Genomic DNA, 55,585 nt, shown 5'->3' on the forward strand with positions numbered 1-55,585 from the left:
GGCCCGTCCCGATCCCGTACCGGTGGTGCATGCGCTTGCCAGTCGTCATCTTGCCTCCCCCGTTGTACGTGTGTACGTGTGGGCCTATGAGACAGGATGCAACCGCCGTGTACGGGGTTTGTCACTGTCCGGGTCCAGCTTCATCACCGGGCCGGCCGGCGCTCGCGTCACTTACCAACTCAGTTGCTCTTGATGGTGTGTTGGTGCGTTGCTGCTCGCGCGCCGAGTACGTCTGGGCCAAGTGGTCCCGGAGTTCGGCATGCCGGAACTGATAGACCGCACCGGCCTGACGCAGCACACCCCGTTCGCAGGCGTCGTCGAGGAAGGAGATCAGCGCCCAGGGCAGCCGGCCGGTCAGCGGCAGCCAGATGCGTGACAGCGCTACCCACTGCCCCCAGGCGGTGAAGCTGAGCCCGTAGCCGAACCCGCCCGCGAAGGCCGCCTCGACCGCGAAAACCAGGCCGGCCAGGAGCCCGACGACAAGGCCCTCCCCGAGGCCGGGCGCCGGACTGTCCATGAGCCCGACGCCGATTCCGGCCGGAATTCCGAACACCAGCCCCGAGACGAGCATCTGGAAGAGCACGTTCCTGCGGTTCTCGTTCAGCAGGACAGAGGGGCTGACGGTGTCCGTGATCTCGCTGGGGACTTCGAGCCAGGCCATGATCGACAGCACCAGCCCGATCCCGAGCCCGACCACCAGCACGAACAGGACCGCCCCCGCCGGCCCGCCGTCGAGCCCGTCCCCGAGTCCGATCGGCTCGACCACTCCCCTGTCCACGAGTACCAGCGCGAGCGCACCCGGCGTACCGAAGGCGACACCGACCATGAAGCGGCGGAGGAAGCTCCCGCGATTCTCCCGCGTCCTGCTGAAGACCTTCACGCGCACGCGCGACGGCTTCGCCTCGGCGCGCCGGGAAACGAACGCGTAGAGGCAACCGAAGCCGAGGCCGGCCACGAGCCCGTGCAAGAGCCCGACCACGAGCCCCCGTTCGACCGCGAACCCGAGTCCGTAATGCGTCCCGATCAGGTCCACGGGAAGGTTGCCGATCGCGGTCGGCACCCCGAAGGACAGTGCGGCCAGGAAAGCGATCATGAGAATGCGAGCAGGCCGGCTGATGGTGGTGGTGCCCAGCTGCCACCAGGCGAGGTTGTACGTCCTGCGTTGGACGAGGTGTGTGGCGAGATAGCCGAGCCAGTGCTCGGCACGATTCCGGTCCCACTTCCGCCGGCCGCGGTGGCCGGAACCGCGGGAGTCGCCCGCCGGCCCGTCATCGTAGGCGGCGGGCGTGAACGCGGCCAGGAGGTGCTTCCGCAGGGCATCGGGGCCATCGAAGTCAGTGGTGTCCAAGAGATCCGAAGGCTCGCGGCCGGCGGTGTCGCTGTAGATGGTGCGAGCCATCGCGACCATCAGCGGGGTGGTGAACACCTTGGCGAGGTTGTCCGCACCCGGGCTCCGTGGCTGTGCGTGCAGGGCGTCCAGGACGGGTGCCCACACCGTGTTGTGCAGGCCGCCGCCCTCGCCGGGTCGACTGGAGCGAGGCAGGTAGTCGGCGAGGTCGCTCAGGGTCAGGTCGTCCAGCTCCACGACAGCGGCGCCGGTGAGCACGTCGGAGTCCGCCACGGCACGGGCGTACTCCTTGGGGCGGCTGGTCAGCAGGAACGGCAATTTCGTGGCGTTGAGCGAGGTGAGCGCGCGGTCCTGCAACCCCTTCGCGATCTCGTCGAACCCGTCGAAAACAGGCAGCAGCCAGTCCGCGTCGATCAGGGCATGGGCCAGGTCCCGTTCCGGTGCGTCCGGGTCCGGGGCCGCGAGGCCGGGATGGTCGCGTACCAGTTGATCGCGCATCCAGTCGCGCAGGGAGGTGGTCTTCGGGTTCCAGGAGACCAGGCCGAAGATCACCGGTATCCGGCCGGGGACGCGGGCTTCCAGCCAGTCCAGCACGAAGCGCATGGTCAGAATCGTCTTGCCCGACCCGGCCGCGCCGAGCACCACCAGTCGACGGGACGGGATGGACAGATACTTCCGTACGATGCCGCCGAGCCAGCCGGCCAGCGGGAGCGGGCCGGGGTCCGTTCCGGGCGGGGCCTTGCGGATGTTGGCCCAGTGATCGGACACCGGCCTGTCGGTGAGGCGGTAGCGTACGGCGAGCGGACGCGGGTCGTGCACCCTGCGCCGCCGCTCCTCGTCATCCCACTGGCCGTAGACCGCTTCGACGAACTTCCCGGCCGCTGCTCTCAGGTTCGGCTTTTCGGCGGCCCCCAGCAGCTCCGGCAGGCCGACGGGCTGTTGCGGGGCCGAGGAACGCGGAAGCTCGTCGAGTCCGTCGGGATCGAGCGGCAGGCCGGTCAAGTCGGCCAGTTCGCCGATCCGTTCCGGAGTCAGGGACTTGTACCAGAGGCTCACCGGGCTTGCCGTGAGCCTTCCGAGCCCGTCGGACCGCTGGTGCTCACTGATGATCCCGATCAGGCACCCACCGCTCCACACCGCGGCCCCCGACATGCCCTCCCAGGGAGAACGGTTCGGATCGGGGTCGTACTCCGGAGCCTGCAGCCTGGAGATCTCCAAGGTGCCTCGACGCAGGTACGCGAGCGGGTCGGCCTGGCCGAGCGCGTGGTGCGTATCCCGGTACGAGGTGAGCACATCGCTGCCCGGCGACGCGACGCCGCGCCGCAGCCTGAATCTCGGGAAGCCGAGCGCTTCGCAGTCCACCACGCGCGCGACGCGGCCGAACCGCACCGGTGCCGTCTCGGCGGCGTACCCGCCGCCGGCGCTCGGCCCCTCCGCGATCTCCAGCAGCGCGACATCCACAGCGAAGTCCATCCAGACCGGCTCGCCGGGCACCTCCCGTACGCCGCCGTCTTCCATGACGAACCGCACCTGCACGGACGTCGCGTCGCCCACCACATGCGCGGCCGTGAGCACCACCCCCGCGCTCACGCGGTAACCCGATCCGCGCCGGCCCGCGCCCGCGCGGCGCGAGGTGATGATCTGGACCGCTCGCCCGGGCTGGAGCCCCTCGGGCTCCGAAGTCCGGCCCACGGCCGGGTTCACTGCTCGTCGGCCTCAGCCGGACCGGCGACGAACGGCGAGGCGTCGGATCCGCTCAGGGTCGGCTGCAACGTCAGTTTGAGGTGCTGGGTCGACACGGTGCCCCTCGTCGCTTCCGCCCCCGACTCCACGACCCAGAAACGTACTTTGCCTCCCGCCTGCCCCGTCCGCTCCAGCGCGACCGACACCTCCAGCTCGATCGGCCCCAGTTCAAAACGCAGCGCTTCGCCCTCCGCCGCAGTGATCGACTGCTCCAGCTCCTGCCGTAGGTTCCTGATCACATTGGCCAACTCGATCACACCAGGCCCCTTTGCCATACACCCGTCACTGATTACCCAGGACTGTAGGCCGAACGATGCGCCAGCGGCGCCGAGTTGACACAGATCAGCGGGAGTACGTCCGCCGCCGGCTGTCGCGCCGCCGGCCGGTTACGGGAGCCAGGGAAAGCGCGCCAGTCGGCCACGCACGTCGGCGGACAACAGCGGTGCGACCGCCGTGCGGTACCTCTCCGCCGCCTGCCGCGGCCCCGCTTCGGGGTCGTTCCCGGACAGTGCGTCGGGGTCCCCGTTCAAGCTCCGGGCCGGCGCCCCCGAGCGGCAGAGCGGAATCTTCGGTGCCTGGCGGATGAGCTGGTCGCCGCCGCCCGAGACGGCATACGGATCGATGTCGTAATCGTGGTCACCGGTGAAGTATCCGACCACGCCATTGGCGAAGCATGCCGGGTTCCTGATCATGTTCTCGGAGTAGCAGATGCCGTCGTTGGTATGGCAGATCTCCTTGACCGTCAGGTCGCCGAAGCCGCGCGGCCCCTTCATGGTCATGCCGGGCAGGAACGTGGGCAGGTTCGTCTCGATGCCACCGGGGCCGCCGTCCGCACCGGGACGCCGGGGGTCGCCGTAGAGCACTCCGCTGATCCGGTCGTGCGGGACGGCATCGCTGCCGGAGAGGGCGGCCAGCTCGTCGCCGGCGACGAGGGCGCCCTGCGAGTAGCCGGCGATGGTGAGGTGGCTGGCGGGGCACGTGCCGTGGAACTCTTCGACGGCCGCGTCGAGCTTGGCGATGCCTTCGGCCACGGAGTCGTCCAACGACACGGGGTCGCCGGGGTAGGGAGCGATCGACGCCGAGTAGTGGATCTTCGTGTACGCCACGCCTTCGGGGAGCGTGGCGTTGCTGCGGTCGTACACCGTGGCATCGCCGTCGAGATGCCCGCCGACCTCGAAGATCATGGTGCTCGGACAATCGGCCCGAGTCTGTGTCGGGGTCTGCGCCTGCGCCTGTGCCTGTGCTTGTACCTGCGTCGGCGTCTGCGGGGAGGCCGCGACGGCGTGCGGCGCGCTCAGCGCCAAGGCGGGCAGCGCCACGCACATCGCCAGTAACGATCGCGCCTGTCTCATGTGCACCTCGTCTCGAATCCGCCGGGGAGGAACGGGTGTTCCGCCCCCGATGCGCCGCCAAAGCTAGCGTGAGAGAGGTATGGCGAACAGAGGTGTTCGTGAGCGTAGGGGGTTCCTGACAGTGCCGTGACGCGCGTTCCGCGGACGGCTCAGGAGCGCCTCTCGCGTTCCTCGAGCGCGCTGATGGCCGTGGCGGTGAGGCTGTTGGCGATGTGGTCGCGCATGAGCCGCCCGGCCCGGTCCGCCTCCCCATCGACGATCAGGTCGACGAGGCGACGGTGTTCCTCGAGGTCGCGGGTGCGCGGTTCATCGCCGGGCGGCAGGTCGAGGCCGAGGCGGCGGTAGCGGTCGGACTTGTCCCACAGGTCGTCGAGCATCTTGATGAGGACGTCGTTGCGTGAGGCCCGGTAGAGGGTCCGGTGAAAGACGCGGTGGGCGGTGAGGGCGTCCTCGCCCCACTGCCGGGTCACGGGCAGCAGTTGCTCAACCGCCGCACGCATGGCCGCGATGTCCTCTTCGGTGCGGCGCCTGGCGGCGAGTTCGGCCGCTGTGGGGTCGAGGGAGAGGCGGACCTCGAAGAGTTGGCGGGCCTCGTCGGCGGTCATGGTCGACACCCGCACGTCGCGGTGGGTCTCGACGGTGAGCAGCCCCTCGCTGCTGAGGCGCCGGATGGCTTCGCGCAGCGGCGTGATGCTCATGTTCAGGGAGTCGGCGAGGTCGTACTGGGCCAGCCGTGAGCCGGCCGGAAGGCTGCCGGTGAGGATCTGGTCGCGCAGTTCCGCGTAGGCGAGGTCACTCTTGCTGAGGAACATGTTCGGACTTGCCATTGCCCCCTGTGAGTCCCTTCCGGGCTTTCCCGACCCCTTGACACTTCCAGCCTGTTCGCCTCAGCCTAACACCCTCGCAACTTGCAACTTATAAGATACAAGGAGGATGCGGCGATGAAGATCACCAACGTCTACGAGGGTGTCGTCCCGATCAGCTCCTCGATCCGCAACGCGTGGATCGACTTCTCCTCGATGGACTGCTCGATCGTGGCGATCGAGAGCGATGTCATCCGGGACGGCAAGCCGGTGGTCGGCTACGGCTTCAACTCCAACGGCCGCTACAGCGCGGGCGAGATCCTGCGCCGCCGGATCCTCCCCCGCCTGACCGCGGCCGAGCCCGGCAGTCTCCTCGACGAGCAGGGCGACCTCGATCCCGCCAAGGCGTGGGACATCATGATGCGCAACGAGAAGCCGGGCGGTCACGGCGAGCGCTCGGTCGCGGTCGGCGTCGTGGACATGGCGCTGTTCGACCTGGCGGCCAAGATCGCGGAGAAGCCGCTGTACCGCTACCTTTCGGAGCGCCACGGCGACGGTGAGCCCGACGACTCGGTATTCGTCTACGCCGCCGGCGGCTACTACGCCCCCGGCAAGACCCTTGCCGACCTGCGGGCCGAGATGCGTGGCTTCCTCGACCAGGGCTACGACGTGGTCAAGATGAAGATCGGCGGTGCCGACCTGGCCGAGGACCTGCGCCGCATCGAGGCCGTCATCGAGGTTCTGGACGGTGCCGGCTCCCGCCTCGCCGTCGACGTCAACGGCCGCTTCGACCTGGCCACCGCGCTCGAGTACGGGCGGGCCATCGAGCCGTACAACCTGTTCTGGTACGAGGAGATCGGCGACCCGCTGGACTACCACCTCAACGCCACCGTGGCCGAGCACTACGCAGGCCCGATCGCCACCGGCGAGAACCTCTTCTCCCTCCAGGACGCCCGTAACCTGATCCGTTACGGCGGCCTGCGCCCCGACCGCGACACCCTTCAGGTCGACCCCGCGCTGTCGTACGGTCTGACCGAGTACCTGCGCATTCAGGACATGCTCCGGCAGCACGGCTGGTCCTCGCGCCGCTGCATCCCGCACGGCGGCCACCAGTTCTCCCTGCACATCGCCGCCGCCCTCAAGCTCGGCGGCAACGAGTCCTACCCGGGCGAGTTCCAGCCCACCGGCGGTTTCGCCGACGACGCGGTCGTCGAGAAGAGCCGCGTCGGGCTGACCGACATCCCCGGCATCGGCTTCGAGGGCAAGGCCGCCTTCTACAAGGTGCTGCGCGCCCTGCACAGCTGACCCCTCCGCGACGCACCGCGACGCGCCCGCCTCGGTGCGGGCGCCGTCCAGTCGGCGCGGCTCCACCCACGCGCCACGTACGACCCCTGGGACCACGAGCCGCCGAGCGCGGCCCCGGCCCCTTACGGAACAGGGCTACACAAGATCGTCGTGCAAGGGAGCACCAACGATGACATCCACTGCCGCCGCCGGCCCACCCCAGCGGTCGAGGCTCAACCGTCTGCTGCGTGAGCTGTGGTTCCAGGTCGTCCTGGCCGCCGTCCTCGGCATCGCCGTGGGACTGGCCGCACCGGGATTCGGCGAGGCGCTCAAGCCGCTCAACGACTGGTTCATCGCTCTGGTCAAGATGATCGTGATCCCGGTCGTCTTCTGCGTGGTCACCACCGGCATCGCCGCCATGGACAACCTGCGCAAGGCGGGCCGCATCGGCGTCAAGGCGATCGGCTACTTCCTCGTACTGTCGCTGGTCTCGATGCTCATCGGCCTGGTGGTCGCCAACATCTTCCACCCCGGCTCCGGCCTCGACGTGGACCCCTCGACGCTGCGGGCCGAGGACGTCCCCGAGACCGCCACCGAACACGCCACCTTCACCGGTTTCGTCTCCTCCCTCATACCGACCTCACTGCTGGGCGCGATCACCGGCGACGCGATCCTGTCCGCGCTCATGGTCTCCATCGTCTTCGGCGTGGCCCTGAACATGGCCGGCGAGGACGGTGCCCCGCTCACCCGCGGCATCAAGGCGCTGTCGGACGTCGTGTTCCGCATCGTCGGCTGGGTCATGCGCCTGGCCCCGGTGGGCACGTTCGGCGCCCTGGCCACGGTGGTGGCCACCTACGGCGCCGAGAGCCTCAAGCAACTCGCCTACCTGATCATCCTGTTCACCGCGACCTGCGTCCTCTACGTCCTCGTCGTCCTCGGCGCCGTCATGCGCGCCTGCCGCCTGAGCCTGTTCGGCCTGATGCGCTTCCTCAAGGCCGAACTGCTCGTCGCGCTCAGCACCTGCTCCAGCGAAGCGGTCCTGCCGCAGCTCGTGCGCAAGCTGGAGACCCTCGGCATCGGACGGCCGGTGGTCGGCATCGTCATCCCCTCCGGGTTCTCCTTCAACCTGGACGGATCCGCCGTCTACCTCACGATGGCCTCCCTGTTCCTGGCCCAGGCCATGGGCATCGATCTGTCCTGGCAGCAGCAGCTCGTCATGGTCGGCGTCATGATGCTCACCAGCAAGGGCACCGCGGGCATCGCCGGCGGCGCGTTCATCGTGCTGGCGAGCACCGTCACCGCCGTCGGCCACATCCCACTGGCCGCCCTCTCGCTGATCGTCGGCATCGACCGCATCCTCAACGAGGGCCGCGTCTTCATCAACGTCCTCGGCAACGCGGTGGCCACCATCGTGATCGGCAAGTGGGAGAACGACTTCGACGCCGAACGCGCGCACGCCGTGCTCCACCCGGGCAAGACCCCGCCACCGCCGCCGCCGGCCCCGCTCGACACCACCAAGGTCGGCGCCGACAGCTGACCGGCCGGCCGATGGGGCGCGTGGCTTCTTCCCCCTGCTCACACCCGCGTTAGCCGGTCGTTAGCGGAGCACCAGCTCCGCGATAGTGGCCCCGATCAGAGTGGGTGACGTACCGAGAGACAACGCCACCGACTGCCCCGGGGAACCCGAAATGAGCTCCAGCACCACTCGCCGCACCGCCCGTCGTCGCGCTCTGCGCATTGCCGCCGCGGCCCTGACCGCAGCCGCCGGCCTCACCCTGACCGCCTGCTCCGGCTCGGACGCCGCCGACGCGAAGTCCGCGGGCCACACGAGCACGAGCGCAGCCGCCACCAAGTCCACCACCAAGGGCGGGTCCGGAGGACAGAGCTCCGATGCCGAGATCGGCACCGAGTCGGGCGCCGCAGCCAAGCCGTCGGGCAGCAAGCAGGCCACCGGAGGTGGCGAGACGGCATCCCCGGTCCGCACCCAGCGCTTGGCGGACGGCATCAGCAAGGCCGAGATCTACAAGCTCGACTCCCAGCACTACCGCGCCAAGATCGTCGCCCGCGGTTCGGTCGTGGCCACGATGGAGACGACGGGCCAGGACGCCGACGCCGGGCTCGACGCCAACGACATGTTCGTCGTGCTCACGATGGGCGGCGAGGTCCATTCCTGGATGGGCGGGGGGCACCAGGGACCGGGCACCTTCAAGCTCGCGGGCGGCTGGACGGCCAAGGTCACGAAGGTCGGCGAGCTGCGGTACCGCGCGCAGATCATCGGCTCCGAGGGCGTGGCCGCCACTCTGGAGACGAAGGGGCACGACGCCGGGGTCGACGCCAACGGCGTGTACATCGTGCTCAGCAACGGCGGCGTGATCAGCGCCCACGAGTAAATGACCGACCACCACGCGCCTGGGCGGGGCTCCCTCGCCCAATGCGCAGGTCAGATCGATTTTGCTGTGGTGGGGCGGGTGGGACTCGAACCCACGGCCGACGGATTATGAGTCCGCTGCTCTAACCGGCTGAGCTACCGCCCCCGTCACGGCGCGCCGCGCACATTTGTGCGCGCCGTCTGCCGCAGCATAGCCGCTCATACGATCTGCTGCCCGTGAGGGTGGGCGTCGAGCGCGGAGCGGTCCGCCGCGTGCGATCGTGAAGACTGCGATCACCCACTGTTCGGTTCCACCCAGAGGATCACTCTTTGGAGTGGTCCGAGTGTTCGATTCCCAGCGGGGTCCGAGCGGCTTCCGAGCGAGGTGCCCAGCGGGGTCCCGGGCACGAAAAAGGACCCCTCGCGGGGCCCTCTTCCTCTGCTCCCCCGACTGGACTCGAACCAGTAACCCTCCGGTTAACAGCCGAATGCTCTGCCAATTGAGCTACAGGGGACTGCGCTCCCCCGACTGGACTCGAACCAGTAACCTGCCGGTTAACAGCCGGCTGCTCTGCCAATTGAGCTACAGGGGATTGCTCTGTGTGCCACGAATGCACTCCGGTCCGGGCTTCCGGACGGCGTGCGCTCGCTGCGACACATACATTAGCGCAAGCAGGGGGGTGCTTTGCCAATCGGTATGCCCATGGGTGATCACCCGGGCCCCGGGTACCGGTGAGAGCAGTACAGCCAGCGGCTCGCCGCTTCGACGGGAAGTACCCGGGAGCGGGACCGACAGACAGAGAGGTGGAGCGATGCGCTACCGGCTCACGTTCATCGCGGGACTGGCCATCGGATACGTGCTCGGCACCCGGGCCGGGCGGGAGCGGTACGAACAGCTGCGCAAGAGCGCGCAGCGGGTCGCGCAGAACCCCGCCGTCCGCAACACCGCCGAGTCCGCCGCGCAGACCGGCCGGCAGGCCGCGAACAAGGCGTACGACGCGGTATCGGCCAAGGTCGGCGACAAGATTCCGAACTCCGTCCAGGACCGCGTCCGTTCGCTGCGCGAGCAGCGTTCCGGCACGGAGGACGACTGGGGCACCAGCAACACCTAGCGTGCCGCGCCGGGCGGACCCGGCCGGACCCGCCGGTCTCCCCGGCCGCCGCGGCGCGGCCCCGGGGAGACCGGCTTTCCGTACCCGCCCCCGCATGCGGCATCATCAGGCCCTATGGGGATAGTCGCCGGGTTGGACAGCTCGTCCGCAAGCACACGCATCGTCGTCTGCGACACCGAAACGGGTGCCGTCGTCAGGCAGGGGTACGCCCCGCATCCCGACGGGAAGGGGCCCGACGTCGATCCGCAGACGTGGCTGATGTCACTCGGCGACGCGGCCGCCGGCGGGCTCCTGGAGGGTGTACAGGCCATCGGGGTCTCGGCGCAGCAGCACGGCCTGCTGCCGCTGGACACGGACGGGGCGCTGGTCCGGCCGGCCCTGATGGGCAATGACAAGCGGGCGCAGAGCGCGGCGGCCGACCTGATCGACGCGCTCGGGGGGCGCTCGGCGTGGGCGCAGGACGTGGGTTCCGTACCGCACGCCGCGCAGCCGGTGGCGAAGCTGCGCTGGCTGGCGCGCGCGGAGCCCGAGCACGCCGCCCGCGTGGCCGAGATCCTGCAGCCGCACGACTGGCTGGTCTGGCAGCTGCTGGGGCGGCCCGCGCGGCGCACGACGGACCGGGGCGGCGCCTCGGGCACCGGCTTCTGGTCGGCGGCGAGCGGCGCGTACCGCCCGGACCTGGTCGAGCTGGCGCTCGGGCACCAGGTGCGGCTCCCCGAGGTACTGGGCCCGGCCGACGCGGCCGGGGTGACGCCGGAGGGGCTGCTGATCTCCGCCGGTACGGGCGAGACGATGGCCGCCGCCTTCGGGCTGGGCGTGGGGACCGGCGACGCCGTGGTGTCGCTGGGCGCCTCCGGGTCGGTCTTCGGCATCCACCACGAGGCGCTGGCGGACTCCACCGGCACGATCACCTCCTTCGCCGACGCCACCGGCATGCACCTGCCGGTCGTCCACACGAGCAACGCCGTACGGGTGCTGCGCGGCATGGCCGAGGCGCTGGGCACGGATCTGGAGGGCCTGTCCGACCTGGCGCTGAAGTCGACGCCGGGCTCGTACGGGATGGTGCTGCTGCCGTACCTGGAGGGCGAGCGCACCCCGAATCTGCCGCACACCGCGGGCTCGCTGCACGGGCTGCGGCGGGAGAGCATGAAGCCCGAGCACATGGCGCGGGCCGCGTTCGAAGGCATGCTGTGCGGGCTCGCGGACGCGCTGGACGTACTGCGCGGCCGGGGCGTGCCGGTGCGCAGAGTGTTCCTGCTGGGTGCCGCCGCCGAGCTGGGCGCCGTACAGGCCGCCGCGCCCGCGCTGTTGGGCGCGCAGGTCGTGGTGCCGCAGCCGGCGGACTACGCGGCGGTGGGCGCGGCCCGGCAGGCGGCGTGGGCGCTGGGCGTCGCGCACGGCACGCACACGACCCAGGAGCCCCCGCGCTGGCCGGCCGCCGCCTGCCAGGTCTTCGAGCCGGGCGACGAGCTGGCCGTGGGGCAGGCGGTGCGGCAGCAGTACGCCTCGGTACGGGAGGAGACCCACCCGGGCGCGTTCGAGGAGGCGACGGGCGGCCAGGAGACGACAGGGAACCCGGAGGCCGCCGAGAGCCAGGAGGCCGCCGAAGGCTGAGGGCCGCGGCAGGCGCCCGGCCCCGGGGGCACGGACCGGACCGGCCCTCAGTCGAGGTAGCCGCGCAGCTGGTCGGCGAAGGCGTGGTCGCGGAGCTTGTTCAGGGTCTTGGACTCGATCTGGCGGATGCGTTCGCGGGTCACGCCGAAGATGCGGCCTATCTCCTCCAGCGTGCGTGGCCGGCCGTCGGCCAGGCCGTACCGGAGCTGGACGACCTTGCGCTCGCGCTCGCCGAGGGTGGAGAGCACCGCTTCGAGGTGCTCGCGCAGCAGCAGGAAGGCGGCGGACTCCACGGGGGACGCGGCGTCGCCGTCCTCGATGAGGTCGCCGAGCGCGACGTCGTCCTCCTCGCCGACCGGGGCGTGCAGCGAGACCGGCTCCTGGGCGAGCCGCAGCACCTCGCTGACCCGCTCCTCGGGCAGGTCCAGCTGGGCGGCGACCTCTTGGGGGGTCGGTTCGTAGCCGCGCTCCTGGAGCATCCGGCGCTGGACCCGTACGACGCGGTTGATCAGCTCGACGACGTGCACCGGCACCCGGATCGTGCGGGCCTGGTCGGCGAGCGCGCGGGACATGGCCTGGCGGATCCACCACGTCGCGTACGTGGAGAACTTGTAGCCGCGGGCGTAGTCGAACTTCTCGACCGCGCGGATCAGTCCGAGGTTCCCCTCCTGTACGAGGTCGAGCATGGTCAGGCCCCGGCCGACGTACCGCTTGGCGACCGAGACGACCAGGCGCAGATTCGCCTCGATCAGGCGGCGCTTGGCCATCCGGCCCAGTACCACCAGCTTGTCGAGGTCGAGCGCCAGCTGGGAGTCCAGGTCGGGGGTGCCCGCGAGCTTCGCCTCGGCGAACAGGCCGGCTTCCACGCGGCGGGCCAGCTCGACCTCCTCGGCCGCGCTGAGCAGCGGGATGCGGCCGATCTCCCGGAGGTACTGCCGGAAGAGGTCGGAGGACGGGCCGCCCGCCTCGGGCCTGGACCGCCGCTCCGGCGGCGGCTCGGGTGCCGGGTCGGGCTCTTCGGACAGCATCTCGGGGGCGGGCGGCTCGGCCTGCTGGGGCACGGTGGCGGCCGCGGCGGCCGGCGCGTCGGCGAGGCTCCGTGTCTGCACGGGGGCGACCTCCAGGGTGATCGCTGCTGAGGCGGCACAAAGGTCGGGTACGGCTGCGGCCGAGCCGCCGTCCGTCCCGTACATCAGAAGCGGGTTGGCGTCGGGCTCCGGCTCTGTGCGTCCGGATCCGTCGCGCTCCGAGGACTCTGGCACCGTTCTCAGTGTGGAGTACGACACACTCCCGCCACGAGGGGCGTGCGGTGACTTTTTGCCTTCAGTGGGTGACCGGGTGATTACACAGAACGAGCCGGTCCGGTCGCGGGGCGGCTCAGAGGGCCGCGGCGCCGCGCTCGCGGAGGGCCTGGGCGTACTGCTCCAGCACCCAGAGCTCCTGCTGCAGGGCGGTGTACTGCTCGCCGCCGGTGCGCGGGTCGTGGCGCTGCAGGGCGCCGTGGATCTCGCCGCAGCGCTGCCGGACGGCGGCCAGCCGGACGGCGACGAGCTGCACGCCCGCGTACAGCTCGTCCGGATCGCGACGGGTGTGCAGCGGCTCGACGGCCAGCTCCGTGACCATCGAGCGGACCGTGTCGTCGGGCGCGGCCTCGCGGACGCGGGTGAGGAAGCCGGCGTCCGCGGCGGCCGTGCCGCCGGCGTCCTCGATGCAGCGGCGGACCACGGCGTACGGCGGCGCGGTGAACTCGTCGACGCCGTACGCGTCGAACGTCGGGGCCACCAGGTCGGGGCGCTGCAGGGCGAGCTTGAGCAGCTCGCGCTCGACGCGGTGCGCCGGGCTGCGGAGGTTCAGCGCGGGGCCCCGGGGGGCCTCGGGCGCGGTGGGCTGCGCGGGCTCGGTGCCGCGCCGCTGCGGCCTGCCCTGGCCGCCCGCCTCCCGGGCGTCCCGGCCGCGCTCGCGGGCCCAGCGGGCCAGCTGGGAGACCCGGCGGACCACGAACTGGGTGTCCAGGATGCCGAGCAGCCCGGCCAGCTGGACGGCGCTCTCGTGCTGGATGGAGCTGTTCTTGATGTTGGCGACGATGGGCGCGGCCTCGTCCAGGGCAGCGGCCCGGCCGACCGGGGTGGCGAGGTTGTGCCGGGCGACGAGCTGGCGCAGCGCGAACTCGAAGAGCGGCGTACGGGACTCCACCAGGTCGGCGACGGCCTCGTCGCCCTTGGCGAGGCGCAGCTCACAGGGGTCCATGCCGCCGGGCGTGATCGCGATGGAGGTCTCGGCGGCGAACTTCTGGTCGTCCTCGAAGGCGCGCAGCGCCGCCTTCTGGCCCGCCGCGTCGCCGTCGAAGGTGAAGACGACCTCGGAGCCGCTGTTGTCCATCAGCAGCCGGCGGAGGATCTTGATGTGGCCCTCGCCGAAGGACGTGCCGCAGGTCGCGATGGCGCTGCGGACGCCGGCCAGGTGGCAGGCCATGACGTCGGTGTAGCCCTCGACCACCACCGCGCGGTTCCCCTTGGCGATCTCCTTCTTGGCGAGGTCGATGCCGTACAGCACGTGGGACTTGCGGTAGATCGGGGTCTCGGGGGTGTTGAGGTACTTCGGGCCGTTGTCGTCGTCGCGGAGCTTGCGGGCGCCGAAGCCGACGACCTCGCCCGCGATGTCGCGGATGGGCCACATCAGGCGGCCGCGGAAGCGGTCGATGGGGCCGCGGCGGCCGTCCTGGGAGAGGCCGGAGAGGATCAGCTCCTTGTCCGTGAAGCCGCGGCCGCGCAGGAAGCGGGTGAGGTGGTCCCAGCCGGCCGGGCTGTAGCCCACGCCGAAGTGCTGGGCCGCGGCCTGGTCGAAGCCGCGCTCGGCGAGGAACTTCCGGCCGATCTCGGCCTCGGGGCTGTCCAGCTGGTCGATGTAGAACTGCGCGGCGGCCTTGTGCGCCTCGACGAGGCGGGTCCGCTCGCCCTGCTGGCGCCCGGGGGCGTACCCGCCCTCTTCGTACCGCAGGGTGATGCCGGCCTGGGAGGCGAGCCGCTCGATGGTCTCGGCGAAGGAGAGGTGGTCGACCTTCATGACGAAGTCGACGGTGTCGCCGCCCTCCTGGCAGCCGAAGCAGTGGTACAGCCCCTTGGCGGGGCTGACGTGGAACGAGGGGGACTTCTCGTCGTGGAAGGGGCACAGGCCCTTCAGATTGCCGCCGCCGGCGTTCCGGAGCTGGAGGTACTCGGACACGACGGCATCGATCGGGACCGCGTCCCGGACCGCCCGCACGTCGTCATCGTTGATCCTGCCTGCCACGCGAGAATTCTACGGGGAACCAGTGACAGTCCCCGGCCCGCTCCTCAGCCCGCGGCGATCTTGAGGACGAAGCGGTGATGCGCGCCACTCGGCGCGATCTCGAAGGTCTCGCCGTCCGTGGTGAAGCCCATCCGCTTGTAGAAGCCGCGGGCGGCCACCCGGCCGTTGCACCACACGCGCTCGGCGCCGCGCCGGGCGGCCTCCTCGACGCCGGCGCGCAGCACGGCGGCCCCGAAGCCCCGCCCGCGCGCCTCGGGCGAGCTGGCCATGCCCCGGAAGCGGTACGCGGGAACGGCCTCCTCGCCCGGCACCGGGTCGGGGAAGAAGGTCGCGCAGGCCGCCACGGCGTCCCCGTCGTAGGCCGCCATGTGGAAGACGCCGGGGTCCGCGTCCTCCGGGTACAGCGCGGCCTCTGCGGGCAGCCCGGGGCGGAGCACCGACCTGCGCAGGTCGAAGATCTCCGCCCGCGGGACCGCGTTCGTACGGATCGCCATGGGGCGCACGCTACGCGAGGAACGACTCCAGCGGCACGGTCGGGTCGGCCAGCGCCTCCGCGTCCAGGGGGCGCCCGGAGCGGATGATGGCCTGGAGCGGCTCGGTGACGTCCCACACATTCACGTTCATCGCGGCGAGCAGCCGGCCGCCGGCGTCCAGCCAGCAGGCGATGAACTCGCGCTTGCCGACGTCACCGCGGAGGACGACCTGCGCGTAGGAGCCCGGTGGCGCGTATCCCGAGTACTCCATGCCGACGTCGTACTGGTCGGAGAAGAAGTACGGGACGCGGTCGTAGCTGACCTCCTGGCCGAGCATGGCGCGGGCCGCCGCGGGGCCGCCGTTGAGCGCGTTGGCCCAGTGCTCCACGCGCAGCCGGGTGTCCAGGACCGGGTGCGCGGCCGCGGCCACGTCGCCCGCCGCGAAGATGTGCGGGTCGGACGTGCGCAGCGAGGCGTCCACGACGATGCCGCCGCCCTGTGCGCGGTCCACGAGGGCGAGCCCGGCCTGCTCGGCGAGGGCGGTGCGCGGCGCGGCGCCGATCGCGGCGAGCACGTCGTGCGCCGGGTGCTCCTCGCCGTCGTCGGTCTGCGCGGCCAGGACCACGCCGTCCTGGCCGGTGATCTCGGTGAGCTGGGCCCCGAAGTGGAAGCGGACGCCGTGCTCGCGGTGCAGGTCGGCGAAGATCCCGCCGAGCTCGGGGCCGAGCACGCCGAACAGCGGGGTCGGCGAGGGCTCGACGATGGTGACCTCGGCGCCGTAGGAGCGGGCTGCGGCGGCGACCTCCAGGCCGATCCAGCCGGCGCCGGCGATCACGAGGTGGCCGTTGTCCCGGCCGAGGGAGGCCAGCACGCCGCGCAGCCGTTCGGCGTGCGCGAGGCGGCGCAGGTGGTGGACGCCGGCCAGGTCGGTGCCGGGGATGTCCAGACGGCGCGGCTCGGCTCCGGTGGCCAGGAGCAGCTTGTCGTACGCGATGAGGGCGCCGTCGCCGAGCCGTACCGTGCGGGCCACCGGGTCCAGGGCCACGGCGGGCTGGCCGAGGTGCAGTTCGATGTCGTGATTCGCGTACCACGTCGGCTCGTGCACGAAGACGCTGTCCCGCTCCGCCTTGCCGATCAGGAAGTCCTTGGAGAGCGGCGGCCGTTCGTACGGGTGGTCGCGCTCGTCACAGATGAGGATCACGCGGCCGTTGAACCCCTCCGACCGGAGGGTCTCGGCTGCCTTTGCCCCGGCCAGGCCACCGCCGACGATGACGAACGTCTGGTGTGCGTCGACCACTTGCTTCCTCCTCGCTGCGGCGCAGTGCGTCTGCGCCTTGAACGCCCCCGCCTGGGTCCCCGTTCGAAAAAGCCTTACCCCCGTTCGAGCCCCTCCGCACTGCGGGGGTTCGAGCGTCCCGCACAGAGCGTGATGGGGGAAGAGGGTAGGCCCTTGCTACGTCACCCTTAGTTGTCACGCGCGGGCGGGCGATGCCGTTCTGTGTGGCCCGAGGGACGGGTGAGGCGGGCGTGCAGGGTGCGCGCCGAGGCGTCCGTGAGGGCCGCGATCTGGTCGATGACGGCGCGCATCCGGGCGGTGTCGTCCCCGGCCCCGTCGAAGAGCGACCGGAACTGCGGGTCCAGGCCGTCCGGGGCGCGCGCGAGCAGCGCCTCGGCCAGCTCGGCGATGACCACCCGCTGGTCGGCCCGGAGCGCTTCCTGGTCGGGACGCTGCATGACGTACCGGTCGGCGACCGCCTTCAGAACGGCGCATTCGAGGCGGGCCTCCTCGGGGACGACCAGCTCGGCCCGGTAGCGGGTGAGCCGCCCGGTGCCGTACGCGGCGCGGGTGGCGGCCTCGGCGGCGAGACAGAACCGGCCGATCAGCTGGCTGGTGGCGTCCTTCAGGCGCGCCTGGGCGACCGCCGAGCCGTCGTAGCCGTGCGGCCACCACTCCTGCGCCAGCAGCCGGTCCAGGGCATCGCCCAGCTCCGCGTCGCCGGCGCCGGGCGCGTACCGGTCGGCGGCCACCGCGAAGATCTCGGCGCGCTCGGGGTCCGCGTACAGCACGGCCGGGTCCAGGTGCCCGGCGTGCAGCCCGTCCTCCACGTCGTGCACCGAGTACGCCACGTCGTCGGACCAGTCCATGACCTGCGCCTCGAAGCTGCGCGCGCCTTCGGGGGCGCCCTGCCGCAGCCACCGGAAGACGGGCAGGTCGTCCTCGTACACACCGAACTTGCGCGAGCGCGGGTCCTCGGGGTGGCCGCCGCGCCTCCAGGGGTACTTGGTCGCGGCGTCCAGGGCGGCGCGCGTGAGGTTGAGGCCGACGCTGACGATGCTGCCGTCGTCGGCGGTGACGAACCGTTTCGGTTCGAGCCGGGCCAGCAGCCGCAGGGACTGCGCGTTGCCCTCGAAGCCGCCGCAGGGCGCGGCGACTTCGTTCAGCGCCTGCTCGCCGTTGTGCCCGAAGGGCGGATGGCCCAGGTCGTGCGCCAGACACGCCGTCTCGACCAGGTCCGGGTCGCAGCCGAGCGCCGCGCCCAGCTCCCGCCCGACCTGCGCGCACTCCAGGGAGTGGGTGAGCCGGGTGCGCGGGGTGGCGTCCCAGGCGTGCACACCGGTACCGGACGCGGCGACGCCGGGCGTGACGACCTGGGTCTTGCCGGCCAGTCTGCGCAGCGCGGCGGAGTGCAGCACCCGCGCGCGGTCCCGCTGGAAGGCCGTACGGCCCGGACGCTTGTCCGGCTCGGACACCCAGCGCTCGGCGTCGGCGGGTGTGTAGCCGGTGGACTCCGCGCCGCCCGGCGCCGCGGCTGCGTGCGGCACCGGGGCGGCGCCGTTCTCATGGGTCGGACGGCCGGTGGGCTGAAAGGGCGTACCCGTCATACCGCGACGGTAGCCGCACCGGCCCCCTCTCGGTCGGAAGCGGTACGCGAGCGCAGCGACTGGTCGTAACGGTGCAGGACGAGCCGGGCGAGGGCCGGGTGGTCGCCGAGGGGCGCTGCGGCGGGCCCCAGGACGGCGGCGGAGGCGGTGGCGAAGCGGCCGGGCGCGGTGAAGTACGAGGCGAGGACGGGTCGCAGCCCGCGCGTCCGCAGGGCCGCGGCGGCCTCCTCCACGGTGGCGCCGGCGCCCGCCGCGTACCCCGGTACGACGGGCACGCCGCCCAGCCGTACGGAGAGCAGCCGGGCGGTGCGCTCGGTGTCGGTGGCCGAGTCCGGGTCCCGCGAGCCGGCCGCGGCCAGGACTATCCCCGTGCCGGGCGCCTCCGGCCGCGTACCGGCCTCCGTCAGCCGTGCGTGCAGCGCCTCGGCGAGCAGCGAGTGCGGCCCGAGCGGCGCCGCGAGACGGGCCCTGACCCGGGGCGCGGCGTCGGCCATCGCCGGTATGTCGGACTTGGTGTGGTAGCCGCGGCTCAGCAGCAGCGGTACGAGGACCGCGTCGCCGTCCAGCCCCGCCAGCGTGTCCGGCAGCAGCGGCTCGTTCAGTTCGATGTGTCCGAGGCGCACCGGGAGGCCGGGGCGCAGGGCGCGTATCCGGTCCAGCAGCGCAGTGACGGTCTTCAGAGCGCGGGGATCACGGCTCCCGTGGGCGACCGCGACGAGCATCGGTGGCGTCGGTGGCTTGGCAGCGCCGCCCGGCAGAGTGCGGCGGCTGTGGAGTCTGACCCGGCTGAGCTGGGTGCTGAGCTGTGTGGTGATCTCTGTCATGAGCTGCGCCGTACTGTCGAAGGGAACCGCTGCGGGAAGGTGCGCGTTCGACGCCGTCATGGAGGGAGCCTGGCAGCGGAGAGTTGCCGGAGCGTTGCGCAGGGGTGACGAGTCGTTTCTCCGCCCTCACGGTTTCCGCGCCGCTCCGGGGAGGGACCCGTGCCGGGCATGTAACACCAGCGGGCGGCACCGGAAACGCGCACGTTGCACCGTGACCGTATGAACGCCGACGTCACGACCGGCACGGTCGACACGCACTGTCCGTACTGCTCCTTGCAGTGCGGAATGTCGCTGCGCCCGGAGCGGGGCCGGGTACAGGTGGTCGAGCGCCCGGACTTCCCCGTGAACCGCGGGGCGCTGTGCGGCAAGGGCCGTACCGCCGCCGAGGTGCTGGACCAGCGGGTACGGCTGACGGAACCGCTGGTCAGGGACGGTGGGACGCTGCGGCCCGCCACCTGGGACGAGGCCCTGGACCGGGTCGCGGCGGGACTGGAGAGCGCCCGGACCGTATACGGGAACGACGCGGTGGGCGTCTTCGGGGGCGGCGGCCTGACCAACGAGAAGGCGTACGCGCTGGGCAAGTTCGCCCGGGTCGCGCTCGGCACCTCGCAGATCGACTACAACGGCCGGTTCTGCATGTCGTCGGCCGCCGCCGCACACGGGCGCGCGTTCGGCCTCGACCGCGGCATGCCGTTCCCGCTGGCGGATGTGGCCCGTACGGGGTGCGTGATCCTGGTGGGCTCCAACCTCGCCGAGACCATGCCGCCCGCGCTGCGCTACCTCACCGAACTGCGCGAGAACGGCGGCAAGCTGATCGTCGTCGACCCGCGCCGCACGAAGACCGCCGAGGTGGCCGACCTGCACCTCGCGCCGCGCCCCGGCACCGACCTGGCGCTGGCCCTCGGCCTGCTGCACCTCGTCGTCGCGCAGGGCCGTACGGACGAGGCGTTCATCGCGGAGCGCACCACCGGCTGGCCCGAGGCGCGGGCCGCCGCGATGGCCCACTGGCCGGAGCTGGTGGAGCGGATCACCGGCGTGCCGGTGCCGGAACTGCGGGAGGCCGTCGCGCTGTTCTGCGACGCCGGCTCCTCGATGGTGCTCACCGCGCGCGGCCCCGAACAGCAGGCGAAGGGCACCGACACGGTGGGCGCGTGGATCAACCTCTGCCTGGCCACCGGACGCGCCGGCCGCCCGCTCTCCGGGTACGGCTGCCTGACCGGCCAGGGCAACGGCCAGGGCGGCCGCGAGCACGGCCAGAAGGCCGACCAGCTGCCCGGCTACCGCAAGCTCGACGATCCGGCCGCCAGGGAGCACGTGGCGGCCGTCTGGGGCGTCGCCCCGGACAGCCTGCCGGGTCCAGGGCGCAGCGCGTACGAACTGCTGGACGCGCTCGGCACCGACGTACGCGCCCTGCTCCTGATGGGCTCCAACCCGGTCGTCTCCGCACCCCGCGCCGCGCACGTGGAGGACCGCATCCGCTCGCTGGACTTCCTGGCCGTCGCGGACGTGGTCCTCTCGGAGACGGCCGCGCTGGCCGACGTGGTGCTGCCGGTGACGCAGTGGGCGGAGGAGACCGGTACGACGACGAACCTGGAGGGCCGCGTACTGCTGCGCCGGCGCGCCGTGGACCCGCCGCCCGGCGTCCGCACGGACCTCGCGGTGCTCAACGGGCTGGCGGCGCGGCTGGGCCACGAGAAGGGCTTCCCCGCCGACCCGGAAGAGGTCTTCGAGGAGCTGCGCCGCGCCTCGGCGGGCGGCCCGGCGGACTACGCCGGGATCAGCTACCGGCGCATCGCCTCGGAGGACGGCGTCTTCTGGCCGTGCCCCGACGAGGCGCACCCGGGCACCCCGCGCCTCTTCCACGACCGGTTCGCCACCCCGGACGGCCGGGCCCGCTTCGTACCGGTCTCGCACCGCGCGGCGGCCGAGGAGGCCGATGCGGAGTACCCGGTACTGCTGACCACCGGGCGGGTGCTGGCGCAGTACCAGTCGGGCGCGCAGACCCGGCGGGTGGCCGAGCTGAACGCCGCGGCGCCCGGCCCGTTCGTGCAGATCCACCCGCTGCTGGCGGAGCGGTACGGCATCGGCGAGGGCGACCGGGTCGCGGTGGAGTCGCGGCGCGGCCGGGCGGTGGCGCCCGCCCGGCTGACTGGCACCATCCGCTCCGACACGGTCTTCATGCCGTTCCACTGGCCGGGCGAGGGCCGCGCCAACACCCTCACGAACCCGGCCCTGGACCCCACCTCCCGGATGCCGGAATTCAAGGTCTGCGCGGTCCGGCTGTCCCGGGTCACGGACGCTTAGAAGCAACCGACGCCGAGAACCACTGGCCCTCAGTGGTGCCAGGCCGAGCCGCCGGTGTTGTGGATGAACCGCTGCAGCACCTTGAGCGTGCTCAGGTACTCCTCGTCGGTGATGCCTTCGTGGCGCTCGGCCCGCAGCTCCTGTTGGAGGGCGGCGGCCTTGGCATAGAAGGCCGAGCCCTCCGGGGTGATCCGCAGCGTGGCGCGCGCGTCCTGGGTGATCCAGCCGCGCGCGACCGTCGTGTCGATCTCCTCCCCCAGGGCGTCGCCGACATCGAGATAGCCCTTGAGCACCTCGGTCACCTCCGCGCGGGACCGGCCGTCCGGCGCGGCGGCGACCTGGTGCAGCACCCACCACTGCGGCTGGGTGATACCCAGCTCCGCGAGGGCGCCGCGGGTACGGGTGACGACCGCCTTGTACGCGGCCCAGCTCCAGTACCCGATGGGCTGCTCGATCAGCTCGGTGTCGCTGTGGGAGTACTCCATGGCTCCGCCCTCTTTCCGTTCGGCTGAGGACGAAGCTAGGAGCTCAAGCGGACTTGAGGTCAAGCGGACCTGACGTCAAGCGGAGTTGAGATCAAGCGCTCCGGTGCGCGTCGACCTCCTTGAGGTACGCGGCACGCGTCTCCTCGTCCAGGAAGGACGCCGTGAAGGAGTTACGGGCCAGCGTGCGCAGCGTCTCCTGGTCCAGCCGCAGCGCGTCCCGCACGGCCGTGAAGTTGTCGTGCGCGTACCCGCCGAAGTAGGCCGGGTCGTCGGAGTTCACGGTCACCAGCAGGCCCGCGTCCAGCATGGCCGGCAGCGGGTGGTCGGCCAGGTCGTCGATGACCCGCAGGCGGACGTTGGACAGCGGGCAGACGGTGAGCGGCACCTGCTCGGCGACCAGCCGCGCCACCAGGTCCGCGTCCTCCATGCACCGCACCCCGTGGTCGACCCGGTCCACCCCGAGCACGTCCAGCGCCTCCCACACGTACGCGGGCGGCCCCTCCTCACCGGCGTGCGCCACGCACTTCAGCCCGGCCTCCCGCGCCCGCGCGTACACCTCGCGGAACTTCGACGGCGGGTTGCCGACCTCCGCGGAGTCCAGCCCGACGGCGGTGATCCGGTCCAGGTACGGGCGCGCCGCCTCGAAGGTCTCCAGCGCCGACTCCGCGCTCTCGTCCCGCAGGAAGCACATGATGAGCCGGGTCGTGATGCCGTATGTCTCCGGCGCGGCGTCCAGCGCCCGGCCCAGGCCCTCGATGACCGTCCCGATGGGCACGCCGCGCGCGGTGTGCGCCTGCGGGTCGAAGAAGATCTCCGCGTGCCGCACGCCCTGCTCCTGGGCCCGCGCGAGGTAGGCGTGCGCCAGGTCGGCGAAGTCCTCCTCGGTGCGCAGCACGGCCATCAGCGCGTAGTACAGGTCCAGGAACGACTGCAGATCGCTGAACGAGTACGCGCGGCGCAGCTCCTCCTCGGAGCCGTACGGCAGCTCAACACCGTTGCGCGCGGCAAGCGCGAACGCGAGCCCGGGCTCCAGCGTTCCCTCGATGTGCAGGTGCAGTTCGGCCTTGGGGATCGGGGGGTGGGGGTGGGCGGTGGTCATACCGGCTCACTCACCTTCCTGTGCAGTGGCCGCGAAGGGGCGGCCCTCGTTGGCGGCGACGCCCGGGCCCACCGGGGCGCCGGAGCGGCCGGCGGTGGCGAGCCAGTCGCCGCCGGGGATCGGGGTGGCGGTGGCCCGGAGGCGACCGGCCAGGGGGTCGGCGGCGAGGTAGACCCAGGCGCGGACGGTGGCGCCGTCCGGGAGGACCGCCGCGCACGCGACGCGGTCGTAGTCGTTGTCCGGCGGGCCGGGGGTGTAGCCCTCCAGCCGGTCCAGGACCGCCAGGACCTCGTCGTACGCGCCCTCGGCGGGCGTGACGACATGACCGTGCACCACCGCGTCGGCGGGGCCGTGGATCGCGTACGGGTAGCCGGGCCCGTCGTACAGCAGCGCCCCGTGGATCAGCGCCGGCCGCTCCACCGCGGTGCGGCCGCGCAGCGCCCAGGCGTGATTGGCCTCTCCGGGGCGCAGCGTCCCGTAGACGAAGAAGGGCAGCCGCTCGGCGGGCCGGTCGTTCATGGGTCGGTTCTCCTCGTGTTCGTACTTCCCGCTTGCAACCATGCCAGGCCACGACGCGTCGCTGACGGGGAGGTCGAGGGGAACGGGGGCGGACGGTATGCACGGCAGGTGGCCGGGACGGGCCGCGGTGTGGGTACGGGAGCGGGTGCGGCTGCCGCGGACGGTGCGGGGGCGGCGGCGGGCCGTGCAGGCCGTCATGGCCGTGTGCGTGCTGGCACTGCTGCCCGCGACGTGGCTGCGGCTGGCGTCCGGTGACCGGGTGCGGACCGTGGACGACGTGCCGGCGGCGCCGGTCGCGCTGGTCTTCGGCGCGGGCCTGTGGAACGGCGAGCCGTCCCCGTACCTCGCGCACCGGCTGGACGCCGCCGCCGCACTGTACGACGCGGGCCGGGTCCGCGCGGTCCTGGTGACCGGCGACAACAGCACCCGGGACTACGACGAGCCGGACGCCATGCGCCGGTACCTGACCGCGCGCGGGGTACCGGCGCGGAAGATCGTCAGCGACTACGCCGGCTTCGACACCTGGGACTCCTGCAGCCGCGCCCGCCGCGTCTTCGGAGTGCACCGGGCGGTGCTGGTGAGCCAGGGCTTCCACGTCCGGCGGGCGCTGGCGCTGTGCGACGCCGCGGGGATCGACGCGTACGGCGTCGGGGCCGCCGACCCGCACGATGCGACCTGGTACTACGGCGCCGTCCGGGAGGTCTTCGCGGCCGGCAAGGCGGCGGCCGACGCGTCCCTCCGCCCCGACCCGCACTTCCTCGGCCCGCACGAGGGCGGGGTGGCGCGGGCGCTGCGGTGAGGACCTGCGTCCTCGGCGGCTAGCGGGTCTCCGCCTGGATCCAGGCCAGGTAGTCGGCGCCGCCGTGGACGACCGGCGTGGCGATGATCTCCGGGGTGTCGTAGTCGTGCGCCCCGCGGAGGTACTCCTCCAGCTCCTGGTACCGGTGACCGGTCGTCTTGAGGAGCACCTGCCACTCCTGGCTGGTCTCGATCCCGCCGTCCCATCGGTACACCGAGGTGACCGGCGCGCTGACCTGGGCACACGCCGCCAGGCGGGCCTCGATCGCGCCGCGGGCCAGCGCCTCGGCCTTCTCCGCTGCGTCGGTCGTCGTCAGCACGGTCAGGAATGCGGGCGGAGCGGTCTGCTCGGGCTGGTCGGTCACGGCAACGATCCTTTTAGCTCGCGGGCGGGCGGGTACCTGATCCTTCCGCATCCACGGGTACCACGGCGCGCCGATGACTTGCGGCGCCCGGCGCACCCGCGAGGATGGGGAAAGGAGACAGGACCACGCCACGGACCGCCGGCACGTCCGCGACCGAAGGGCCCCCTCATGGACGACCTCACCGCCCTCGCCCGCCAGCAGCTCGACGACGCCAAGGCCGACCCGCACGGCCGCAGCGCGCGGCTCTTCCTGCACGACGGGCCGCTGCGGCAGACCGTGATCGCGCTGGTCGGCGGCGCCTCGCTGGACGAGCACGTCTCGCCGCCGGCCGGCAGCATGCAGATCCTGCACGGGCATGTACAGATCACGACCGGCAGCGGCAAGCAGGACATGATCGCCGGGCAGGTCGCACAGATCCCGCGCGAGAAGCACGGCGTGACGGCCGTCGAGAACTCCGCCCTGCTGCTGACCTCGGTGACGCACGTCGACGGCATGTGAGCACCGCGGGCGGCACAACCTTCACCCCGTTCCGGCGGTCCGACTGACGAGAGTTCCGTTACGTACCGCATACGTACCGCCACGGGGGAAAGGTCTCGTCCATGCGTATCCGTTCCGTACGCCGTCGTACCGCGCTCACCGCCGCCCTTGCTCGCCGTACCGCACTCGCCGCCGCCCTTGCCGTGCTGGCCGCCACCGCCGTCGGCACGACCGCGGCCACGGCATCGGCCACGGCGTCCGCCACCGTCACTCCGCCGCGCTTCCTCTCGCCGAGCGAGCTCCCGCCGCACGCGTCCTCGCCCTGGTACGCCTCCAAGGTCACTCCCGGGCTGCCGGACCCGGAGCCGTTCTGCCTCGAAGGGGGCGTGGTGCCCGGCGGCGCCGGCACGTACCACCGCAGCTACTGGACCGAGTACGACACCGGCGCCGGGCAGGTCGGCGTGGTGACGTCCGACGACGACAGCGCGCGCCGGCTGGCGGCGAAGCTGCGCGAGAAGGTCGCGCGCTGTGCCGGCGACTGGCTGCACGACAAGCCCGGCGGCACCGCGTCCTGGAAGGACTACGGCACGGTCACCGCGGCGGACGGCGGCCGGGTGTACGGCATCCACACCTCGATCCCGGAGTCCGAGCCGGGCGTGCACCTCTTCGGCGTGGGCCGGTCGGGCCGTACGGTCACGGTCGTGCAGTGGGGCGAGATGGGCAATCTCGACCAGGCGCCGGTACCGGCCTTCAAGGCCACCCTCCGCCAGGCGCTCAACAAGCTCTGAGCCGACAAGCCCTGAGCCGACAAACTCCGAGCCGACAAGTTCCGAGCCGACAAGTTCGGAGAGCCCCGGCTCAGGCCAGCCACTGGTCGTACGCCATCGAGCACAGCAGCGCCGCGACGACCACGACCAGCACGCCGCGCACGAATCCGGCGCCCTTCTTCAGCGCCATCCGGGCGCCGGCCGTGCTGCCCGCGAGGTTGAACGCCGCGAGCAGCGCGCCCAGCCCCCACAGCACGGTGCCCTGGTAGGTGAACATCGCCAGGGCACCGATGTTGGTGCAGACGTTGACGACCTTCGCCGTCGCCGACGCGGTCACCAGGTCCATGTGCAGGACCGCCGCCAGCGCGATGACCAGGAACGCACCGGTGCCGGGGCCGATCAGCCCGTCGTAGAAGCCGATGCCGAGCCCGGCGATCAGCACGCCGGCGATCACCCGCTGCCGGGTGACCGGGCCCGACGGCGCGGGCGCGGTCCCGAAGGACGGCCGGAGCAGCACGAACGCGAGCACGCCCAGCAGCACGACCATGATCAGCGGGCGCAGCACCGCGCTGTCCAGCCCCGCCGCGAGGAACGCGCCGCCCAGCGAACCGCCCGCGGCGGCGAGCCCGATGCGCACCGCGGACGGCACGTCCAGCGGCGTCTTGCGTACGTAGGTGATGGCCGCGCCCGTCGTGCCGACCACCGCCGCCGACTTGTTGGTACCGAGCACGAAGGCGGCCGGCACGTGCGGGAGGCCGACGAGCAGCGCGGGCAGCAGGATCAGCCCGCCGCCGCCCACCACGGCGTCGATCCAGCCGGCCGCCAGCGCGGCCAGGCAGAGCAGGAGCAGAGTCGTCATGGATATGTCAGGCACCTGGTGATCTTACGGACCACCGGCCGTCAAGGGGCGGGGAGTTATGGATCTATGGTGGGCAGTTATGGACTCCGAGATCTTTTCCCTGGGCGGCGGGCTGCCGGTGCGACGGCTCGGATACGGCACGGCGCAGCTGACGGGGCCGGGTTACTGGGGTCCACGGCACGCCGACCCGCGGGACGCGGTGGCGGTGCTGCGGCGCGCGGTGGAGCGCGGCGTGAACTTGATCGACACCGCCGACAACTACGGCCCCGCGGTGGCCGAGGAGTTGGTCGCCGAGGCCCTGCATCCGTATCCCGAGGGCCTGGTGATCGCCACCAAGGGCGGCGTGGTCCGGACGAGCGCGGACGCCTGGCACATCGACGGACGGCCCGAGTCGCTGCGCGCGATGTGCGACGCGAGCCTGCGACGGCTCCGCCGAGAGACCGTCGACCTGTACCAACTGCACCGGCTGGACCCGAAGGTGCCGCTCGCCGACCAGTTGGGCATGCTGCTGGAGCTGCGGGAGGAGGGGAAGATCCGGCATATCGGGCTGGACACGATCGGGCCGGAGGAGCTGACCGCCGCGCTGGCGCTGGCTCCGATCGCCTCCGTGCAGAACCGGTACAACCTCATGGACCGCGGCTCGGAGGAGCTGCTGGCCCGCTGCGAGCAGCAGGGCATCGCGTTCCTGCCGTGGTTCCCGCTCGGCAACGGCGGGCTGACCGGCGGCGCCGCGCGCGCCCTCGACCTGGTCGCGGAGCGGCACGGCGCGAGCCACGGCCAGATCGCGCTGGCCTGGCTGCTGCACCGCTCCCCCGTCCTGCTGCCCACGCCCGGTACGGGGTCGCTCGCGCACCTGGAGGAGAACCTCGCCGCCGCGGACCTGGCCCTGAGCCCGGCCGACATGAAGCTGCTGGAGGACGCGGCGGGCTGAGCCCCCAGCCTTGAAAATCCCCGGTTCTCCCGAGCCGTCCGGGGTCACGCCCAAGGATCCACCGGCACCACGTCCACCGCCCGCCCCCGGTCGTCCAGCGCGCGCCCCATCAGCTTGGACTGCTTCAGGACGATCGCCCGGTCGTGCAGCTGGAGGTGCGGCAGCCGCTCGCCGAGCTGGATCTCCAGCCGCTGCACGTCCTGGATGGACTGGAGCCAGAGCGTGAACAGGAGGTTCTGCCGCCCGGTGACGGCCGCGCAGAGCCGCACCTCGGGCAGGCCCAGCAGGACCCGTGCGGTCTCCGTCAGGTGGGTGGCCGGCACGCTCGCCCACAGGGTCGCCGAGACCGGCCACTCGGTCAGCTCGCGGGCCACCTCGCAGCGCACCGCGATGTCCCGGTCCCCGAGCAGCCGGCCGAGCCGGCGCCGTACCGTGGGCGCGCTCAGCCCGACCGCGCGCCCGATCTCCACGGCGCTGCCCCGGCCGCCCCGCGACAGCTCGGTGATCAGCGCCCGGTCCTGCGCGTCCAGCGGCGCGGCGACACCCTGCGGCGCCTCGGCCGTGCGCAGCGCCTCGCGCTGCCGGGCGTCCAGGGCCCGCAGCCGCCAGCGGCTGCCCTCGCCGTAGACCCGGGTGGCGATGGCGGCCCGGGTGGCGGTGACGCCCGGCAGTTCGGCGATGCGCCGCAGCAGCAGGTCGGAGAGGGCGGCGAGGCCCGGTACGAAGACGGTGATGACCAGGTCACGGCCGCCTGCCATGTGCTCCACGGTGACCACCTGCGGCAGCCGTACGAGCGTCTCGGTGACCGTCTCGACGCTGCCGGCCACGCAGTCGATCTCCACGAACGCCACGCACATCCGGTCCAGCCGCCGCGCCCCCGGATAGGCGGTGACCCACGCGAGCCCGGACCGCTCCAGGCGGCTCCAGCGGCGGGCCGCGGTGACGGGGTCGATGCCCAGTACCGGGGCGAGCGTCTGCCACGAGGCGCGCGGCGCGATCTGCAGGGCGTGGACCAGCTGGGCATCGAGCCCGCTCAGCTCCAGAGGGATGTTTTCCTGCATGGTCACCGCCTCCTCGACGCTTTCCTGCGTCCTGAGGGTAATCCGTTTCCGTCGGTTCGGCCGCTGGCCAGCATGGCGATTCATTCGAGCCATTCGGCACCGCCTAAGAGCCAGGGTTATGACACCGGCTCTCACACCGGACGTTCGGTCGTCCGGGCCTACGAGACGAGGTCGGCGATGACATCAGCGACATCAGCGGTCGCGGCAAGAGCCGCGGACACCCCACGCACGGCGCACGGCAACGGGCGCAAGGCGCTGCTCGCCGCCACCGTCGGCGGTGTCGTGGAGTCCTTCGACTGGGCCATCTACGCCGTACTGGCCCCGTACTTCGCCGCGGCGATGTTCCCCGGCCACGACCCGGTGACCAAGCTGCTCGCCGCCTATGTGGGCTTCGCGGTCGGCTTCGTCGTACGGCCCTTCGGCTCCTACGTCGTGGGCCGGATCGCCGACTCGCGCGGCCGCCGGTTCGCCCTCACGCTCAGCATGGCGGTCATCTCCGGCGCCAGCATCCTGATCGCGGCGCTGCCCACCGCCGCGCTGATCGGCGCCGCGGCGCCCGTGCTGCTGATCGCGCTGCGGCTGGTCCAGGGCCTTTCGATGGGCGGCGAGAACCCCAGCGCCGCCGCGTACGTCACCGAGACCGCCCCGCGCCACCTGCGCTTCCTCTACAGCTCGATCTCGTACTCGGGCGTGGTCATCGGCAACATCCTCTCCTTCGGCGTGCTGACGCTGCTGCTGGTCGCGTTCGGCGAGGACGGCGTGCGCGGCGGCGGCTGGCGGATCGGCTTCCTGGTCGCGGCGGCGCTCGGCCTGCTGGCGCTGTGGATCCGGCGCGGCGTCGAGGAGAGCGCCGAGTTCGCGGAGGCCGGCGCGGCGGGCCCAACGGCCGCCGAGCGGCGCGTGCTGTACCGGTCGAACCTGCGCAACATGGCGGCGGTCTTCCTGATCTCGGTCGGCGCCACCGTCGGGTACTACTACGGCACCACCTACCTCCCCCAGTACGCGCAGCAGCTCGGCGTCGTCTCCGGCACCGAGTCGGCCGCCTCGATGCTGGGCCCGCTGGTGCTGCTGGTCGCGGCGATGGTCGTGGTCGGCAGGCTCGCCGACCGGCTGGGCGCGCTGCGCACCCTGCGGATCGGGCTGTGCCTGCTGGCCCTCGCCACCGTGCCGCTGATGCTGGCGCTGGCCCACGGGGCGCTGCCGATGTGGCTGGTCACGGTGGTCTACCTGGCGCTGATCGCGGCGCCCATCGGGCTGACCAACGTGCTCTTCGCGCAGCTCTTCCCGGTCGCGGTGCGGGTGGTCGCGATGGGCGTGCCGTACACGATCGCGATCGGGCTGTTCGGCGGCACGTTCCCGCTGCTGGCCCAGGCCATGGCCAAGGCCGGGCAGCTGACGCTGGTGCCCTGGTGGGCCGCCGGGGCCGCCGCCGTCTCCCTCGCGGGCACCTTCCTGATCCGCCCGGCGAAGGCCAAGCTGAAGCCCACCGAGACCACCAGCCGCTGATCTGTTCCACCCCCTCACCGAAGGAGTACAGATGAACCTGCGGGACGACGCCCGTGCCCTCTCGGGCGACCTCGTACAGCTGCGCCGCACGCTGCACCGCATCCCCGAGGTCGGCCTTGACCTGCCGCGCACCCAGGAGACCGTGCTGGCGGCGCTGGACGGGCTGCCGCTGGAGACCAGCACCGGCAGCGGGCTCAGCTCGGTCACGGCGGTGCTGCGCGGCGCGCAGCCGGGCCCGACGGTGCTGCTGCGCGGCGACATGGACGCGCTGCCGGTCGCCGAGAAGACCGGCCTGGACTTCGCCGCCGACTCCGGCCGGATGCACGCCTGCGGCCACGACCTGCACACCACCATGCTCACCGGCGCCGCCAAGCTGCTCTCGGCGCACCGCGACCGCCTCGCGGGCGACGTGGTCTTCATGTTCCAGCCCGGCGAGGAGGGCTTCGACGGCGCCGGGCAGATGCTGGCCGAAGGCGTACTGGACGCCTCCGGCCGGCGCCCGGACGCCGCGTACGCGATCCACGTGATGTCCGCGGGCCTGCCGAGCGGCGTCTTCGGGACCCGCGGCGGCCCGGCGCTCGCCGCGTCCAACGTCCTGAAGGTGACCGTCAACGGCGAGGGCGGCCACGGCTCGATGCCGCACCGCGCCAAGGACCCCGTGCAGGCCGCCTGCGCCATGGTCACCGCGCTCCAGGCGTGGATCACCCGCACCTTCGACGTCTTCGACCCGGTCGTGCTGACGGTGGGCACCTTCCACGCCGGTACCCAGCAGAACGTCATCCCGGACACCGCCACCTTCCACGCGACGGTCCGCAGCTTCTCGCCGGCCGCGCAGCAGAAGGTCAAGGACGGCTCGGTCGAGGTCTGCCGGGGCATCGCGCAGGCGTACGGGGTGGACGTCGACGCGCGGTTCATCGAGCAGTACCCGGTGACCGTCAACGACCACGCCGAGGCGGACTTCGTGGCGCACACCGTCCGGGAGGCGCTCGGCGAGGAGTGCTACGCGCCGCTGCCGCAGCCGCTGCACGGCTCGGAGGACTTCTCCCGGGTGATCGCCGAGGTGCCGGGTGCGATGCTGACGCTGGGCGCTCCGCCCGCCGGGGCCGACCCCGAGACCTCCCCGAACAACCACTCCCCGCTCGCCGTCTTCGACGACGCGGTACTGGCGGACGGCGCCGCGGTCTACGCGGAGCTGGCGGCCCGCCGCCTCGCCAAGGCGGCATAAGACGCTGTCCAGGCTCCTTCAAGGCTCCGCTCTCCTCACACGGCACCCCAGCGTGTGAGGAGAGCAGCGTTCCCTGGGGGAAACGACCGGGATGCGGCCGGGTAACAGCGGCGTCGCACGCTGCTGTGCATGACCTCGAAACAGCGCGTGGTGGTGATCGGCGGCGGAATGGCCGCCGCCCGGCTCGCGCGGCAGCTCGGCACCGGCGACAGCCGGGGGGAAGCCCGGTACGCGGTGACCGTGATCGGCGAGGAGCCGCACGCGCCGTACAACCGCGTGCTGCTCGCCGAGGTGCTGGCGGGCCGCTACACCCCCGAGGTGATCGCGCTGCCGGTGGTGTCCGGCGCGCGGTGGCTGAGCGGGGTGCGCGCGGTCCGGGTGGACCGGGACGCGCGGCGGGTGCTGTGCGACGACGGCCGCACCGTTCCGTACGACACGCTGGTGTTCGCCACCGGCTCCAACCCGGTACTCCCCCCGCTGCGCGGCCTGTTCACGCCCGGCGCCCATGAACTGCCCGACGGCGTCCACCCGTTCCGCACGATGGACGACTGCCAGGCCCTGAGCGCGGCGGCCGAGGGGACCCGTGCCGTGGTCATCGGCGGCGGACTGCTGGGCGTCTCGGCCGCCCGGGCGCTCGCCGAGCGCGGCGCACAGGTCGTCCTCGCCCACCAGGGCGAGCACTTGATGGAACGTCAGCTGGACGCCGAGGCCGGCGCACTGCTCCTCGCCCACCTGAAGGACCTGGGCGTCGAGGTGCACACCGAGTGCCGCGTCCGCGACCTGCACACCGAGGGCGGCGCGGTCCGCGCGGTGGAACTGGCCGACGGTTACGAGCTCAGCGCCGACCTCGTCGTCCTGGCGTGCGGTGTACGGCCCCGCACGGGCCTGGCGCACGCCGCCGGACTGACCGTCCGCCGCGGCATCGTCGTCGACGACGCGCTGCGCACCGACGATCCCCGCATCCACGCGATCGGCGACTGCGCGGAGCACGACGGCGTGCTCTACGGGCTGGCGGGACCGGCCCTGGAACAGGCCGACGCACTCGCCGCCCGGCTGCTCGACGACGCGGGCGCCTACCGCGGCACCCGCGCCCTCACCCGCCTCACCCTGAGTGGCCCCTCCCCCACCGCACAGACCCCCGTCCTCGACCTCGCCGCCTTCGGCGAGACCACCCCGGCACCCGGCGACGACGTCATCCGCCTCAGCGACGCCACCCGCAGCGCGTACCGCCGGGTCGTCGTCCGCGGGGACCGGCTGGTCGGCGGCATTCTTCTCGGCGATCTCGGCACCGTCGGCGCGCTCGCCCGTACCTGGGAGGGCGACGAACCACTGCCCGCCGCTCCCGTGCTCCACCTGCTCACCAACGATGGAGGCCACTGACCATGACTGCCGCACCCACGACCGGCGCACCTACGATCGTGCTCATCGGCCACGGAATGGTCGGCCAGCGCTTCCTGGAGGCCCTCGCGGAGCGCGGGGTGACCGACACCGCCCGCGTGGTCGTCCTCTGCGAGGAGCCCCGTCCCGCGTACGACCGGGTCCAGCTCACCTCGTACTTCTCCGGCCGCAGCCCCGAGGACCTCTCCCTCGTCGAGGCGGACTTCATCGAGAAGCACGGCATCGAACTGCGTCTGGGCGACCCGGCCGAGACCGTGGACCGCGCCACCCGCACGGTGACCGCCCGCTCCGGCTTCACCGTCCAGTACGACCAGCTCGTCCTGGCCACCGGCTCCTACCCCTTCGTCCCGCCGGTCCCCGGCAAGGACAGCACGGGCTGCTTCGTCTATCGGACGATCGAGGACCTGCTGGAGATCGAGGAGTACGCCAAGAATTCCCGTACCGGCGTCGTCGTCGGCGGCGGTCTGCTCGGCCTGGAGGCGGCCGGCGCGCTCACGGGCCTGGGCCTGGACACGCACGTCGTGGAGTTCGCGCCGCGGCTGATGCCGGTACAGGTGGACGACGGCGGCGGCGAGGCGCTGCGCCGCACCATCGAGGACATGGGCGTGACCGTGCACACCGGCGTCGGCGGCAAGGAGATCGTCGCGGCCGCCGACGGCGCGGTGACCGGCATGGACCTGTCCGACGGCGCCCGCATCGACACCGATCTCGTGATCTTCTCGGCGGGCGTCCGGCCGCGCGACCAGCTGGCCCGCGACTGCGGCCTGGAGGTCGGCGAGCGCGGCGGCATCAAGGTCGACGAGCAGTGCCGCACGGCGACCGACCCCGCGGTCTTCGCGATCGGCGAGTGCGCGCTGGCCGTCGACGGCCGGGTGTACGGCCTGGTCGCGCCCGGTTACGAGATGGCCGAGACCGCGGCCTCCGCCATCGCCGCTGTCGAGACGGCCGGCTTCACCGGCGCCGACACCTCCACCAAGCTCAAGCTGCTCGGCGTGGACGTGGCGTCCTTCGGCGACGCGCACGGCACCGCCGAGGGCTGCCTGGACGTCGTGTACGCCGACTCCCGCTCCGGCGTCTACAAGAAGCTGGTGATCGGCCAGGACGGCACGCTGCTCGGCGGCATCCTGGTCGGCGACGCCGAGGCGTACGGCACGCTCCGGCCGCTCACCGGCAGCGTCCCGCCCGTCGCCCCCGAGCAGCTGGTCCTCCCCGCCGGCGCCGGCGCCCCCGTCGCCCTCGGCCCCTCCGCGCTCCCCGACGAGGCGGTCATCTGCAACTGCCACAACGTCACCAAGGGCACCATCCGCGCCGCCGTCACCGAGCACTCCTGCGGCACGGTCCCCGAGGTCAAGAAGTGCACCAAGGCCGGCACCGGCTGCGGCTCCTGCGTCAAGGCGCTGACCACCCTGGTCAACGACGAGCTGGAGCTGAACGGCGTCACCGTCGACAAGGGCCTGTGCGGCTGCTTCCCGCACACCCGCGCCGAGCTGTACGAGATCGTCCGCACCCTGCGCCTCACCTCGTACGAGGAGCTGCTCGCCTCGCACGGCCGCCCCGAGGCCCGCGACGGCGACGGCTGCGAGGTCTGCAAGCCGGCCATCGGCTCGATCATCGCCTCGCTCGCGCCCACCCTCGGCGCCAGCGGCTACGTCCTGGACGGCGAGCAGGCGGCGCTGCAGGACACCAACGACCACTTCCTCGCCAACCTCCAGCGCAACGGCTCGTACTCGATCGTGCCGCGCATCCCCGGCGGCGAGATCACCCCCGAGAAGCTGATCGTCATCGGCGAGGTGGCCCGCGACTTCGGCCTCTACACGAAGATCACCGGCGGCCAGCGGATCGACATGTTCGGCGCGCGAGTGGACCAGCTGCCGAGGATCTGGGCCCGCCTGGTGGACGCCGGATTCGAGTCCGGCCACGCGTACGGAAAGGCGCTGCGCACCGTCAAGTCCTGCGTGGGCCAGACCTGGTGCCGCTACGGCGTCCAGGACTCCGTCCGCATGGCCATCGACCTGGAGCTGCGCTACCGGGGCCTGCGCTCGCCGCACAAGCTGAAGTCCGCGGTCTCCGGCTGCGCCCGCGAGTGCGCCGAGGCCCGCGGCAAGGACTTCGGCGTCATCGCCACCTCCAACGGCTGGAACCTGTACGTCGGCGGCAACGGCGGCGCCGACCCGCGCCACGCCGACCTGCTCGCCCAGGACCTCTCCGACGCCGAGCTGGTCCGCCTGATCGACCGCTTCCTGATGTTCTACATCCGCACCGCCGACCGCCTGGAGCGCACCTCCGCCTGGCTGGAGCGCATCGAAGGCGGCCTGGACCACGTCCGCGACGTCGTCGTCCACGACTCGCTCGGCCTCTGCGCGGAGCTGGAGGCGCTGATGGCCGACCACGTCGCCCACTACCGCGACGAATGGGCCGAGACCCTCGACGATCCCGAGCGCCTGGCCCGCTTCGTCTCCTTCGTCAACGCGCCCGACGCGCCCGACCCGTCCGTCCGCTTCGTCGCCGAGCGCGACCAGATGAAGCCGGACCTGGACCTGCTCGCCGGCCCCACGCTCCCCGTACGCACCCTGGAAGGGACTGTCGCCCGATGACCGAGACCCTCGAACGCCCGCTGACCACCGGCACGATCGAACTGCGCACCGACCGCGGCTGGCTCTCCGTCTGCGCCCCCTCCGGGCTCGTCCCCGGGCGCGGCGTGGCCGTGCTGCTGCCCGACGGTGGTCAGGCGGCGGTCTTCCTGGACCGCGCCGGCCGTCCGTACGCGATCGGCAACCGCGACCCCTTCACCGGCGCCTACGTCCTCTCCCGCGGCCTCACCGGCTCCGCCGACGGCCGCCCGTATGTCGCCTCCCCCCTCCTGAAGCAGCGCTTCGACCTGGAGACGGGCGCCTGCCTGGACGACGCGGCGGTCTCGGTCCCGGTGTACGAGACCCGCGTCGCCCCGGAGACGGCGGAGACCGCGGCGGCCGCCTGACAGCCGACCGCTCCCCCAACCCGGCCGCCCCGCCCGCGCCTTCCCTGCCCTGCCCGGCGCGCGGCGGGGCGGTCGCACGCGGACCGCCCTGTGTACCGGCGTACGCTGGCAAGAGCGCTACGGACGAGTACATACGTACCGAAAGGTTCAGGCAATGGCCCGCCGCTGGAACACGTCCCACATTCCCGACCAGACCGGCCGGCTGGCCGTCGTCACCGGGGCCAACAGCGGCCTCGGCTACGTCACGGCCCGGGAGCTCGCCCGCCGCGGCGCCAGAGTGATCCTCGCCTGCCGCGACAAGGACCGCGGCGCCGCTGCCGCCGCCCACCTGCACGCCGAACTCCCCGCTTCCGACATCGAGCTGCGCACCCTCGACCTCGCCGACCTGGCCTCCGTCCGCGCCTTCGCCGCCGACCTGGCCCCCACCCGCCTCGACCTGCTCGTCAACAACGCCGGCGTGATGGCCCTGCCGCACCGCCGCACCGCCGACGGCTTCGAGATGCAGTTCGGCACCAACCACCTCGGCCACTTCGCGCTGACCGGCCTGCTCCTCCCCGCGCTGCTCGGCACGCCCGGCGCCCGCGTCGTCACGGTCTCCAGCGGCTTGCACGCCCTCGCCGACGTCGACCTCGCCGACCTCAACTACGAGCACCGCCGCTACCGCCGCTGGATCGCCTACGCCCGCTCCAAGTCGGCCAATCTGCTCTTCACGCACGAGCTGGCCAACCGCCTCGCCCGCGCCGGCTCCGATGTACTGTCCGTGGCCGCGCACCCCGGCTACGCCGCCACCAACCTGCAGACCGCCGGCGTCCGCATGGAGGGCCGCACCCGCGCCGAGCGCGCCGTCCTCCTCGGCAACCGCGTCATCGCGCAGCCCGCCGAGACCGGCGCGCTCCCGGCCCTGTGCGCGGCCACGGCCCCGCACATGAAGCCGGACGCGTTCCTCGGCCCGCAGGGCGGCCTCCGCGGTGCCCCCGCACCGTCCTTCCGCGCCCCGTGGACGAAGGACGACACCACGTCGGACGCCCTGTGGACCGCCTCGGAACAACTGACGGGCGTGACCTACGACTTCACCCCTGGGTCGCGGGCCTGACGTTCTGGTTCACGTGGAAGAAGTTGTCCGGGTCGTACGTCCGCTTCACGCCCGCGAGGCGGTCGTAGTGGTCGCCGTAGGTGGCCCGGACCCGGTCCTCCCCTTCCCCCTCGCCGAGGAAGTTCACGTAGCCGCCGCCCATCGAGTGCGGGTGCAGCGCCTCCCAGTACCCGACGCTCCACTCCTTGACCGTCCGAGCGTTGGCCGGGTCGGGATCGATCCCCGCGAAGACGCCGGACCAGAGCGCGTCCCGGTAGTTCCACGCGGTCTCGTCGTTCCCGACCCGGTGCGCGGCGCCGTCGACCGGATACAGGTGCATCGTCGACAGCCCGTCCGGCAGCCCTTCCGCGTACGTGAGATGCGCGTCCAGCGCGGCGTCCGGAATCCGGTCGAAGAAATTGCCGCGCCAGTACCACTGCAGTCCGGGCGGCATCAGCTCGTCGAACATGGTCTGCAGCGCGGGATACGGCATCGGCGCCGCGAAATGGAAGGCGGGCTTTCCGGCCTCTCGTACGGCGGCGAGCGCATCGCCCAGCCGCTCCATTTCACCCGTCCAGCACCACACCACGCCGCACATCTTCCGCCCGTGGATCTCTTCGGGGAACGGCGGCCCCGGCGGCACGTTCAGCACCGCGAAGAAGCCGTACAGATCGTCCCCCTGCCGCGGCAGGAATTCCCGGTACCAGGCCAGTACTTCACGCGTCCGCTCGGCCGGCCACACCGTGATCCCGACCCCCACCGTGCTCACCGGATGCAGCCGGTAGGTGAAGGACGTCACCACTCCGAAATTGCCGCCGCCACCGCGCAGCGCCCAGAACAGATCCGCGTGGTTTTCCTCGTCCGCACGTACGAAACTGCCATCCGCCAGTACGACGTCGGCGCCCAGCAGACTGTCCACGGTCAGGCCGTACTTCCGCGTGAGGTACCCGTGCCCGCCGCCGAGCGTCAGCCCGCCGACGCCTGTCGTGGACAGGATGCCGGTGGGTACGCCGAGCCCGAAGGGGTGCGTGGCGTGGTCGAGGTCGGCGAGCAGTGACCCGCCGCCCACCTGCGCGGTCCGCGCGCCGGGATCGACCCGCACCCACCGCATCGGCGCGAGGTCGACGGTAACGCCCCCGTCCACGATCCCGAGCCCGGGCCCGCTGTGTCCCCCGCCCCGCACGGCGAGCTCCAGCCCTTTCTCGCGTACGGCCCGCACCGCGCTCATGACGTCGGCGGCGTCCGAGCACCGCACGACCGCACCGGGACGCTTGTCAATCATCCCGTTGTAGACCTTGCGAGCCTCGTCGTACCCGGAATCCTCCGGCCCGATAACCGGCCCCCGCACCGCATTCCGCAGCCCGTCAAGAATTTCCCTGTCCATGGCGCCTCCAGTGGCGAGCCGGGACAAATACTTCGTCCGCGCTGCGGGGTTCCGTGCGCGGCTGCTGGTTGAGCTTGTGGCGCTCGATGGAGGATTGCCGGTAGACCTCTTTGCGGGCCCGCATGATGTTGCCCAGCGGGGCGTGCTCGGCGGTGACCCGCCAGGGTGTGAAGGACAGCGCGTCCATTTTCTCCAGGTTGTCCTGGCCGGAGATGTCCTGGCGCGGCAAGCGCAGCCTGGCCACGGTGACGAACGGCGAGAGCCGTTCGGGCCACTCCACGGTGGTGTCCTCCACCGGCATCCGCTCCAGGTCGGTGCAGAGCTGTACCTGGATGTCGAAGGCGTAGGGCCGCTCCCGCAGCTCGGCCACCAGGGCCGGCCGGAAGACCTCCGGCGCCGAGGTCGGGTCGATGGCGCGCTGGACCACCGCGGCCGCGCAGCGCGGGTCGGGGGCGATGCGTACCTTGGCGATGTAGTTCCCGTGCCGGACGGCGCCCATCGTCCAGTAGGTCGACAGCAGTACGTTGACCGGGGCGAGGTGTGACAGGCGCAGGAAGGCCAGGAATTCGTCCCAGGCCCAGTCGTCCTGGTCCAGCGTTCCCTTTCCGGTCACGAACTCGGCGAAGAATCGGTGCGCGCCGGGTCGGCCCTGGGAGAAGTACTCCGGTGCGTTCAGGAACAGGTCCTGGATGAACAGGTAGTGCTCGACCGTGTTGCAGAAGAACACCGGCGCGTTGATGTTGGCGTAGTCGAACGTGCCTGTGTCCGGTTCGTCCTCCAACAGGGTCGGGCCGTCGATGCCGAAGATCTTCAGCGCCAGTCCGGTCGCGCTGCCCAGCCGGGCGTCGGCTCCGGCGTGGGGTGAACCGTTGGAGAAGCGGATGAGCGCGTCGTGGGTGCCCGGCGTCGCGTAGATGCCTTGCGCGTACTCGGGAGGGAGCCCGGGCAGGATCTCCACCTGCCCGCGGACCAGCCCGTACCCCTTGGCGTGGGCGTCGCGGACGGCCCGGCCCGTGCCACCGGCCGTGACCGACTCGGCGATGAAGCGCCGTGTCTTGTCGAGCACCGTCTGCAGGTGACGGTCGAAGTGCGGGTCATCGTCCTCGACATCCCGCGTGTAGGGAACGAACCGTGCTGCCATGACGTCGACCTCTTCTCGGGGACCGCGGTGGCGGCTTCAGGGAGCCGGAAAGCCCCTCAGCCCTCCAGCTCGGCGAGCCACCGCAGGGCGCGCAGACCCGGCAGGAAGCAGTACTCACCGCCTCGGGTGACCACGAAGCTGGGCATGTTCCGCAGGCGGCGGCGGATCGGCTGCTCCGGGATGGTGGCGCTGCCGGTTCCGTCGTGGTGCCCGGCCACCGGGTCCTGCTCGCCGGGGTAACCGATGAAGTTGCCGTCGTTGACCCACTCGGCCTTGATGAACTCGAACTGCCGCTCCAGGTGGGCCCCGATGAAGACGCCGATCAGGCCCCGGTCGGCGCCGTCGTCCTCCAGTACGCCCTCCGGCAACGGCGGGCCGTAGGTGGTGCCGCGGCGGATGAGGCGATGCATCCGCGCGTCGCCGATGATGGTGGCGTCGCGGGGGTTCACGCGCCGGATGTGCGCACCGGCGGGGCACCGGAAGCCGCGGTCGTCGTTCTCCCGGTACAGGAAGTCGTTGTTGCGGTGCGGGTCGGTGCCCAGCTCCGCGTCATCGTGCTCCGGGGCCAGCGTCAACGGCGCTCCGCTGGGCCAGCGCCCGACCATCTTGGCCGCCAGGAGCGCTTCTTCCTCGGCGCTGGTGGTGTTCGCGCGCAGGTACCGGCGCCAGGCCGCCACCTTGGTGTGCAGCTTGCGCACCGCCACGTAGGTCCCGTTGCGCCCCAGCACATCGGGGCTGGGCATGGGCGGAAGATTGCCGGTCTCGTCGGGGTAGCCGAGGAGGAACTCGCCCGCTTTGAGGGGGACTTCCTGGCCGTTGGAGCCGGGCAGCCCGAGGCCCTCGATGTTCGGATGGCTGATGCCGTCGCGGAAACCGAAGGTGGTGCGTCCGGTCGGGAGCTGGTGGACCTCCTGCCGCCAGATCACCTTGATCCCCGGCGTCTCCTGGAAAGCGACGCGGGCCTGCTCCAGTGCCTTCTCCAGCCGCGCCGCATCCGGGGAGAGGGCACTCAGCACGACATGGACATCGGCCGTGCCGAACGGCGGCTCCCAGTGGTCCGGGGCACTCTCGCCCACGTCACCGATCAGGTGCGCACGCGCCGCCATGCCCTGGCGAAAAGCCTGCGGAAAGCTTTCCAGCGACTCCTGGGGCACTCCCAGCGCCCGCAGTCCCTGGTAGGTGAAGGCCACCGCCACCCAGGCATCCTGGCTGGGGGCCGCGCTGGGGAGACCGCCCTCGACCGCCGGGAGCAGCCGCCGCAGCAGGGTACGGCCGGCGTGGCGGTCATCGACACGCAGGAAGACGAACCGCCCCTCGTACGGTACCGGCCGTGGATGCAATGCCCCGCTCTGGACATCGTCGATCTCGACGCGCGCTCCGGACCCGCTCGTGCTTGAGGCCGCGTTCATGATCGCCTGCGCCTCCGCATCGGTTTCTGCCTGAACAACCCCGCGGCGGCCGGCTCGCTCCGGCCGGCGCGGGTCCATGAAACGCCGGGGCTCGGGCGCTAGCCTGCGGCTTCCTCCATCAGCTTCCGGAAGGCGGGTGTGGCCACCAACTCCGCGTTGGCCGGGTTGTCCAGCACGGCCCGGAACTCGGGAGTGTCCAGCACCGCCTGGAACGCCTCGCTCACGCGCTGGTCCTTCCAGATCTGCTGCACCGTCAGGTCGGGATAGGAGCTGACGAAGATCCCCGCGGGCGCCTGGTGGGCGATGAACCAGTCCTTCACCCCCGGATCGGTGATGCCGGGGAACCCTTCGGTGTGGGAGAAGACCTTCTCGAAACGGGACCCGATCGACGTCTTGCCGAAGTCGTCGATGTAGGTGTCCCAGGAGCCGTCGAAGACACTGGCGAACATGTGCCGGGTGTCGTTGTCGAACAGCACGTGACGTGCGTCGTGCAGGGTGCCGATCTGCCGCAGCGCCCCGCGGGCGTCCTTGTCGGACGACGCGTCGGCGAGCGTGGCGAGATCCTCACGCATCGCGTCCGCATGACCGGGCTTGATTTTGGTGAAGACGGTGAACTCGCTGCACACCCCGTCCGTCATGCCCGGACGCTCGGGCTGGGCAGCCGACGGGTTTTTACCTGACGTCGCAGCCATCGTGAATCACTCCTGCCACGGATACGTCCAAGGGTCGCCAAGCGCTCCAGAATGACGCGCCATCGCCCTCCTCCCCCATTCTGAGCACATGGCCTGCGCCCGCACAGCCCAGAATTCGCCACCGCAGGAATTAGGACGGAAACGCTTCACAGAAAGCAGGAATTATCGTCCGGCCAAGCTCAACTCCGCGCGGACGGTTTTACCGATCGAGGGACGGTCCAGCACCGTCCAGTAGGTGGCGAGGGCGGCAACGAGCAGCAGACCACGGCCGGTTTCGGCGTACGGGGGCGGGGGTGCGAGGACGGGCGCTGGACGGGATTCGGTACGGGTGTCGCTCACTTCGATGCGAAGGGTCGCGGGGGCGGTCCGGTGGTCCGGGAGCAGGAGGGTGAGGGAGAGCTCGAAGTCGCGGCCGGGGACGCGGCCATGGGTCACGGCGTTGGTGGCGAGTTCGGCGACGATCAGGGTGGCGGAGAAAGCCGCGTCACTGCCGTAAGGGATGCCCCATTCCACGAGCCGCCGCTCCGCCAGGAGGCGGGCCAGCCGGGCGCCGCGGGGCGTGGAGCTGAAACGCTGCGTGAACATACGTACGGTGACGGGCGACCGGGGAAGCCGATGGGCCGGCGGGATGACCATGGGCCAACGATTGCGCCTGGTCGGGACGTTGGCCACGCTTTGGACTCGTACGCCGGGTCAGCGTACGAGTCCGGAGTATGGACAGTACGCATCACAGCGCGTAACCATGTGCGCGTCGGGGCGGGCGATACCGGAGGTGACCGGGCATGGCGATGACGTACGGCGGGGAACCGGAGTCGTCGGACAGTTTGAAGGGGTTCGGCGCGGTCGCGAAGGCGTTCCGCGAACGCGCCGGGCTGACACAGGAGGAGCTGGCCCCGTTGGTGCGGTACGCCCCGCACACGGTGGCGTCGATCGAGCAGGGAAGGCGGTTTCCTCCGGATGATTTCGTGGAGACGGCGGAAGAAGTACTCGACGCCTTCGGCGCGTTGAGAGCCGCCGCACGATATCTGTCGCGGCAGCCGGGCCTCGCAGCGTGGTTCCGCCAGTGGGCGAAGCTGGAGGAACAGGCGGTGAGCCTGTGTACGTACGAGTGCCGGGTGGTTCCGGGGCTGCTTCAGACGAAGGCGTACGCGGAGGCCGTGACGGTGAGCGTCCCCCCTCCGCCCACCGAGGAGGAGGTGGAGCAGCGCGTCGCCGCGCGGCTGGCTCGTCAGGCATTGCTCACTCGCAAGCCGCCGATCGCCTTCAGCTTCATCATCGAGCAGGCGCTGCTGGAGCGGCGCACCGGTGGCGATGAGGTCACCAGGGAGCTCATCGACCACCTGCTCAAGTGTGGCGAGCTGACCAACGTCGAGTTGCAGATCATGCCGCTCAAACAACCGGACCACTGCGGGCTCGACGGCCCGATGCAGCTTCTGGAGACGCCGGAGCACCAGTGGCTCGCGTACTGCGAAGGCCAGCAGACGGGGCAGCTGGTCTCCGGCCGCAAGGACGTCAGCATGCTGTTGCAGCGCTATGCCAAACTTCGCTCACAGGCTCTGTCCCACGCAGACTCCATGAGCCTGCTGAAGCGAATGCGAGGAGCGCTATGAGCAATACCGAACTGGCGTGGTTCAAGAGCAGCTACAGCGGCTCGCAGGGCGACAGCTGCGTCGAGGTCGCGACCTCCCCCGGCACCGTGCGCATCCGGGACTCCAAGGCCCCGGAGGGGCCCCAGCTCGCGGTCACCGCGCACGCATGGGCGGAATTCGTCGCGTACGCGACTACCCGCTGAGGGAGTCGCGGGTCAGGCCCAGCTCCTGGGCCAGCGCGCCCTCCGCCCACTGGAGCATCGACGTACGTGACAGCGGGCCCTCGTAGGAGGTCATCTGGACGGCGAGGCCGTCCAGGAGGGCCGTGAGGCGCCAGGCCGATGCCTCGGGGTCGGGGCAGTGGAATTCGCCGGCCGCCGCGCCCTCGGCCATGACATCCGCGAGGGCGCGCTTCCACTGCTGGTCCAGGCCCCCGGCCGTCTCCCGCAGGACCGGGTCGCGCAGGGCCGCCGCCCAGCCCTCGATCCACAGGCGCCAGCCCTTCGCCTGGCCGGTCGGCGCGTACCACCGCACCGCCGCGCGCAGTCGGCGGACCGCCGTCGTGCGGCGCCCCAAGAGGCGCCGCAGATGCGCGAGATCGGCCTCCGCGGCATGCGCGAACGCCGCCGCGACGAGCTTCTCCTTGGTCGAGAAGTGGTAGAGGACGAGGGCGTTGGAGACGCCCAGCGCCGAGGCCACATCGGAGACGCGAACGGCCGCGACACCACGCGCCTCGATCTGCTCAATCGCGGCGCGCAGCAGCTCTTCGCGCCGCTCCGCCACGTTCAACCGGACTCTTGCCACGCCGTCAGCCTACAGGCGGGCCGGACTGCTGCCGGAAGTCTTGACACCGGGTCGCGGCGGGTTCACAGTCACCGACTACTGACTGTGCATTCAGTTAGTTGGAGCGCTCCACGTCCGTTCGCACCCGCGCCGTCGCAGGAGTTCGTCGTGAGACATACAGAAACCCCGCAGCCGTCCGCGCCACCGGGCCACAGCGGCCACCGCGGCCACCGCGGCCACCGCGGGGCGGACGCCCCGGATCTCTCCGAGGGCTGGGGCGAGCAGCGGGGGCGGCTGCGGAAGGATCTGCGGCGGCTGGACGTGCTGTTCTTCCTGATCTGCACGCTGGTCGGGCTGGACACGATCGGGTCGGTCGCGGCGCAGGGGCCGCAGGGGCTGACCTGGATGGCGATCCTGGCCGTCGCCTTCTTCCTGCCGTACGGGCTGCTCGTCGCGGAATTGGGTTCCGCCTTTCCCGTGCAGGGCGGGCCTTACGTCTGGACGCGGCTCGCTTTCGGGCGGCTGACGGCGGGGCTGAATCAGATCCTGTACTGGATTTCCAATCCGGTGTGGGTCGGCGGCAGCCTGTGCATCATCGCGCTGACGACGTGGGAGGAATTCTTCACGCCGCTGCCGGGGATGTGGAAGTACGCGGCCGGGCTGGTCTTCATCTGGGGCGGGGCGCTCGCCGTCGTACAGGCCGTACGGTTCGGGAAGTGGGTGCCGATCGCGGGAGCGGTGGCGCGGATCGTACTGCTGGGCTTCTTCCTGGTGTCCGTGGTCGTCTTCGCGGTGGAACACGGAGTGCACGCGCTGCCGGCGGGCGAATTCGCGCCGACGTACGCGGGATTCATCGCGCTCGTGCCCGTACTCATCTTCAATTACGTGGGATTCGAGCTGCCGAGTTCGGCGGCCGAGGAGATGGCCAATCCCCGACGGGACATTCCGCTGTCGATCCTGCGGTCGGGGCTGGCGTCGCTGGTGCTGTACGGCGGCCCGATTCTGGGAATCCTGTTTGTTCTGCCGGGGAAGGAGATCGGGAGCCTCGGCGGATTCATCGACGCGTGCAAGGCCGTTTTCACCGTGTACGGAGGTCATATCGCGGCCGACGGCACCGTCACGCTGAGCGGGGCGGGGTCCGTCTTCGGCGGCATCGCGGCGGCCGGACTCATCATCGGTCTGCTGACCAGCGGCGTCACGTGGGCGATGGGGGCGCACCGGGCACAGGCGGTGGCCTGCGCGGACGGCGTGGGACCGGCCTGGCTCGGGAAGATCGACGCGAAGCGCGGGACGCCGGCGCGGGTGAATCTCCTGTCGGCCGCCCTCGCCTCGGTCCTTTTCGTACTCGCGCTGAATCTGACCGAGGGGGACGGGGAGAAATACTTCGCGGCGGGGCTGGGGCTGACGATTTCCACGACGTTCATCTCGTACGTGATCACGTTCCCGAGCCTGCTGGTGCTGCGGCGGAAGTACCCGGACACGCCGCGCCCGTACGCCGTACCGGGCGGGCGCGTCGGGGCGTGGGTGGTGACCGCGCTGGCGACGGGGCTCGTCGCGTTCACGGTCGTGGTGCTGGTCTGGCCGGGCTTCGGGGTGGGGTGGTTCGGTACGGCCGGTTCGGCGGGTGACTCGCTGCCGGAGTCCTTCGCGGGCCAGCGGCTGGCCTACACGCTCAGCCAAGTCGTGCCGCTGGCCCTTTTCCTGGCCATCGGGCTGGTCTTCTACGCGCTGGGGGCGAAGACGCGCCGGGCCAAGGGGTAGCGAAGGACGGGAGAAGGGCCGCCGGATTACTTCACCGTACGGTGAAGTAATCCGTCCAGGCGTCGACGAGCAGCTGGCGGATCCCAGGGTCCGCCTGCTGGGCGGCCGGGCTGAAGGTGCCGGTGACACCGAAGTAGTAGAGATTCCCGCCATTGATCGCCGAATGGTCCTGGGCGGGATTGTCGACGCTTCGGCTCAAGTGGACGTTCGCGAAGGCCGCGATGGTGGTGCACACGTAGTACACCCAGTCGTTGGGGGCGGCGTTGTTGGGCCGCCAATCGCTCATGGCCATGCCGTTCGACTGCCTTTCGAAGTGGATCGGACTTCGGCGAGGAATCGGACTTCGGGGTCAGACCCTTCGGGGTCAGACCGCCTTGAGCGAGATGTCTCCCGTGAGGCTGACCGTCATCTGGTAGTCCTGCGGGCTGCTGTCGACGGCGGCGAGCTTGAACTCACCCTTGCCGTCGTCCCACTGCCCCATGACCTTCCAGTCGCTGTCCCAGATGATGCAGCGCCCGCGCCCCGTCTGGACGCTTAACGGCTTGTCCTTGTGCTGCGAGATCCAGGCATAGGCGCCGCTGAACGACCTGGGGTCGACGGTCTGGCTGTCGCCGGGGTGCTCCTCATTGAGGAAGGACACATGGGCGTTGGACTGGTTGTCGCATCCCCTGATACCGGTCGTCATGTCGGTCTCCCTTTCGGTGCGCGTTGGGCTTTCCTGACATGAACGAATCTAGGGAGCGCCGATCAACGTCCCGTAAATCTGCGTGTTTATAGCACCTAACGGCCGCTTTTACGCCTTGACCTCGATTGATACAGGAAACGCTATCGATCGAATGCAAACTTGCATCAACTCAGAACTCTCCGAGGACCGCGTGGGCGTCCAGGGCGAGGGCGCCGCCCGGGTGGACGAGGAGCGGGTTGATCTCGATCTCGGCGAGTTCGGGGTGTTCGGCGGCGGCCCGGGCGAGGGCGCACAGGGCGGCCGCCGCGGCGTCCAGGTCGACGGGCGGGGCGCCGCGCCAGCCCGTGAGCAGGGGCGCGTGGCGCAGGGAGAGCAGCAGGTCGCGGGCGTGGGCGGCGGTGAGCGGGGCCAGGGCGAGGGCGGTGTCGGCGAGGAGTTCGGCGCGTACGCCACCGATGCCGGCCATGAGGACCGGGCCGAAGGCGGGGTCGCGCCGTACGCCGGCGATCAGTTCGACCGCGTACGGAGGTGTGGCCATGGCCTCGACGGCGTACCGGCCCGCGCCGGTCGCGGCGGTCGCGGCGGTGGCCGCGCGCATACGGGCGAAGGCGGTGCGCAGCGCGGGCTCGTCGGCGAGGCCGAGCGCCACCCCGCCGGCCTCCGTCTTGTGGGCCAGACCCATCGCCTTCAGGGCGAGCGGAAAGCCGATGCGGTGGGCGGCCGCCGCGGCCTCGTCGGCGGTACGGACGAACTCGGCGGCGGGGAACGTCAGTCCGTACGAGCAGAGCAGGTCGCGGGTGGTCTCGTAGTCGCCGTCGGGGGCGCGGTACGGGGACGGGGGCGGGGTGGGCAGGGGCGGTCTGGGGTGTGCCGTACGGAGGCGGGCCAGGCCGGACAGGGCCGCGGCGGCCTGCTCGATCCGTTCGTGGACCGGGATGCCGCGCTGCCGGAGGACGGCGAGGGCGGGGGTGTCGCGGGCCATGGTGTGGACGAGGAGCGGGCGGCCGGACGACGCGGCGGCGTCGGCGAGGTCCCGCGCCACGTCGGTCTCGCGCGCGGCCTGCGCCGGATTGCCGGTGGCGTAGTCGCCGAAGTAGCCGGTGAGGACGACGGCATCGGCTTCGCCGCAGGTCAGGAGGGTGCGGGCGAGGCGCGCGTAGGTGCCGAGGTCGGCTTCGCCGGCGCCTGCGAGGTCTACGGGGTTGGCGGAGGCGGCGGTGGGTGGGAGGTGGGCGGCGAGCGTCGCCGCGGTGGCGGCGGAGAACGCCGGTACGTCCAGGCCGCGGGCGGCGAATGCGTCTGCGGCCAGGGCGCCTTGGCCTCCGCTGTCGGCGAGGATGGCGATGCGTGATGGCTGTCGGTGGCTGGGGTGCGCGGTGGCGGCTTCCCGCCGCTGGGGTGCCGCTGCGCCCACCCGTGCCGCCCCAGCGGCACGACTGCCCGCAGCTGGGTGGGGAGGGGTGGCACGACTGCCCGCAGCTGGGTGGGGAGAGGAGCGCCCCGCCAGGGGCGCGGGGAACTGCGCGAGCGGCCACGACGGCGGAGAAGTCGCCAGCGGTGGGGCAGGGGCTGCCCCTGCAGCGCGACCGCGCGCAGCCAGCAGGCACAGGGCCGTGTCCACCACCTCGCCCGCCGTATCCAGCAGCAACGCGCCGGCGTCCCGGCAGACGGCGGCGACCGTGGCGCGGGCGCTTACCAGGGCGCCCGTGTGGGAGGCCGCGGCGCGGCCGGACGCGGCGCTGCGGCCGACGGTCAGCAGCAGGACCGGTTTGCCGGCCGCGTGCGCCGCGGCCAGCGCGCGGGCCAGCCGCCGCCCGTCGCGGAAGTCCTCCACGTACGCGGCGATGACCCGCGTCGGCTCGTGCCGTACGAGCGCTTCCAGGGCATCCGTGGCGTCGATGTCCCGCTGGTTGCCGAGGGAGACGAAGCGTGAGAAGCCCTGCCCGGCACGGGCCAGCAGGCGGCCGATCTCCAGCGCGAGATTGCCGCTCTGGGAGACCAGACCGACCTGCCCGGCCGGGAAGTCGCCCCAGCTCAGACGGAGGTCGCTGGTGGTGTCGACTACGCCCATACAGTTCGGGCCGAGCAGCCGCGCGCCGCGCGCGGTCACCTCGGACGCCAGCGCCCGTTCCGCCGCGGCGTCCGTGCCGCCGGAGGTGATGACGGTGAAGCAGCGGGCACCGGCCGCCAGCCCCTCGGCGACGACCGCCCGCACCTGGGGCGGCGGTACCGCCACCACCACCTGCTCCGGCGCGCTCGGCAGGGCGCCGAGGTCCGGCAGGAAGGGCACGCCGTCCAGCGCGCCGCCGCGCCGGTTGACCAGGTGCACCGCACGGCGCCCGCGCCCGGCGAGCGCCCCGGACGCGAGCCAGTACCCCCACTTCTCGGGGTTGGCCGAGGCACCGACGACGGCCACGGAGCGGGGGTCGAAGAGCGCGGCCAATGGGGCCTGCTCGGGCGTCATCGGTACCACCCGAACCGCTCCGCGATCACCGGCAGCCGGTTCGCCACGATGCCGTGCGCGGCGGCGCGCGGCGTGCAGCCAACAGCCTCGGCGCGCGCCAGCATCTGGTCGATCAGGGCCCGCATCGAGCGCCGCGTATACGCGAACGCCTCGTCCGCGTCGGCGCCGATGTCCCCGAAGAGCGTCCACCACCACCAGGCGTTCGTCCCGGAGTTGACCACCACGTCGGGCAGGACCGTCACCCCGCGGGCGGTGAGCAGCGCTTCAGCCTCCTCCCGTACCGGCATGTTCGCCGCCTCGACCACCCAACGCGCGGTGATGTCCCCTTGGTTCCCGGCGTCGATGGCGTACGAGACGGCCGCCGGTACGAGGATCTCCGCCTCTGCCGACAACCAGGCCTCACCCGGCAGTTCACGGTCGGCGGGGCGCAGCGCCGCACGGTCCACCGTGCCGTGCGGGTCGCGCGCCGCGAGCAGCGCCTCGACGTCCAGCCCGTCCGGATTGGCCATGGTCCCCTTGACGTCGGCGACCGCGACGACGCGCAGCCCGGCGCGGTCCAGGAAACGCGCGGTCGCGCCGCCCATGGTGCCCAGCCCCTGCACGGCGACCCGGGTACCGGCGTACGGAACGCCCGCGCGGTCCAGCGCGGCGAGCGCGGCCTCCGCGACGCCGCAGCCGCCCACCAGTTCGTCCAGGCCGATGCCGTCCACGTCGATCCGGAAGGCGTCGGCGAGCCGCTGCCGGGCGGCGGTCTCGTCGTCCAGCAGCGGGTAGACCGCCTGGATGGAGGAGACCAGCCCGGCTTCGGCGGCCGCCTTGTCCACCAGGTCCTGGGTGAGCCCGAGATCCTCGCCGGTCGTCCAGAAGTGCTCGATGTACGGACGCATGGCGCGCAGATAGCGCACGAGTACGCCGTACGCCTCCGGCGCGCGCGGGTCGCAGTCGATGCCGCCCTTGGCGCCGCCGAGCGGGATGTAACGGCCCTCGGGGTTGTAGTGCAGCGCTTCCTTCATCGTCATGCCGCGGGCGAGACCGGTCACCTCGTCGAGGGTGCAGCCGGCCCGCATCCGCAGCCCGCCGCTGGAGACGCCGCGCACCAGGCGGTCGATGACCAGATGGCCCTGGTGACCGGTCTCGTGATCGGTCCAGGTGAGGGAGACGAGCGGGGCGGGGGACGGTGCGGAGGGTACGGCTGTGCTGCTCATCGGGCGGGCTCCTCGGGGACGGTGATGACGGTGGGGCCGGGCGTACGGAGCGCCCGGCGGAGCGCGTCGGCGAGCGCCGGGGCGGTCTCGGCGCGTACGCCGTGCCCCCCGTACGCGCGGGCCAGCGCGGGCAGGTCGACGGGCGGCACGCCGGGCGGCGGCAGGTCGACGGCGACCGGGCGGTCGCCCCGCGCCACCATCTCGTCGCGGATCTCGCCGTACCCGCCGTTGTCGAACACGACGATGGGGAGGGGAAGTTGAAGCTGTACGGCGGTGGCCAGCTCCTGTACGGAGAACTGCAGCCCGCCGTCGCCGCTCAGCGCGACGACCTGCCGGTCCGGGTCCACGACCTTGGCGCCGACGGCGGCGGGCAGTGCGTACCCGAGGGTGCCGAAGCCGGTCGGATGCAGATAGCGGCCCTCGGGGCCGAGGGGAAGGTGCGGGATCGCGCCGTAGTAGCAGCACTGCGCGCTGTCGGAGGCGAGGACGGCGTCCGGGGCCAGTACCTCGCGGATCACCCGGAGGTACGGCAGCCACCGCGCGTCCCGCTCCGCCGTCTCCGCGTCCCGCTCGGTACGAAGGGTCGCGACGGTGCGTTCCGCCGCGGCCCTGCCCCGCTCCTCCCCCGCCTCCTTGAGCAGCGCCCGCACCGTCTCCCGCGCCTCCCCCACCAGCGCGATGTCCGCCGGGAGCCCCGCGTACATCTGCGCCGGGTCGATGTCGGCCCGGATCAACGGGCCCCGGAGGGTGAGTGGTTCTGTGGTCCATACGTCGGACTCGGCGAGTTCCGTGCCGACGGCGAGGACCGCGTCGCAGTCGGCCGCCAGCCACCGCTGGACGGCGGGGCTGTGCAGCGAGACGCCGAGCGAGAGGGGGTGCGTCTCGGGGAAGGTTCCCTTGCCGTTGGCGGTGGTCACCACGGGGGCGCCCAACTCCTCGGCCAGTTGCCGGAGTTCGGGGGCAGCCGATCGCGCACCGCCGCCCAGCACGAGGGCCGGTCGGCGGGCGCCCCGCAGTGCTCCGGCCGCGGCGGCCAGCGCCTCCGGGTCCGCGGTGGCCGGTACCGCGGGCGGCGCGGGCCGCACCGGCCCGGGTGCCGCCACCTCCGTGAGCACGTCGAGCGGCACCTCGATGTGCGCCGGGCGGGGCCGCCCCGTACGGAAGAGCGTGAACGCACGGGCGACCGCCGCGCCGATCTCCTCGACCGTCGACACCCGGTGGCTGAACGCCGCCACCGCCCGCAGCGCGTCCGTCTGGCTGCGCATCTCGTGCAGCAGCCCGGTGGACTGCCGCGGGTGGCGCAGCGGCATCCCGGGCGAGACGACGAGCAGCGGGACGCTGTCGGAGTGCGCCTGGCCGACGGCGGCCGCGATGTTGAGGAGGGCCGGGCCGGTGGTCGTCAGCGCGACGCCGGGGCGGCCGGTGACCCGGGCGTACGCGTCGGCGGCGTAGCCCGCGCCCTGCTCGTGGCGGGGGTTCAGGTCGGCGATGCCGTACGCGTCGAGGTGGCGGTAGATCTCCAGGTTGTGGGTGCCGGGGATGCCGAAGGCCCGCGTGACGCCGTGCGCGGCCAGTGCCCGTACGAGGGCCTGGCCACCGGTCATGTCCACAGTCATCACATCCCCCGCGCGATGACGAGCCGCATGATGTCCGAGGTGCCTTCCTCGATCTCCTCCAGCTTGGCGTCACGCATCCACTGCTCGACCGGGTACTCGCGCGAGTAGCCCCAGCCGCCGAGCGTCTGGACCGCGGCCCACGTGCAGTACGCGGCGGTCTCCGAGGCGGTGAGCTTGGCCATCGCGGCCTCGGTGGTCGCGTCCAGCCCGGCGTCCAGCCGCTTGGCCGCCCGCCAGGTCATCAGCCGGGCCTGCTCGACCCGGGTCCGCATGTCCGCGAGGCGGAAAGCGACGGCCTGGTGCTCGATGATGGGCTTGCCGAACTGCTGCCGGGTGGTGGCGTAGTCGCGGGCGTACTCGTAGGCGGCGCGCGCGATGCCGGTCGCCGCCGCGCCGAGGACCGCGCGCGAGATGTCGAACGTGCGCATGAGGCCGTGGAAGCCCTGGCCCTCGTCGCCGAGCCGGTTCTCCTCCGGTACGAACGCGTCGCGGAAGAAGATCTCGCGGCAGACGATCGCGCGCTGCCCCATCTTGCGCATGGGCGCGCCGAATTCGACGCCTTCGGTGTCCTTGTGCAGCAGGAACGCGGTGACGCCGCGGGCGCGCAGCGCGGGGTCGGTCTTGGCGAAGACGACGTACTGGTCGGCCTCGCCGGCGTTGGAGATCCACGCCTTCTGGCCGTTGATCCGGTAGCCGCCTGCGGTGCGGAGCGCGGTGGTGGTGATCGAGGCGGCGTCGGAGCCGGCGCCGGGCTCGGTGGTGGCCAGGGCGGTCATGGGCGTGTCGGGGCCGGTGAGCGGGGTGAGCCAGGTCCGTTGCTGCTCCTTGGTGCCGAGCTCCAGTACCGGGTCGGCGAAGAAGCCGTTGGAGCAGAGCAGGTTGCCGATGCCGAGGTCGCCCGCGCACAGCTCCTCCTGCACGAGCGCCTGCGTGAAGACGTCGGTGAAGCCGCCGCCCCCGTACTCGGCCGGGAGCATGAAGCCGGTGATGCCCACCTCGGCGGCCTTGCGCCACAGGTCCCAGGGGGTCTTGATGTCGGCCTCGTCCACGTCGCGGGCCCGCGGCCGGATCTCGTCGCGCGCGAACGCACGGGTGAGGTCGACGATGTCCCGCTGCTCGGGGCTCAGCGGGACCAGCTCGGTGGGCAGCTCTGACATGGGCTCTCCCTCTCCGGACGCACCGGCCGCACGGCACGGCGACGGCGACGCCTTACTGAATCGTGATTCAGTATTTGGAGTGGGCGACGGACATGTCAATGAGCCCGCCGACTGAATCGCCAGTCAGCGGGCTGGGGACCCGTAAGCGGGTCAGAGCACGAACGTCAGGGTGGTGACGCCCTCCTGCGAACTCACTCCCTCTCCGGCGCACGCGACCAGATCCAGCGAGGGCAGGGCCACTTCACGAATGGCAGTGCTACCTTCCCCTGGGCCACTGCTGACCTGCCCCGTTGAGGTGACCGTGGTGGTGCCGCCCACGCGCGCGACGGTGGTATTGGTGAACCTGACGGTACTGGCCTGACCGGTATCCCACCTGTACTCGATCACGTCGGTACGGCCCGGCTGCACGGTCAGCAGGCAGCTGACCTCTTCTTCAAACGATGCCGCGCCCCGACCACGAGTGATGCCGTTCAGCGAGGAGGTGCAATTGCGGTAGTCCTCCACTACCCGGGCACGGGTGGGCCGCGGCGTCAGGGTCATAGGAGGGCTGTAGACGGCGGACTGGCTGCCCGTACAGGTAAGGACAGCCGGGTCGGCATGAGCGGGCGGGGCCAGGAGCAGAGCCCCGGCGGACATACCGACTAATGCTGCCGTACAGCGCACGCTGCTGCGCATGAACACGTCCTTGTCTCGGTCGGTCGAATTCCCGGATCAACGGGCACGGCCAACCCAAGCGACACCGGACGGACCGGGCAACACAGCAGCAAACGGCTTCACGGTGAACCGGCCACCGGCAACCGCTCTACCTGCGCACCACACGCACCAATGCCCTGGCAGGCATCGCACCGCCCTGCCCATACGCCCCTTCGAGGCGACTGAGCATCTTTCACTCACACAAGTGAACGGTCACGGCCAAACGTTCAAACCTCACGAGCCGTGGTGGCCGAGGCGGCGGTCCAGTGCGCGGTCGGCGTGGGCCAGGGCGTCCGCGGTGTCCCGGCGGGCGGCGGCCGCGTCGGGCAGCCCGAGCGCGGCGGCGATCTCGTCCCAGTCGTGCCCGGAGGACAGCAGCGCGCGCACGGCGGCGCCGAGCGCGGAATCGGCGGCGGCCCGCACCCGGCCGATCTCGGCGAGGGTGGCCAGCAGGTCGGGAGCGGTACGCGCGGCGGCGCTGTGCTGCTCGGCGAGGGCCAGCGACTGGTCGGTGGTGACCCACCAGTCGCCGGCGGTGGCGGCGGGGAGTTCCGGTGTCAGGGTCATGGGACCAGATTAGCGAGGGCGGACCACGGAACGGGCCGCCTGGTCCGCTGAGCGGACCAGAGAGCGGGCGGCGTGGCGAGGCCCCCTGTACCTCGCCAGGAACGTTCCTGCTCGCGGCTCCCCTTGCCATCACAACGTTCCAGGCGTCTGGGCGTTCCCGTCAGAACGTTCCTGCTTCTGCCATGTTTTTCAGGGTTTGTTGGAGGGTGTCGCCGAGGGTGGATTTTGTGGTGCGGGCCTGGGGGGTGTCGACGTAGATGGAGTTCATGTGGAGGCCGGCGTCGTTGCGGTGGAACCAGAAACAGATGCCGTTGCTGCGCGAGGCCCACAGGTGCTTTTGGGCGTTGCGTGCGGCGTGGTGCTCGGCGCCCGGTGCCTTGCGGAAATCCAGGTACGAGAAGAAATTGACGGCATACGGCCAGTAGCGGAGCGCGGTGTACTCGCGCGGCGCGAGCAGTCGCCACGCCTGCACGAACGGTACGTCGCCATGGCGCTGCATTTCGGCGAAGGCGCTCTGTACGCCGGTCATCACGTCCGCGAACTCCGCACCCTCCGGCACCGGAAATTCGATCGGCATCGTATTGATGAACCAGCCCATGGTGTGCGCATAGGCACCCCGACCGCGTTCGTTGACCGGCATCAGGCCCCGGTAGACCGACGGCCCGCCCTCTTTCCGGAGGGACACCCCGACCGCGGCCAGCAGCCCCATGAACAGCCGTCCGCCCGCCGCCCTGCACTGGTCGTCCAGCGCCGCGGCCCCGTCCGCCGGCAGAAGCGTTTCCGTTTCGTTGACCGTGGGATACAGGCGGCCCGGCTCGACGCCGAGGTCGAGCGGGAACGGCGGGAAGAAGTTCCCGCCCCGCTCCATGAACCCCTTCCAGTGGTCCAGCCGGCTGTCCTCGGCGACCATGGACCCATTGCGGTTGCGCTGGTCGCGGCTGAAGTCGACATAGCTGCCCACCTCGGAGAAGTCGGGCTCCTCGCCGCGGGCGTACGCCGCATAGGCGCTGGCGATGTCGTGCACCGCGATCGGCGTCGACAGGCCGTCGGTGACGAGGTGGTCGCAGGCGAAGTACACCGTGGTGGAGTCGTCCCTGGCCACCGCGCCCATGATGATCAGCGGCCAGGAGAGCGTGTCGACCCGCTGGAAGAACTCGTGCAGATACGCGCGGATTCCGTCGGCGGAGTCGACGGGCCCCACGTCGACCGTTTTGAGTTCGATGTCCTCCGGCGCCAGCGCGTCGCAGGACAGATCGCCGGCGAGCTGCTGGAATGTGCAGCGCAACACCTCATGGCGGCGCACGAAATGCAGCAGCGCGGATTCCAGCGCACCGCGGTCCAGCGGCCCGGAAATCTCGAACGTCCCGGCCACATAGGCGGATACGGAATCATTCGTGCTGCGCGCGTCCTGGGCGACCGCGAAATGTTTCGCCTGGTTGTACGTGGTGGTCTCGTGCGGCGGGTCGGATTCGGCGGAGCCGTGCATTCTCGCGACCACCACCGA

50 protein-coding genes and 3 tRNA genes (1 of these 53 cut by a window edge) are annotated in these 55,585 nt (G+C 71.7%); 19 read left to right on the forward strand and 34 right to left on the reverse strand.

The features are described from left to right. Positions 1–121: 121 nt before the first annotated feature. From ACZ4MH_RS23350 to ACZ4MH_RS23365, 4 genes are all read right to left on the reverse strand, one after another. Positions 122–3,052, reverse strand: a complete 2,931-nt coding sequence (locus tag ACZ4MH_RS23350; protein ID WP_467754664.1) for an NACHT domain-containing protein — start codon at positions 3,050–3,052, stop codon at positions 122–124. Then, positions 3,049–3,348 carry a trypco2 family protein gene (locus tag ACZ4MH_RS23355; RefSeq protein WP_351592387.1) on the reverse strand — a complete coding sequence of 100 codons (300 nt, stop codon included), beginning with the start codon at positions 3,346–3,348 and terminating at the stop codon, positions 3,049–3,051. Before ACZ4MH_RS23355 ends, ACZ4MH_RS23350 begins: the two co-directional genes overlap by 4 nt. Before the next feature lie 129 nt (positions 3,349–3,477). Continuing rightward, positions 3,478–4,443: a cutinase family protein gene (locus tag ACZ4MH_RS23360; RefSeq protein ID WP_351592384.1), complete on the reverse strand. Its 966-nt coding sequence runs from the start codon at positions 4,441–4,443 to the stop codon at positions 3,478–3,480. A 149-nt stretch (positions 4,444–4,592) separates the two neighbouring features. Beyond that, entirely contained in the window at positions 4,593–5,270 is a 678-nt protein-coding gene (locus ACZ4MH_RS23365) for a GntR family transcriptional regulator (protein WP_351592381.1), read from the reverse strand. A gap of 114 nt (positions 5,271–5,384) precedes the next feature. Between ACZ4MH_RS23365 and ACZ4MH_RS23370 the strand changes: the two genes are divergently transcribed. From ACZ4MH_RS23370 to ACZ4MH_RS23380, 3 genes are all read left to right on the forward strand, one after another. Continuing rightward, on the forward strand, positions 5,385–6,551 hold the full coding sequence (locus ACZ4MH_RS23370) for a mandelate racemase/muconate lactonizing enzyme family protein (RefSeq protein ID WP_351592378.1): 1,167 nt from the start codon (positions 5,385–5,387) through the stop codon (positions 6,549–6,551). Between the two features lie 169 nt (positions 6,552–6,720). Beyond that, positions 6,721–8,067 (forward strand): cation:dicarboxylate symporter family transporter, encoded by a 1,347-nt coding sequence (locus tag ACZ4MH_RS23375; protein WP_351592375.1) that lies wholly within the window; start codon positions 6,721–6,723, stop codon positions 8,065–8,067. A 151-nt stretch (positions 8,068–8,218) separates the two neighbouring features. Further along, a complete protein-coding gene (locus tag ACZ4MH_RS23380; RefSeq protein WP_351592372.1) occupies positions 8,219–8,920 on the forward strand; it encodes a hypothetical protein in 702 nt (233 codons plus the stop codon). A 67-nt stretch (positions 8,921–8,987) separates the two neighbouring features. Here ACZ4MH_RS23380 and ACZ4MH_RS23385 read toward each other — a convergent pair. From ACZ4MH_RS23385 to ACZ4MH_RS23395, 3 genes are all read right to left on the reverse strand, one after another. Further along, positions 8,988–9,064, reverse strand: a tRNA-Ile gene (locus ACZ4MH_RS23385). Positions 9,065–9,340: 276 nt separating this feature from the next. Then, a tRNA-Asn gene (locus ACZ4MH_RS23390) sits at positions 9,341–9,413 on the reverse strand. A 5-nt stretch (positions 9,414–9,418) separates the two neighbouring features. After that, positions 9,419–9,491, reverse strand: a tRNA-Asn gene (locus tag ACZ4MH_RS23395). A 219-nt stretch (positions 9,492–9,710) separates the two neighbouring features. Here ACZ4MH_RS23395 and ACZ4MH_RS23400 point away from each other — a divergent pair. Further along, on the forward strand, positions 9,711–10,010 hold the full coding sequence (locus tag ACZ4MH_RS23400) for a YtxH domain-containing protein (RefSeq protein ID WP_351592369.1): 300 nt from the start codon (positions 9,711–9,713) through the stop codon (positions 10,008–10,010). A gap of 114 nt (positions 10,011–10,124) precedes the next feature. Continuing rightward, positions 10,125–11,624: an FGGY family carbohydrate kinase gene (locus ACZ4MH_RS23405; RefSeq protein ID WP_351592367.1), complete on the forward strand. Its 1,500-nt coding sequence runs from the start codon at positions 10,125–10,127 to the stop codon at positions 11,622–11,624. A 47-nt stretch (positions 11,625–11,671) separates the two neighbouring features. On the opposite strand, the gene ACZ4MH_RS23410 is transcribed toward ACZ4MH_RS23405, so the two are convergent. The 6 genes from ACZ4MH_RS23410 to ACZ4MH_RS23435 all read right to left on the reverse strand — a co-directional run bounded on the left by ACZ4MH_RS23410 (position 11,672) and on the right by ACZ4MH_RS23435 (position 19,092). After that, on the reverse strand, positions 11,672–12,886 hold the full coding sequence (locus ACZ4MH_RS23410; protein WP_351592364.1) for an RNA polymerase sigma factor: 1,215 nt from the start codon (positions 12,884–12,886) through the stop codon (positions 11,672–11,674). Positions 12,887–13,001: 115 nt separating this feature from the next. After that, positions 13,002–14,912, reverse strand: a complete 1,911-nt coding sequence (dnaG, locus tag ACZ4MH_RS23415; protein ID WP_351592361.1) for a DNA primase — start codon at positions 14,910–14,912, stop codon at positions 13,002–13,004. 44 nt (positions 14,913–14,956) lie between these two features. Next, positions 14,957–15,406 carry a GNAT family N-acetyltransferase gene (locus tag ACZ4MH_RS23420; RefSeq protein WP_351592358.1) on the reverse strand — a complete coding sequence of 150 codons (450 nt, stop codon included), beginning with the start codon at positions 15,404–15,406 and terminating at the stop codon, positions 14,957–14,959. 10 nt (positions 15,407–15,416) lie between these two features. Beyond that, on the reverse strand, positions 15,417–16,682 hold the full coding sequence (locus ACZ4MH_RS23425) for an NAD(P)/FAD-dependent oxidoreductase (protein ID WP_351592355.1): 1,266 nt from the start codon (positions 16,680–16,682) through the stop codon (positions 15,417–15,419). A gap of 167 nt (positions 16,683–16,849) precedes the next feature. Continuing rightward, positions 16,850–18,268, reverse strand: a complete 1,419-nt coding sequence (locus tag ACZ4MH_RS23430; protein WP_351592352.1) for a deoxyguanosinetriphosphate triphosphohydrolase — start codon at positions 18,266–18,268, stop codon at positions 16,850–16,852. Continuing rightward, positions 18,265–19,092, reverse strand: a complete 828-nt coding sequence (locus ACZ4MH_RS23435) for a sirohydrochlorin chelatase (RefSeq protein WP_351592349.1) — start codon at positions 19,090–19,092, stop codon at positions 18,265–18,267. The genes ACZ4MH_RS23430 and ACZ4MH_RS23435 overlap by 4 nt, the downstream gene beginning before the upstream one ends. Before the next feature lie 219 nt (positions 19,093–19,311). On the opposite strand from ACZ4MH_RS23435, the gene ACZ4MH_RS23440 reads away from it, so the two are divergent. Continuing rightward, on the forward strand, positions 19,312–21,396 hold the full coding sequence (locus ACZ4MH_RS23440) for a molybdopterin oxidoreductase family protein (RefSeq protein ID WP_351592346.1): 2,085 nt from the start codon (positions 19,312–19,314) through the stop codon (positions 21,394–21,396). Positions 21,397–21,425: 29 nt separating this feature from the next. On the opposite strand, the gene ACZ4MH_RS23445 is transcribed toward ACZ4MH_RS23440, so the two are convergent. The 3 genes from ACZ4MH_RS23445 to ACZ4MH_RS23455 all read right to left on the reverse strand — a co-directional run bounded on the left by ACZ4MH_RS23445 (position 21,426) and on the right by ACZ4MH_RS23455 (position 23,499). Continuing rightward, entirely contained in the window at positions 21,426–21,881 is a 456-nt protein-coding gene (locus tag ACZ4MH_RS23445) for a MarR family winged helix-turn-helix transcriptional regulator (RefSeq protein WP_351592343.1), read from the reverse strand. A gap of 91 nt (positions 21,882–21,972) precedes the next feature. Next, the gene (locus tag ACZ4MH_RS23450) at positions 21,973–22,980 is read right to left on the reverse strand and encodes an adenosine deaminase (protein ID WP_351592340.1); all 1,008 of its coding nucleotides are present in this window, start codon (positions 22,978–22,980) and stop codon (positions 21,973–21,975) included. 6 nt (positions 22,981–22,986) lie between these two features. Next, complete coding sequence (locus ACZ4MH_RS23455; protein ID WP_351592337.1) at positions 22,987–23,499, reverse strand: gamma-glutamylcyclotransferase family protein; 513 nt, start codon at positions 23,497–23,499, stop codon at positions 22,987–22,989. 97 nt (positions 23,500–23,596) lie between these two features. On the opposite strand from ACZ4MH_RS23455, the gene ACZ4MH_RS23460 reads away from it, so the two are divergent. After that, positions 23,597–24,298: a SanA/YdcF family protein gene (locus ACZ4MH_RS23460; RefSeq protein ID WP_351592334.1), complete on the forward strand. Its 702-nt coding sequence runs from the start codon at positions 23,597–23,599 to the stop codon at positions 24,296–24,298. 19 nt (positions 24,299–24,317) lie between these two features. On the opposite strand, the gene cutA is transcribed toward ACZ4MH_RS23460, so the two are convergent. Next, complete coding sequence (cutA, locus tag ACZ4MH_RS23465) at positions 24,318–24,662, reverse strand: divalent-cation tolerance protein CutA (protein WP_351592331.1); 345 nt, start codon at positions 24,660–24,662, stop codon at positions 24,318–24,320. Positions 24,663–24,830: 168 nt separating this feature from the next. Between cutA and ACZ4MH_RS23470 the strand changes: the two genes are divergently transcribed. Then, complete coding sequence (locus ACZ4MH_RS23470) at positions 24,831–25,160, forward strand: cupin domain-containing protein (RefSeq protein WP_351592328.1); 330 nt, start codon at positions 24,831–24,833, stop codon at positions 25,158–25,160. Positions 25,161–25,261: 101 nt separating this feature from the next. Next, complete coding sequence (locus tag ACZ4MH_RS23475) at positions 25,262–25,927, forward strand: hypothetical protein (RefSeq protein WP_351592325.1); 666 nt, start codon at positions 25,262–25,264, stop codon at positions 25,925–25,927. Positions 25,928–25,997: 70 nt separating this feature from the next. Here ACZ4MH_RS23475 and ACZ4MH_RS23480 read toward each other — a convergent pair whose 3' ends face one another. Continuing rightward, on the reverse strand, positions 25,998–26,780 hold the full coding sequence (locus tag ACZ4MH_RS23480; protein ID WP_351592322.1) for a TSUP family transporter: 783 nt from the start codon (positions 26,778–26,780) through the stop codon (positions 25,998–26,000). Between the two features lie 64 nt (positions 26,781–26,844). Here ACZ4MH_RS23480 and ACZ4MH_RS23485 point away from each other — a divergent pair, with 64 nt between their 5' ends. Further along, the gene (locus tag ACZ4MH_RS23485; RefSeq protein WP_351592319.1) at positions 26,845–27,696 is read left to right on the forward strand and encodes an aldo/keto reductase; all 852 of its coding nucleotides are present in this window, start codon (positions 26,845–26,847) and stop codon (positions 27,694–27,696) included. A gap of 44 nt (positions 27,697–27,740) precedes the next feature. Here ACZ4MH_RS23485 and ACZ4MH_RS23490 read toward each other — a convergent pair whose 3' ends face one another. Then, positions 27,741–28,757: an Lrp/AsnC family transcriptional regulator gene (locus ACZ4MH_RS23490; RefSeq protein ID WP_351592316.1), complete on the reverse strand. Its 1,017-nt coding sequence runs from the start codon at positions 28,755–28,757 to the stop codon at positions 27,741–27,743. A 177-nt stretch (positions 28,758–28,934) separates the two neighbouring features. Here ACZ4MH_RS23490 and ACZ4MH_RS23495 point away from each other — a divergent pair, with 177 nt between their 5' ends. The 6 genes from ACZ4MH_RS23495 (at position 28,935) to ACZ4MH_RS23520 (ending at position 36,956) form a co-directional block, all read left to right on the forward strand. Further along, a complete protein-coding gene (locus tag ACZ4MH_RS23495; protein WP_351592313.1) occupies positions 28,935–30,263 on the forward strand; it encodes an MFS transporter in 1,329 nt (442 codons plus the stop codon). A gap of 31 nt (positions 30,264–30,294) precedes the next feature. Further along, positions 30,295–31,488, forward strand: coding sequence for a M20 metallopeptidase family protein (locus ACZ4MH_RS23500; RefSeq protein ID WP_351592311.1), 1,194 nt, complete (start codon positions 30,295–30,297; stop codon positions 31,486–31,488). A 129-nt stretch (positions 31,489–31,617) separates the two neighbouring features. Next, a complete protein-coding gene (locus tag ACZ4MH_RS23505; protein ID WP_351592308.1) occupies positions 31,618–32,868 on the forward strand; it encodes an NAD(P)/FAD-dependent oxidoreductase in 1,251 nt (416 codons plus the stop codon). A 2-nt stretch (positions 32,869–32,870) separates the two neighbouring features. After that, the gene (gene nirB / locus ACZ4MH_RS23510; protein WP_351592305.1) at positions 32,871–35,480 is read left to right on the forward strand and encodes a nitrite reductase large subunit NirB; all 2,610 of its coding nucleotides are present in this window, start codon (positions 32,871–32,873) and stop codon (positions 35,478–35,480) included. After that, positions 35,477–35,863 (forward strand): nitrite reductase small subunit NirD, encoded by a 387-nt coding sequence (nirD, locus tag ACZ4MH_RS23515; RefSeq protein WP_351592302.1) that lies wholly within the window; start codon positions 35,477–35,479, stop codon positions 35,861–35,863. Before nirB ends, nirD begins: the two co-directional genes overlap by 4 nt. A 154-nt stretch (positions 35,864–36,017) precedes the next feature. Then, positions 36,018–36,956 (forward strand): oxidoreductase, encoded by a 939-nt coding sequence (locus tag ACZ4MH_RS23520; RefSeq protein WP_351592299.1) that lies wholly within the window; start codon positions 36,018–36,020, stop codon positions 36,954–36,956. On the opposite strand, the gene ACZ4MH_RS23525 is transcribed toward ACZ4MH_RS23520, so the two are convergent. The 5 genes from ACZ4MH_RS23525 to ACZ4MH_RS23545 all read right to left on the reverse strand — a co-directional run bounded on the left by ACZ4MH_RS23525 (position 36,934) and on the right by ACZ4MH_RS23545 (position 42,146). Next, a complete protein-coding gene (locus ACZ4MH_RS23525; protein ID WP_351592297.1) occupies positions 36,934–38,319 on the reverse strand; it encodes an FAD-binding oxidoreductase in 1,386 nt (461 codons plus the stop codon). The genes ACZ4MH_RS23520 and ACZ4MH_RS23525 overlap by 23 nt on opposite strands. Then, entirely contained in the window at positions 38,300–39,460 is a 1,161-nt protein-coding gene (locus tag ACZ4MH_RS23530; RefSeq protein WP_351592294.1) for a catalase family protein, read from the reverse strand. Before ACZ4MH_RS23530 ends, ACZ4MH_RS23525 begins: the two co-directional genes overlap by 20 nt. A gap of 56 nt (positions 39,461–39,516) precedes the next feature. Further along, positions 39,517–40,869 carry a Dyp-type peroxidase gene (locus ACZ4MH_RS23535; protein WP_351592291.1) on the reverse strand — a complete coding sequence of 451 codons (1,353 nt, stop codon included), beginning with the start codon at positions 40,867–40,869 and terminating at the stop codon, positions 39,517–39,519. A gap of 98 nt (positions 40,870–40,967) precedes the next feature. Next, the gene (locus ACZ4MH_RS23540; protein ID WP_351592288.1) at positions 40,968–41,507 is read right to left on the reverse strand and encodes a hypothetical protein; all 540 of its coding nucleotides are present in this window, start codon (positions 41,505–41,507) and stop codon (positions 40,968–40,970) included. A gap of 216 nt (positions 41,508–41,723) precedes the next feature. Then, positions 41,724–42,146 carry an ATP-binding protein gene (locus ACZ4MH_RS23545; protein WP_351592285.1) on the reverse strand — a complete coding sequence of 141 codons (423 nt, stop codon included), beginning with the start codon at positions 42,144–42,146 and terminating at the stop codon, positions 41,724–41,726. Between the two features lie 197 nt (positions 42,147–42,343). On the opposite strand from ACZ4MH_RS23545, the gene ACZ4MH_RS23550 reads away from it, so the two are divergent. After that, a complete protein-coding gene (locus ACZ4MH_RS23550; protein WP_351592282.1) occupies positions 42,344–43,171 on the forward strand; it encodes a helix-turn-helix domain-containing protein in 828 nt (275 codons plus the stop codon). Beyond that, the gene (locus tag ACZ4MH_RS23555) at positions 43,168–43,353 is read left to right on the forward strand and encodes a DUF397 domain-containing protein (protein ID WP_351592280.1); all 186 of its coding nucleotides are present in this window, start codon (positions 43,168–43,170) and stop codon (positions 43,351–43,353) included. Before ACZ4MH_RS23550 ends, ACZ4MH_RS23555 begins: the two co-directional genes overlap by 4 nt. On the opposite strand, the gene ACZ4MH_RS23560 is transcribed toward ACZ4MH_RS23555, so the two are convergent. Next, positions 43,343–43,954, reverse strand: a complete 612-nt coding sequence (locus ACZ4MH_RS23560) for a TetR/AcrR family transcriptional regulator (protein WP_351592278.1) — start codon at positions 43,952–43,954, stop codon at positions 43,343–43,345. The genes ACZ4MH_RS23555 and ACZ4MH_RS23560 overlap by 11 nt on opposite strands. A gap of 147 nt (positions 43,955–44,101) precedes the next feature. On the opposite strand from ACZ4MH_RS23560, the gene ACZ4MH_RS23565 reads away from it, so the two are divergent. Then, a complete protein-coding gene (locus tag ACZ4MH_RS23565) occupies positions 44,102–45,694 on the forward strand; it encodes an APC family permease (protein ID WP_351592276.1) in 1,593 nt (530 codons plus the stop codon). Positions 45,695–45,725: 31 nt separating this feature from the next. Here ACZ4MH_RS23565 and ACZ4MH_RS23570 read toward each other — a convergent pair whose 3' ends face one another. From ACZ4MH_RS23570 to ACZ4MH_RS23610, 9 genes are all read right to left on the reverse strand, one after another. Further along, complete coding sequence (locus tag ACZ4MH_RS23570) at positions 45,726–45,986, reverse strand: hypothetical protein (RefSeq protein WP_351592274.1); 261 nt, start codon at positions 45,984–45,986, stop codon at positions 45,726–45,728. Positions 45,987–46,058: 72 nt separating this feature from the next. Then, positions 46,059–46,379: a hypothetical protein gene (locus ACZ4MH_RS23575; RefSeq protein WP_351592272.1), complete on the reverse strand. Its 321-nt coding sequence runs from the start codon at positions 46,377–46,379 to the stop codon at positions 46,059–46,061. A gap of 169 nt (positions 46,380–46,548) precedes the next feature. Continuing rightward, positions 46,549–48,843, reverse strand: a complete 2,295-nt coding sequence (locus tag ACZ4MH_RS23580) for an acetate--CoA ligase family protein (protein ID WP_467754665.1) — start codon at positions 48,841–48,843, stop codon at positions 46,549–46,551. Then, positions 48,840–50,048 carry a glutamate dehydrogenase gene (locus ACZ4MH_RS23585; protein WP_351600329.1) on the reverse strand — a complete coding sequence of 403 codons (1,209 nt, stop codon included), beginning with the start codon at positions 50,046–50,048 and terminating at the stop codon, positions 48,840–48,842. Before ACZ4MH_RS23585 ends, ACZ4MH_RS23580 begins: the two co-directional genes overlap by 4 nt. Then, positions 50,045–51,652 carry a 5-guanidino-2-oxopentanoate decarboxylase gene (locus ACZ4MH_RS23590; protein WP_351600327.1) on the reverse strand — a complete coding sequence of 536 codons (1,608 nt, stop codon included), beginning with the start codon at positions 51,650–51,652 and terminating at the stop codon, positions 50,045–50,047. The genes ACZ4MH_RS23585 and ACZ4MH_RS23590 overlap by 4 nt, the downstream gene beginning before the upstream one ends. A gap of 11 nt (positions 51,653–51,663) precedes the next feature. Then, positions 51,664–52,821 carry an acyl-CoA dehydrogenase family protein gene (locus ACZ4MH_RS23595; protein ID WP_351600325.1) on the reverse strand — a complete coding sequence of 386 codons (1,158 nt, stop codon included), beginning with the start codon at positions 52,819–52,821 and terminating at the stop codon, positions 51,664–51,666. Positions 52,822–52,971: 150 nt separating this feature from the next. Next, a complete protein-coding gene (locus ACZ4MH_RS23600; protein ID WP_351600323.1) occupies positions 52,972–53,361 on the reverse strand; it encodes a hypothetical protein in 390 nt (129 codons plus the stop codon). A 387-nt stretch (positions 53,362–53,748) separates the two neighbouring features. Further along, positions 53,749–54,081, reverse strand: coding sequence for a hypothetical protein (locus ACZ4MH_RS23605; RefSeq protein WP_351600321.1), 333 nt, complete (start codon positions 54,079–54,081; stop codon positions 53,749–53,751). A 160-nt stretch (positions 54,082–54,241) separates the two neighbouring features. Further along, on the reverse strand, positions 54,242–55,585 hold the 3' portion of the coding sequence (locus ACZ4MH_RS23610; protein ID WP_351600319.1) for a condensation domain-containing protein. It continues 57 nt past the right edge of the window; only the last 1,344 of its 1,401 coding nucleotides appear in the window; its start codon lies off the right edge, out of view — the gene reads right to left on this strand; its stop codon occupies positions 54,242–54,244.

Source organism: Streptomyces sp. NPDC026301, from assembly GCF_055567935.1.

Coding starts and splice junctions, on each gene's coding strand:
- ACZ4MH_RS23545 (WP_351592285.1), bottom strand. CDS start 42,146: ATGTTCACGCAGCGTTTCAGCTCCACGCCCCGCGGCGCCCGGCTGGCC.
- ACZ4MH_RS23570 (WP_351592274.1), bottom strand. CDS start 45,986: ATGGCCATGAGCGATTGGCGGCCCAACAACGCCGCCCCCAACGACTGG.
- ACZ4MH_RS23495 (WP_351592313.1), top strand. CDS start 28,935: ATGACATCAGCGACATCAGCGGTCGCGGCAAGAGCCGCGGACACCCCA.
- ACZ4MH_RS23505 (WP_351592308.1), top strand. CDS start 31,618: ATGACCTCGAAACAGCGCGTGGTGGTGATCGGCGGCGGAATGGCCGCC.
- ACZ4MH_RS23360 (WP_351592384.1), bottom strand. CDS start 4,443: ATGAGACAGGCGCGATCGTTACTGGCGATGTGCGTGGCGCTGCCCGCC.
- ACZ4MH_RS23600 (WP_351600323.1), bottom strand. CDS start 53,361: ATGACCCTGACGCCGCGGCCCACCCGTGCCCGGGTAGTGGAGGACTAC.
- ACZ4MH_RS23500 (WP_351592311.1), top strand. CDS start 30,295: ATGAACCTGCGGGACGACGCCCGTGCCCTCTCGGGCGACCTCGTACAG.
- ACZ4MH_RS23475 (WP_351592325.1), top strand. CDS start 25,262: ATGCGTATCCGTTCCGTACGCCGTCGTACCGCGCTCACCGCCGCCCTT.
- ACZ4MH_RS23550 (WP_351592282.1), top strand. CDS start 42,344: ATGGCGATGACGTACGGCGGGGAACCGGAGTCGTCGGACAGTTTGAAG.
- ACZ4MH_RS23575 (WP_351592272.1), bottom strand. CDS start 46,379: ATGACGACCGGTATCAGGGGATGCGACAACCAGTCCAACGCCCATGTG.
- ACZ4MH_RS23580 (WP_467754665.1), bottom strand. CDS start 48,843: ATGACGCCCGAGCAGGCCCCATTGGCCGCGCTCTTCGACCCCCGCTCC.
- ACZ4MH_RS23455 (WP_351592337.1), bottom strand. CDS start 23,499: ATGAACGACCGGCCCGCCGAGCGGCTGCCCTTCTTCGTCTACGGGACG.
- ACZ4MH_RS23490 (WP_351592316.1), bottom strand. CDS start 28,757: ATGCAGGAAAACATCCCTCTGGAGCTGAGCGGGCTCGATGCCCAGCTG.
- ACZ4MH_RS23530 (WP_351592294.1), bottom strand. CDS start 39,460: ATGGCAGCACGGTTCGTTCCCTACACGCGGGATGTCGAGGACGATGAC.
- ACZ4MH_RS23555 (WP_351592280.1), top strand. CDS start 43,168: ATGAGCAATACCGAACTGGCGTGGTTCAAGAGCAGCTACAGCGGCTCG.
- nirB (WP_351592305.1), top strand. CDS start 32,871: ATGACTGCCGCACCCACGACCGGCGCACCTACGATCGTGCTCATCGGC.
- ACZ4MH_RS23420 (WP_351592358.1), bottom strand. CDS start 15,406: ATGGCGATCCGTACGAACGCGGTCCCGCGGGCGGAGATCTTCGACCTG.
- ACZ4MH_RS23430 (WP_351592352.1), bottom strand. CDS start 18,268: ATGACGGGTACGCCCTTTCAGCCCACCGGCCGTCCGACCCATGAGAAC.
- ACZ4MH_RS23535 (WP_351592291.1), bottom strand. CDS start 40,869: ATGAACGCGGCCTCAAGCACGAGCGGGTCCGGAGCGCGCGTCGAGATC.
- ACZ4MH_RS23595 (WP_351600325.1), bottom strand. CDS start 52,821: ATGTCAGAGCTGCCCACCGAGCTGGTCCCGCTGAGCCCCGAGCAGCGG.
- ACZ4MH_RS23585 (WP_351600329.1), bottom strand. CDS start 50,048: ATGAGCAGCACAGCCGTACCCTCCGCACCGTCCCCCGCCCCGCTCGTC.
- ACZ4MH_RS23445 (WP_351592343.1), bottom strand. CDS start 21,881: ATGGAGTACTCCCACAGCGACACCGAGCTGATCGAGCAGCCCATCGGG.
- ACZ4MH_RS23590 (WP_351600327.1), bottom strand. CDS start 51,652: ATGACCGGTGGCCAGGCCCTCGTACGGGCACTGGCCGCGCACGGCGTC.
- ACZ4MH_RS23375 (WP_351592375.1), top strand. CDS start 6,721: ATGACATCCACTGCCGCCGCCGGCCCACCCCAGCGGTCGAGGCTCAAC.
- ACZ4MH_RS23470 (WP_351592328.1), top strand. CDS start 24,831: ATGGACGACCTCACCGCCCTCGCCCGCCAGCAGCTCGACGACGCCAAG.
- ACZ4MH_RS23400 (WP_351592369.1), top strand. CDS start 9,711: ATGCGCTACCGGCTCACGTTCATCGCGGGACTGGCCATCGGATACGTG.
- ACZ4MH_RS23485 (WP_351592319.1), top strand. CDS start 26,845: ATGGACTCCGAGATCTTTTCCCTGGGCGGCGGGCTGCCGGTGCGACGG.
- ACZ4MH_RS23540 (WP_351592288.1), bottom strand. CDS start 41,507: ATGACGGACGGGGTGTGCAGCGAGTTCACCGTCTTCACCAAAATCAAG.
- ACZ4MH_RS23460 (WP_351592334.1), top strand. CDS start 23,597: ATGCACGGCAGGTGGCCGGGACGGGCCGCGGTGTGGGTACGGGAGCGG.
- ACZ4MH_RS23520 (WP_351592299.1), top strand. CDS start 36,018: ATGGCCCGCCGCTGGAACACGTCCCACATTCCCGACCAGACCGGCCGG.
- ACZ4MH_RS23370 (WP_351592378.1), top strand. CDS start 5,385: ATGAAGATCACCAACGTCTACGAGGGTGTCGTCCCGATCAGCTCCTCG.
- ACZ4MH_RS23405 (WP_351592367.1), top strand. CDS start 10,125: ATGGGGATAGTCGCCGGGTTGGACAGCTCGTCCGCAAGCACACGCATC.
- ACZ4MH_RS23380 (WP_351592372.1), top strand. CDS start 8,219: ATGAGCTCCAGCACCACTCGCCGCACCGCCCGTCGTCGCGCTCTGCGC.
- nirD (WP_351592302.1), top strand. CDS start 35,477: ATGACCGAGACCCTCGAACGCCCGCTGACCACCGGCACGATCGAACTG.
- ACZ4MH_RS23450 (WP_351592340.1), bottom strand. CDS start 22,980: ATGACCACCGCCCACCCCCACCCCCCGATCCCCAAGGCCGAACTGCAC.
- ACZ4MH_RS23365 (WP_351592381.1), bottom strand. CDS start 5,270: ATGGCAAGTCCGAACATGTTCCTCAGCAAGAGTGACCTCGCCTACGCG.
- ACZ4MH_RS23605 (WP_351600321.1), bottom strand. CDS start 54,081: ATGACCCTGACACCGGAACTCCCCGCCGCCACCGCCGGCGACTGGTGG.
- ACZ4MH_RS23440 (WP_351592346.1), top strand. CDS start 19,312: ATGAACGCCGACGTCACGACCGGCACGGTCGACACGCACTGTCCGTAC.
- ACZ4MH_RS23435 (WP_351592349.1), bottom strand. CDS start 19,092: ATGACAGAGATCACCACACAGCTCAGCACCCAGCTCAGCCGGGTCAGA.
- ACZ4MH_RS23525 (WP_351592297.1), bottom strand. CDS start 38,319: ATGGACAGGGAAATTCTTGACGGGCTGCGGAATGCGGTGCGGGGGCCG.